This is a genomic window from Vibrio sp. RC586 (assembly GCF_000176715.1).
Classification (GTDB): Bacteria; Pseudomonadota; Gammaproteobacteria; order Enterobacterales; family Vibrionaceae; genus Vibrio.
The window spans coordinates 1-57671 of sequence record NZ_ADBD01000004.1 but is presented as its reverse complement, the minus strand read 5'-3'; the positions used below and the strand labels follow the sequence as shown (position 1 = coordinate 57671).

The window sequence follows — 57671 nt, the reverse complement described above, 5'->3', positions numbered from 1 at the left end:
TACGATCCAGATTGGTGATACCTTTACCCAAGGTGAAACGCTGAAATTTACGGGTATTCCGAACTTCGCGCCTGAATTGTTCCGCCGTATTCGTCTGCGTGATCCACTGAAGCAAAAGCAACTGCTGAAAGGCTTAGTGCAACTTTCTGAGGAAGGTGCGGTACAGGTTTTTCGTCCACTACAAAACAATGATCTGATCGTTGGTGCGGTGGGTGTGCTGCAGTTTGATGTGGTGGTATCGCGTCTGAAATCGGAATATAACGTTGAAGCCATCTATGAAGGCGTTAACGTAGCGACAGCACGTTGGGTTGAGTGTGACGATGTGAAGAAGTTTGAAGAGTTCAAACGTAAGAACCAGAGTAACCTTGCGCTCGATGGTGGTGACAACCTCGCTTACATTGCGCCAACCATGGTTAACCTCAACTTGGCACAGGAGCGTTCGCCTGAGGTGAAATTCCGCGCCACTCGTGAGCACTAATACTTAGTCTGACTGAGATGAAGGCGTGCCTACTTTAGAGCGCGCCTTTATTTTTAATCTCGGATATAAAAAAGCCGATGAGAAATCATCGGCTTTTTTGTCATCAGGTTTCGGCGGTTATTTTTTCTTTGCCGTTCTTGCTTTGCTTGCGGTTTTCTTTTTCGCGGTGCCTTTATCCGTTGCTTTTTTGGTGTCTTTTTTCTTTTTCTTAAACACAGGTTTTTTGTGTTTAGGGCGTAGGCCATCAATAAAACGTTCTTTGACTTCTTCTTTGATGTAACGCTCAACACGCGCCATCATAGGTTGGTCGTGCGCTTCAACCAGTGAAATGGCGATGCCTTTTTTCCCTGCACGTCCGGTGCGACCGATACGGTGTAGGTAGACGTCAGCACTGCGTGGCAAGTCAAAGTTAATTACATGGCTGATGTCTGGCACATCGATACCACGCGCAGCCACATCGGTAGCCAGCAGAATATTGACATCGCCTTCACGGAAACGGCTGATCGCATTGTTACGTCGATCTTGAGGCATTTCACCTTGGATCCATGCACACGGGATCTGGGCTTTTTCCAGCTCAGCACGCAGGTCAGCGAGACGCTCACGAGTTTTCAAAAACACAATTGAACGTTCAGCTTGCTCGGTCAGGATCTTTTTCAGCAGTTCCACTTTATGCGGCATGTCATCGGCGCGGTGGTACCACTGCGAAATTTTCTTACGTTCACGGCGTGGAGGTTCCGCATCGACATGTGCGGGATCTTTTAATAGATCGGCAGTAAACCCTTCCACACCACGGCCTTCTAAAGTAGCCGAGAACAGTAGGGTTTGTTTACGCCAGCGGCACTCGGTCGAGAGGCGATCAACGGTTGGACCAAAGCCCATATCCAGCATACGGTCCGCTTCATCGAGAATTAGCCATTCAATCGCACGACAGTCAAAACGCTCAGCATCAATGTATTCCAGCAGACGTCCTGGTGTTGCGACCACGATATCTTGAGTGGTGGCCAGAATATCGGCGTGTTCTTGGTACTGAACCCCACCCGTAATGGTGAAAATGTTCAGGCGAGTATTTTTAGCCAGCGCTTGTGCTTGTTCAGCGACTTGCATCGCCAGTTCACGAGTCGGTGTGAGGATCAAAATCCGCGCAGGGCCCGGTTTACGGCGTGGAAAATCAAGCAAGTATTGCAGTGCTGGAATGGCAAATGCAGCCGTTTTACCTGTACCCGTAGGGGCCGAGGCTAAGACATCACGGCCATCCAGAGCTTGCGGAATTGCTTCAGCCTGAACTTGGGTTGGGCGGCTAAAGCCCATTTCTTCGATCGCTTCAAGCAATATTGGATCGAGTTCGAGGTCGGCAAAGGTTTTAATCACAAATAATTACTCCACAAGCGTTGAAAGGCTCTGTCTTAAAACAGGGCGCACATTATAGATGGATCGCGCTTTAGATCACATCTTTAATTGCTACATCTTCAGATAAAAATCACGGGTTAGGTGCTGGAACTCTTCACTGTAGTCATCCTTTTCGCGGATCACCAGTACGGAATCCTCCGTTGTACAAGGGGAGAGATGCAGCTCAAACAATAATCGATGGACAGGTTTGCTTGAGGTCGGCTGTACTTGACAATAACGCCCCAAGTGAAGCCCTGCTTGTTTGGCGAGGACAATAAAATCTTCACCTTCCGTTTTGGGGAGAATAAAGCTCGCTACGCCATCGGATTTGAGGAGCTTAGGTAAGCGCTCAATCAAGGCTTGATGCTGCAAGCTGATGGTGTGGCGTGCAGTCGCTCTAACCTGCTGTTGAGCTGTTTCACCACTGTTGAAATAAGGTGGATTACAAATAATTGCTGCAAAACGTCGGTCTGGTTGCCAGTGCAAAATGTCGTGATGGTGGCAGGTTATCCGGTCTGCCCAAGGGCTATTCTTCCGATTGTGCTCTGTGGCCTGAAAAGCGCTGAGTTCAATATCCAGTGCGGTAATGTCCGCCTCTGGGAAGCGCTGCGCGCACATAAAACTGAGTAGTCCTGTACCGCATCCAATATCCAAAATCGACAAGGGAGGAGAAGTAAATGCCCAACTACCGAGTAACACGCCATCGGTGCTGATCGGCATTCCGCATTCCCCTTCTTCTATACAGAATTGTTTAAATCGAAAGTGTTTATTCATTAATTTATTGGTTTTCATCGTAATTCTGTGCCAAATGAGAGTTAAGCGAAAAGCTCTAGTCTGCAGATGATTGCTAATATTTTATTCTGTTGATTGGTGAAAAAACGTACTGATTATGCAGTCTGTAATTCTGGTTTTTTACATTCATCTAGCATATGACACTGCATTGTTGTTGTGAATATAAATTATTGTGGCGTTTTTTGCTTTGCGGTTGCGAAATACAGGCACATTCGTCATTATTCGGCCATAAGCTGCTTGAACTTACATTTTTATAAGCAGTGATATGCATACACAACATTCATTACATTTATAAATAAGGGTTATCTGTGAAGCAGACGTTAAAACTAGCAGATATTTTAGCTTTGGGCTTTATGCTGTTCGCGTTCTTTTTAGGCGCAGGCAATATCATTTTTCCACCTCTCGCAGGCCAGTTGGCAGGTGAGAATATTACCCCAGCCATGTTCGGCTTTTTGCTGACTGCAGTAGGTCTACCTCTTATTACGATCATCGCGGTTGCGGTCGCTGGCGGGAGTTGGGAGCATCTTACGAAAGATCTTCCGGTCAAAGCATCCGTCTTGATGGCGGCACTGATCCTGATCGTGATTGGCCCTGCGTTTGCTGCACCACGTACTGGTCTTGTTGCGTTTGAAATGGCAGTGAAACCCTTTTTCGTTGAGAGCACTCAATTTGACTTAGCCATTTTCTCTGTGCTGTTTTTTACTGTTGCGATGTTTTTCTCATGGTCGCAAGGCAAGTTAGTTGATTTGATCGGTAAATTACTGACTCCTGCTCTTTTTATTGGCCTGATCATCCTAGCACTTGGCGTATTTATGAATCCTCAAGGTGAGATGATTGCCGCGCAAGGTGAATACCTAAGCCAACCGCTGACCAAAGGTTTCTTAGAAGGCTACAACACCATGGATACGTTTGCATCGCTGATGTTTGGTATCTTGATTGTGGACGCACTGCGTAGCAAAGGGATTACCGATCGTGCGGCAACTACGCGTTACTTGATTTCTTCTGCTGTGATTGCGGCCGTGGGTCTAGCTCTGGTTTACGGTTCACTGTTCTACCTTGGTGCAACCAGCTCAAGCGTGGCGGCCGGTGCCAATAATGGTGGTGCGATTCTAAGCCAATACGTGAAAGCCTTGTTTGGTCACAACGGTCAATTTGTCTTGTCTGTGATCGTTATGCTGGCCTGTTTGACCACGGCAGTAGGTTTGATTTCAGCCTGTTCAGATTTCTTCAGTAAGCATACTCCCCTGTCATACAAAAAATGGGTTGTCATTAATGGTGTCGCTTGTGGCGTAGTCGCTAATGTTGGCTTAGCACAGCTGATCACCTTGTCTATCCCTGTATTGTTTGCATTGTACCCAGTGGCGATTGCGCTGGTGGCTTTGACTTTTGTGCGTCACAAACTACCTAATCCTCGTGTTGCTTACCGTGTGGTATTGTCGGTATCTCTGCTGGTTGCTTTGCTCGATGCTGCGAAGGTAGCAGGTTTTGATGTTTCTGCTTTTGATTTCCTGCCATTCTTTGAATATGGAATGGGCTGGTTGCTACCAACTTGTGCTGCTCTAATCTGCATGTTCTTCATCTCTGGTGCATCATCACAAGTTCTAGAAGAAGAGTTGGTTTAACCCTCCTCAATACCGAAAAAGCGGAAGCCGAGGCTTCCGCTTTTTTATACTTATTTTTTGGTGGTTATTCTGATTTCCTCTCTAGGAAAGAATATTTTTCCTGTATCTTCATCACATTTTTCAGTAGAATTCCGCGGTTAATTTCTATTCATAACCCGTAAGCCAACATGTTTGAAATCAATCCTATTAAAAATCGCCTGCAGGATGTGTCTGAACGCACAAATATCCTGAGGGGGTATCTTTGACTACGATGCTAAAAAAGAGCGTCTTGAAGAAGTCAATGCTGAACTAGAACAACCTGATGTCTGGACTCAACCTGAGCGTGCGCAAGCCTTAGGTAAAGAGCGTTCAGCGTTAGAAGCGGTAGTCGATACCATAGATCAATTGGATCGTGGTGTGGAAGATGTCGATGGTCTACTAGAACTCGCCATCGAAGCAGAAGATCAAGAAACGTTTGATGAAATTGGTCCGGAATTGGAAGAGCTAGAAGCTAAACTCGAACAGCTCGAATTCCGCCGTATGTTCTCTGGTGATCACGATGCTTCAGATTGCTACCTTGACCTACAAGCTGGCTCTGGCGGTACTGAAGCACAAGACTGGACTTCTATGCTGCTACGCATGTACTTGCGTTGGGCTGATGCTAAAGGCTTTAAAACCGAAGTCATTGAAGTTTCAGAAGGTGATGTAGCAGGATTGAAATCGGCCACTGTGCGTATCATTGGTGATTACGCTTATGGTTGGTTGCGGACAGAAACGGGCGTGCACCGTTTAGTGCGTAAATCCCCATTTGATTCGGGCGGTCGTCGTCATACATCGTTTGCCTCGGCTTTCATCTATCCTGAAGTGGATGAAAACATAGATATCGAAATTAACCCTGCCGATCTGCGTATAGACGTGTATCGTGCTTCTGGTGCCGGTGGTCAGCACGTTAACACCACTGAATCGGCAGTGCGTATTACTCACGTACCGACCAATACAGTTGTACAGTGCCAAAACGACCGCTCACAGCACAAAAACAAAGACCAAGCGATGAAGCAACTTCGCGCCAAATTGTTTGAATTGGAACTGCAAAAGCAGAATGCCGAGAAACAGGCTAACGAAGATTCTAAATCTGATATCGGTTGGGGTAGCCAAATCCGTTCTTACGTGTTGGATGACTCACGAATCAAGGATTTACGTACAGGTATTGAAAACCGCAACACGCAAGCGGTACTCGATGGTGACTTAGACAAATTTATTGAAGCTAGCCTGAAATCAGGCCTGTAAGCTTTTTACCGACTACACAAGGTACATGCAAATGACTGATGCTGTTCAAAACGAGATTAATCAAGAGCAAATCGCGCAAGAAGAAAACAAACTGATTGCAGAGCGTCGCAGCAAGTTGGATCACATCCGTAAGGACTGTAAGGCGAATGGGCACCCAAATTCGTTCCGTCGCGACAGCCTAGCAGGTGATCTGCAGAAGGAGTTCGGTGAAAAGAGTAAGGAAGAGCTGGAAGCATTGAATCATGTTGTGTCTATCGCAGGTCGCGTGATGGCAAAGCGTGGTCCATTTTTGGTGATTCAAGAGACTTCTGGCCGTATTCAGGCTTACGCATCGAAAGAAGTTCAACAAGAACTGAAAGAGAAATACCAAGGTCTGGATATCGGTGACATCATCGGTGTACAAGGTGCACTGCACAAATCCGGTAAAGGCGATTTGTACGTCAACATGGAACAATTCCAACTGCTGACTAAAGCACTGCGCCCACTGCCAGAGAAATTCCATGGTCTGACTGACCAAGAAATGCGTTACCGTCAGCGTTACGTTGACCTGATCGTCAATGAAAACTCGCGCAACGCTTTCGTTGTACGTTCTAAAGTGATGTCAGCAATTCGTAATTTCATGATCTCAAAACAGTTCATGGAAGTGGAAACGCCAATGATGCACGTAATCCCTGGCGGTGCGAGTGCGCGTCCATTCATCACGCACCACAACGCGCTCGACATGCCGATGTACCTGCGTATCGCGCCTGAACTGTACCTGAAACGTCTGGTTGTGGGTGGTTTTGATCGTGTATTCGAAATCAACCGTAACTTCCGTAACGAAGGTCTTTCTCCTCGTCACAACCCAGAATTCACCATGATGGAATTCTATATGGCGTACGCAGACTACAAAGATCTGATGGACTTGACGGAAGAACTGCTCAGCTCAGTGGCGTTAGAAGTGCTTGGTTCAACCTCAATGCCTTACGGTGAGCATACCGTTGAGTTTGGTGGTAAATACGCGCGCATGAGCATGTTCGATGCGATCAAGCACTACAACCCAAATCACGCACAGATCCAAGCTCTCACCGAAGATGACATCCAAAACCGTGATCTCATGGTTTCTATCGCGAAATCAGTTCACGTTGATGTTGAACCTTTCTGGACATGTGGCCAGCTTCTTGAAGAGATCTTTGGTGAAACGGCCGAGCCTAAACTGATGCAACCAACCTTCATCACAGGTTACCCAGCGGATATCTCTCCACTGGCGCGTCGTAGTGATGATAACCCGTTCTTCACTGATCGCTTTGAGTTCTTCATCGGTGGTCGTGAAGTGGCAAACGGCTTCTCAGAACTTAACGATGCTGAAGACCAAGACGCGCGCTTCAAAGCTCAAGTGGAAGCGAAAGAGTCTGGTGATGATGAAGCGATGTTCTACGATGCCGACTACATTACCGCTTTAGAACACGGCCTACCGCCAACCGCAGGCCAAGGTATTGGTATTGATCGTCTGGTTATGCTACTGACCAATACACACACCATCCGTGATGTGATCTTGTTCCCAGCGATGCGCCCTCAGCAATAATCACTAACGTTGTTCTAAAAAGCCGCCAAATGAGCGGCTTTTTTTATTTCTCCAAGAAAAAAATCATATCAATTCTCTGAAAAGTAAGATCTTCTTACATCTGAACTATGATGTTCTCCCATAAGTTGGTTAGAAAGTTTAGAAAATGTCGTCTAGTCTTATCTGTGAGACAGATTCTGGTGCAAAGTCTCGTTAATGTAACGTTCGTGACAAGTAGTTGGTGCGAATAGAATAATCCGCATCGTAACAATAAAAATAAGGAATATAGCTTCATGAGCACTCAATTCCGTATGGATTCCGTACCTGGCTCGCTTGTGGTAGTGGGTGGTACTTATGAGCCTTGGCTTGCTGTTTTAGAGAAAGTGGGTTGGCGCTGTACACAAGTCGCTGATTTGCGTAAAGCGGATACACTGTTTGTTGAAACCGGTCCCTGTATCGGTATCGTAGATTTAAGTCATGATGAGTTTAGCCTGAATGGTATAGCGAATCTGGTGAGTAGCCATAAGCAGGTGCGTTGGTTAGCTTTCATCCGTGAAGCGCAGTTAAGTTCAGATACCATTTGCCAGTTTATCGTTAACTTTTGTATTGATTTCTTTACCGCGCCCATCCCTGATGCCCAACTTTTGAGCACCATTGGCCATCAGCTAGGCATGTTGAAACTGGAAAAGAAAGTTTGGCCACATTTTGGTTCTGCTGGAAATATGGGGTTGATTGGTGAATCGATGCCGATGAAACGGCTGCGGGATCAAATCAAACGCATTGGCCCTACCGATGTTAGTATTCTTATCTATGGCGAAAGTGGAACGGGTAAAGAAACGGTAGCCAGAGCCATCCACAAGACCTCATCACGCGGGCAAAAACCGTTCATCTCTATCAATTGTCGAGCCATGTCAGAAAAGCGGCTAGAGACTGAATTATTTGGTCTTGGAGAAAAGACGGATGAGCTCCAGCTACCTCTATTAATGCAGGCAGATGGGGGGACGCTGCTTCTCAATGATATTTTGACATTACCCAAAAGTCAGCAACTCAACCTGCTGCGCTTTTTACAAGAAGGCACCGTTGAAACAGGGCATGGGGTTCGTGCGGTGGATGTGCGAATTTTAGCCGCCAACTCATCAGATATTGAAAAAGCTCTGATTGATGGTGATTTCAATGAGGAGTTATATCACTACATTAATGTGTTGCGGATTAATGTTCCTAGTTTGAAAGAACGGGCGTCTGACATAGTGCTACTGGCGAAGCATTTCTTGCAGGAGTATTCGAAAGAGTACAACGCGCAAGCGCGTAGTTTTTCTGAAGATGCTGTACGTGGTTTAACCCGCTACCACTGGCCGGGCAATGTACGTGAACTGATGAACCAAATTAAACGTGTGGTGTTGATGTCAGACTCAGTCGTGTTAGATGAGTCACAACTTGATTTGCCAAAGCGCAGCGATGGCCGCCGTAGTTTGAAGAGTATTCGTGAGCGTTCAGAGCGCGATGCATTGCTGCTGGTTTTAGAATCGCATTCAGGACAAGTATCCACCGCCGCAAAAGAGCTTGGTGTTTCTCGTGCCACCATGTATCGATTGTTGAATAAGCACAATCTGATCACTGATGAAACGTTTTAAATTAAAACTCTCTGAGAGCCAATAATATTCAGCCACTTAATTAGTGGCTGATTTTTTCATTGGAGATTCGGCCATTGCTTTGATCCATTTAAGGTTGGTAACACACGAATGGAATGTTTAGAACTGGATGCATATTCCATATTGAAATTATTACCTAGGTGAATATGTTATTCTTAAACACGATAAAGGCATTGCTTAGCAATAAACGCTGTATTTTCGAACGCATGTAATAAAATGTTGAACTTTGTAACCTGTGTTGTTTAGAATTTAACCGTAAGTTTCACTTACACCACATACTTCTTTTGGATTAATTGACTTTGCTTGGAGGCGCATCATGGCACATTTCGTATTTGCAACATTGCTTTGCGCTTCTGATCTTGATTCAACCCAAACCGCACTCCGAGATTTTCCCGTGTGCGCAATGGGCAATGATTTGAGCAAAGATCACTGAATTAATCCGTAACCTCTTATTAGGCTGCGGAAAATGGCAGCTGAGTAAGAGTGTCTTCAGACTTTCCTACCGTCATTTTCCCCAGCAAACAAACTGGAGAAAATCATCATGCGTCAATCTATTTACTTACAACTAGCTGTATTACTGGTTCGTGCTGATCTACGTCGTGAGGAGCGAGAATGGAAGCGTAAAGTGCGCAGAAGTAGTCATCATGTACCTTGGAATAATCCACATCTGCTACGTGATATTGGCTTGGAAACGGATGGTCGTCCAATCGGCTTGAGTTTGCCTGATGCTGTTGTCGCAGAACGCCGTGTGAGACATATTCGCCGAGTGTTAGCTGCGCGAATACCGACGTAATGGTAAGGGGCTAGTGAGTCCGCCAGCCCCATATCACTAAGGACATGGATTGGAATAAGTGGTTCCAATCTCCTGAATTTTTTGCAGAAGTTCTGCATTTAATGAAATATCCAAACTATCCAAATTCGATTTTAACTGCTCCATAGTTGTGGCTCCGATAATATTCGAGGCCACAAATGGGCGCTGATTAACAAACGCCAGTGCCATTTGTGCTGGATCGAGTCCAAACTGTTGGGCGAGTTCGACATACGCTTGGGTGGCAAGCTGCCCTTGAGGTGTGAAGTAGCGAGAGAAGCGCTGATGCAATGTACAGCGTGCCTCAGCAGGACGAGCGCCATTGAGGTATTTTCCGCTTAAAGCACCAAAAGCAAGAGGGGAGTAAGCGAGAAGTTTCACTCCTTCGTGATGGCTAATTTCAGCGAGCCCCACTTCAAAACTGCGGTTGAGCAGATTGTAAGGGTTTTGGATGGAGACAATTCTCGGTAGCTCGTGTTTTTCGGCTAAGCGTAGATAGCTCATCACTCCCCAAGGTGTTTCATTTGAGACGCCAATGTAACGGACTTTACCCATGCGCACCAGAACACTCAGCGCTTCGAGTGTTTCAATTAGTGTGACTTCTTCCTGTGTATCAGGGTAAGGATAATTGAGCTGACCAAAAGTGTTGGTTTGACGCTGTGGCCAGTGGATTTGGTAGAGGTCAATATAATCGGTTTGCAGGCGGCGTAAACTATCATCAACGGCTTGGTGAATATTGCGATGATCTAACGCCATTTTGTCGCGAATGTAAGGAACGTTGCGAGGCCCTGCTACCTTGGTCGCTAGCACAATTTTTTCACGTTTGCCTGATTTAGCCAGCCAGTTGCCAATAAATTCTTCGGTTTTACCTTGAGTTTCGGCTGTTGGAGGAACCGGATACATCTCCGCAGTATCGATAAAGTTAACACCACGTTCTAATGCGTAATCGAGCTGTTGAAAGGCATCAGCTTGTGAGTTCTGTTCACCAAAAGTCATGGTGCCTAAACAGATCTTGCTGATTTCGAGGCTGGAGTGAGGCAGCTTGGTATATTGCATAGTACTTCCTTGTCTGAGAGCCAAAGAGCGAATACAAGTCCCTTTCGGTTGACGTCTTGGCACAGTGCCGAGCACTCTACGTCATAGGGATGAGAAAACACAATGTGCGATTGAGTCCTGAATCCATGCCATTATGAAATTACAAAAGGGAGACAGGATTTTCACTATAAGCGACTCGTGGCGACACGAAAACAAAAATGTCGCAGATGCGATGATTAGGCGTAATGGCGTTGCAGAATTTGAGCTGTAAATTGAGTGCGTAAGTAAAAACCACGCGGTAAGGTTTTGATTGGACGGCCATTTGCACCGTAGGCTTCCGTCTGTGCACGACCATTGGCCGCTTTAGGTCGTAGTTGTAGTACCTCTCCATGTTTGGCGGTGATTTGTGCTACTTTGCCAAGAACGATCAACTCCATCAACTCTTCCCAATCAGCTTTGAGTTGGGCTTCTTCTTCAGGTGAAGGACTCCAAAGTAATGGCGAACCAACACGGCGATCTGCCAGCGGAATTTCGCGTTCACCTTGCACGGGTATCCACAGGATTTTGGAGAGCTTGTTGCGCACATGGCTTTGCTCCCACGTTAAACCATGCACCCCCGTGAGAGGTGCCACGCAGACGAAGGTGGTTTCTAGAGGTTTTCCCGTGTAGCTAACCGGAATGCTTTTTAGCTCAATACCAAGATGTTCGAAGTCCTGCTGTGGACGGCTGCCTGCAGTTGCTCCTAGATGCCATTCCAAAAGTTGTCCTACCCAGCCTTTATCTTTACGCAAATCAGGGGGGACACACATTCCTGCTTCATCGGCGAGCTCTGCGAAACTTAGGCCCGCAATTTCTTGAGCGCGAGTTAATAATTCTTGTTGGGAAGTTGGTGCGGGTTTCATGTCGTTTTTCGGCTTTACACATCACTGGCGTGATTGTACCGATTTTGTTTGCGCTTGCCATTTTTGAGCTGGATATTTTGTTGTGGAAAGTGTTGCCAAGGAGTCGGAGAAAGGTGACTTGAAAGCGAAGATTTTTCTCGCATTGAGCTTCCATCGTCAGGTTATCCACAGTTTTATTTTTAGTTGAAACAAGAGGGCTTAACTCATGGATCAATACACAGTGTTTGATAGGAAGGAGTCGAGCGTCACAGTTTTCTCCCTTGGCCATCAGTGCTGAGTCGGGCACTGACACTCGAAAACTGATGGATCTTTAACCTCTTGCTGAGGATTTTTGGGCTGCTGAACTTTGAGTGTTTGGTTAAGTGTTCAATTTTAATATAACTAATTGTTTTTATAGAGTTAATGTTTGTTTTTTTTGATTTTTGACTGAGTTGTGTTTGTTGATAAATGGATTTTTTTGCACAATGCCAAGGTTTCTTCACACGGTTATTCACAGAAAACGTGAATAAATGCGCGGTATGTCTCATAAAATTGTTGATAACTTAGATTTGATACTGAACTTATCCTTTTTTATCCAATTTACTAATAAATATCGGGCTAATCACAATAGTAAGTTTGCTCCGCTTGGGGATATGTGGAAAAATCAACGCAATTAAAGAATTTACTAGAGGTTTGCCAGTGATCGATGGCGATGGTTACCGGCTGAATGTCGGGATTGTGATTTGTAACAACCATGGTCAGGTTTTCTGGGCGAAACGATACGGGCAACACTCATGGCAATTTCCTCAAGGGGGAATTGATGATGGAGAGTCTCCAGAACAAGCCATGTACCGTGAATTGTATGAAGAGGTTGGGCTAACCAAGAAAGACGTTAAAGTGATTGCAACCAGTCGTCATTGGCTGCGTTATAAATTGCCAAAGCGTTTGGTGCGTTGGGATTCTCAACCCGTCTGTATCGGACAAAAACAGAAATGGTTCTTGCTGCGTTTAGAGTGTGATGAATCTAAAATCAACATGCAACGTGGTAGTTCCCCTGAGTTTGATGGTTGGCGCTGGGTCACTTACTGGTATCCAGTACGGCAAGTGGTGTCGTTTAAGCGTGATGTTTATCGTCGTGCGATGAAAGAGTTCGCATCATTAGCGATGCCATTTAAAGAACGGAAAGTGAAGGGCAAACGCAATACTCATAGAGGTTAGGCATGCTTTCTCAGCTAAGGGATATAGTCGAACAGGTTTCAAAGGTAGAAGACGTCTATCAGGCGTTGGATATTTTTGTAAAACAGACCTGTGAAGCGATGAGCACAGAGTGTTGTACTGTTTACTTAGCTAATGAGGAGATGCACCGATTAGAGTTAATGGCGACTCAAGGACTCAAATTCAAAGGCGATAAAATCCTCATTGATTTTGATGAAGGTTTGGTGGGGCTCGTCAAGCGTTCTGCCGAGCCGATTAACCTAGCCGAAGCATCGAAACATCCTAGCTTTAAATATTTTAAACAGCTTGGGGAAGAGGTTTACCACTCTTTCCTTGGCACACCCATCATCCACCGTAAGCAAGTGCTGGGTGTGTTGGTGGTGCAGCAAAAATCCCCTCGCTTATTCAGTGAAATGGAAGTCTCCTTTTTGGTGACGCTCGCTGCGCAGCTCGCTGTGCTAGTCGCGCATGCCCAAACCCAAGGGCATTGGCGTTTATCTAAAAAACAGCAGGCGATCACTGGGGTTGCCGCCTCTTCAGGTGTGGCGATCGGTGAATTCTGGTGGGATGACACGCAACCAGATCTCTCTGAAGTCCTGCCAGCCTCAACGCTGGATATCGATCTAGAGCAAGAGCGCATCGCTTTAGCGGTAGAGAGTGCTTTGGCTGATTTTCGCCGGATGCGCAAAAAGCTGGATGGCGATATCAACAAAGAAGCGCTCGCTATTTTTGACCTGTTTACCCACCTTCTGAACGACCCTATGCTGCGCAATGATCTCAAAGCGCAGATCCAAAAAGGGGATCGGGCTGATTGGGCGCTCAGACAAGTGGTGGAAAGTTATTCAAACCGTTTTGCGCGAATGTCGGATGTTTATCTACGTGAACGTGCACAAGATGTGCGTGAGTTAGGCCAACGTTTACTGTTTTTCTTGCTCAATACCGAATCGGCGCAACCGAAAATTGATAAGCCGGTAATCTTAGTGGTGAGAGAACTCACGGCCAGTATTCTAGCTGCCCTGCCGAAAGATAAGCTGTTGGCTGTGGTTTCCCTTGAGGGGGCGGCAAACTCGCATGCGGCGATTTTGTCTCGTGCGTTAGGGATCCCTGCTGTGATGGGGGTCTCGATCAATTTGCGCGATCTTAATGGTAAAAAGGGCATAGTGGATGGTTATAGCGGCAAGCTTTTTATCTCGCCTTCGAAAACCATTCTTAATGAATATCGAGCTTTAGCCAATGAAGAGCGTGAGTTATCACGTATGGTTAATGATGCGATTCGTGAACCCGCTTTTACTCTTGATGGTGCCCGAGTCGAGTTGCTGCTGAATGCGGGCTTGAGTGCTGATACTAGCATTGCCGTCAATCAAGGGGTGGATGGGGTTGGTCTGTATCGCACGGAAATTTCTTTTCTACTGCAACACCGTTTTCCTTCTGAAGAAGAGCAGACTCAACAATATCGCCATGTGCTTAATACCTACCCTCATCAACGTGTAGTGATGCGCACGTTGGATATTGGTGGTGACAAGCCTTTGCCTTATTTACCGATTGAGGAAGATAACCCGTTTCTCGGTTGGCGTGGTATTCGTTTTACCTTAGATCACCCTGATATTTTTATTATCCAGCTACGAGCCATGCTCAAAGCCAGTGCGGAATCAGGTAATTTATCCATTCTCTTGCCGATGATCTCTGGTGCGAAGGAGTTGGATGATGCTTTGAAGTTTATCTATCAAGCCTATCAAGAGGTTTCCTTGATTGATCCGCGAATCGTCATGCCGCAAATAGGCATCATGATTGAAGTACCTTCCATGCTCTATCTGCTGCCGTTAATTGCTGACAAAATTGATTTTGTCTCCGTGGGTACCAACGATTTAACGCAGTACCTATTAGCCGTGGATCGTAACAATGCCCGTGTCGCGGACGTGTATGAATCTATGCACCCAGCGGTTGTTATGGCGCTCAAGCAGATCCAAGTGACTTGTGAAACCCATCAGATCCCAGTCTGTGTCTGTGGGGAATTAGCCGGTGATCCTATCGGAGCCTTACTGCTGATTGGCCTCGGATATACCACTTTGAGTATGAATACCTCCAACGTCGCCAAAGTAAAATATTTGGTGCGTCACTCTGAACTGGCGGAATTGAAACAGCTGGCTGACCGTACGTTAACTCAGCCTTATGGACGAGATATTTACGATATGATGCTCGCTTATATTGAAAAACACGGTTTTGCTGGTTTTGTTCGCGCAGGCAAAAAATAGGAACCAAATGTGAATATTGAACTCTTAGCTTTGCTGCTGCTGTTAGGTGCAGTAGTGGGTGTGCTTGCTGGTTTGTTGGGTATCGGCGGTGGTTTATTGGTTGTGCCTGCACTGCTCTTTCTATTGCCCTATGCTGGAGTCTCAGCCGAGATCACGATGCAACTTGCGTTAGCGACTTCACTGGCAACCATTATTCTTACTTCAGGGTCTTCGGCGTTAAACCACTTAAAACTGGGGAATGTCGATTTGTTTGTTGTCAAATGGTTGATGCCCGGTGTGGTGGTGGGCGGATTTTTTGGTTCTGCAGTTGCTGAGTGGATCCCTAGCCAATACCTGCCCAAAGTGTTTGGTGTGATCGTGTTGTGCCTGAGTGTGCAGATGTTCCGCTCTATTCGTATGCAGCAACATCATCCTATGCCGAATGCCTTGATCACTACGTTATGTGGTACAGGAATCGGAGTGGTATCAAGCCTAGCGGGAATTGGTGGTGGTTCATTGTCCGTGCCTTTTTTGAACCGGCATGGCATTGAGATGAAAAAAGCGGTAGGTTCTTCGTCAGTGTGCGGTTTTGCGATTGCAATATCGGGCATGATTGGCTTTATTTTGCACGGTTATCAGGTCGAGAATTTACCGCAATACAGTATTGGCTACGTTTATGTGCCTGCTTTGTTAGCGATAGCAACGACATCAATGCTCACAACAAGGATTGGTGCTAAGCTTGCCACGCAAATGCCAACGGCAAGACTGAAGAAGTTCTTTGCCATCTTTTTGATGTGTGTTGCTGCCACTATGTTATTTCAGTAACACCACTAATTTTTAGAGAAGGTTTGTTATGCCTCAGGGTTATCTGCAGTTTCCCAATATTGACCCCGTATTGTTTTCTATCGGACCCCTAGCAGTACGTTGGTATGGTTTGATGTATCTGGTGGGTTTTCTTTTTGCGATGTGGTTGGCTAATCGACGTGCCGATCGTGCAGGAAGTGGTTGGACGCGTGAACAAGTTTCAGATCTGCTATTTGCGGGCTTTCTAGGTGTGGTGATTGGTGGACGAGTCGGCTACGTCATTTTCTACAACTTCGATCTATTCCTTGCAGATCCTCTTTACCTCTTTAAAGTGTGGACCGGCGGTATGTCTTTCCATGGTGGTTTATTGGGTGTGATTACGGCCATGTTCTGGTATGCCCGAAAAAATCAACGTACCTTCTTTGGTGTCGCCGATTTTGTGGCTCCTCTTGTGCCATTTGGTTTGGGGATGGGGCGTCTTGGCAACTTTATGAACAGTGAACTGTGGGGGCGTGTTACTGATGTGCCTTGGGCATTTGTTTTCCCGAATGGTGGCCCCCTACCTCGTCATCCATCACAGCTTTATGAGTTTGCACTAGAAGGCGTGGTACTGTTCTTCATCCTCAATTGGTTTATCCGTAAACCTCGACCACTAGGCAGCGTGTCTGGATTGTTCTTGGCGGGTTACGGTACATTCCGTTTCCTCGTGGAATACGTCCGTGAGCCAGATGCTCAATTGGGCTTGTTTGGTGGCTTCATTTCAATGGGGCAGATTCTTTCTTTACCGATGGTGATCATTGGTATTTTGATGATGGTTTGGTCTTATAAACGTGGTTTGTATCAAGACCGTGTGGCAGCAAAATAGGGTAGTTAGGTGCAACAGTATTTAGAACTTTGTCAGCGCATCGTCGATCAAGGTGTCTGGGTTGAAAATGAACGCACGGCAAAACGTTGTTTGACCGTGATTAACGCCGATTTGACTTACGATGTTGGCAATAATCAGTTTCCTCTGGTAACTACACGTAAGAGTTTTTGGAAAGCGGCCGTTGCTGAGTTACTCGGCTATATTCGCGGTTACGATAATGCGGCGGATTTCCGTCAGTTAGGCACGAAAACATGGGATGCCAATGCCAACTTGAATCAGGCATGGCTGAATAATCCTTATCGTAAAGGTGAGGATGACATGGGGCGTGTTTATGGAGTTCAAGGTCGGGCTTGGGCAAAGCCGGACGGTGGGCATATCGATCAGTTGAAAAAAATTGTCGATGATCTGACCCGTGGGGTGGATGACCGAGGTGAAATTCTGAACTTCTACAACCCGGGTGAATTCCATATGGGCTGTCTGCGCCCTTGTATGTACAGCCATCACTTTTCGTTACTGGGTGATACCTTGTATCTCAACAGCACGCAGCGTTCGTGTGATGTGCCGTTGGGTTTGAATTTCAATATGGTTCAGGTCTATGTGTTCCTTGCGTTGATGGCGCAGATCACAGGTAAAAAACCAGGCATGGCGTATCACAAAATCGTTAACGCACACATCTATGAAGATCAGTTGGATTTGATGCGTGATGTGCAGCTAAAACGTGAGCCGTTCCCTGCTCCTCAGTTCCATATCAATCCGGAGATTAAAACGCTGCATGATTTGGAAACTTGGGTAACTCTAGATGATTTTGAAGTGACCGGATACCAGTTCCACGATGCGATTCAGTATCCTTTCTCTGTGTAAATCTAGGTTTCAACTGTGATTTAAATGAGCTATTAGTATGAATAAAAAAAGCTCCCGAAGTTCGGGAGCTTTTTTTATCCGTTGCGCTTGCTATGAAACTTAAGCGGTTAGAGCAAGGATGCTGCCGGGTATCACGATAAACACACCTAGAAGATAAGCCGCTACGATCATTTTGCTCTTGCAGGCTAATGCTGAAATCAACTCTGCACCTTTAATTGGCAGTTCACGTAGGAAAGGAACACCGTAAATTAACACGGTTGCCATCAAGTTAAAGGTTAAGTGCACCAAGGCAATTTGCAGGGCAAATACAGCAAATTCACCTGACACCGCCGTTGCTGCCAGCAAGGCTGTAATACAAGTACCGATGTTAGCACCTAGCGTAAATGGGTAGATTTCACGTACTTTCAGAACACCTGAACCGACCAGAGGTACCATAAGGCTGGTGGTGGTAGAAGATGATTGCACAAGAACGGTGACGATTGTGCCCGATGCGATGCCGTGCATTGGCCCGCGACCGATAGCATTTTGTAGGATTTCACGAGCACGACCTACCATAAGGCTTTTCATCAGTTTGCCCATCACAGTGATAGCAACGAAAATCGTCGCAATACCCAGTACGATCAGTGCTACACCACCGAAAGTATTACCAAATACAGAGAGTTGATTTTCAAGAGTAGTGATGACGGGTTTGGTAATCGGCTTGATAAAGTCAAAGCCCTTCATGCTCATATCCCCCGTTGCAAGCAGCGGGGAAACTAACCAGTGTGACACTTTCTCTAAAATGCCAAACATCATTTCTAAAGGTAGGAAGATCAGTACCGCAAGCAGATTGAAAAAGTCGTGGATAGTGGCACTGGCGAAAGCGCGGCGAAACTCTTCTTTGCAACGCATATGGCCAAGGCTTACTAAAGTGTTGGTGACTGTAGTACCGATATTCGCGCCCATTACCATTGGGATTGCTGTCTCAACGGGCAAACCACCCGCGACTAAGCCCACAATAATGGATGTAACTGTGCTTGAAGATTGGATCAGGGCGGTTGCTACTAAACCGATCATTAATCCTGCAATAGGATGTGAAGCAAATTCAAACAGGACTTTAGCTTGATCGCCGGTTGCCCATTTAAAACCGCTGCCGACCATAGCGACAGCAAGAAGTAGTAGATACAGCATGAAAGCCAAGTTTGCCCAACGTAGGCCTTTCGTGGTCAGCGAAATCGGCGCTGTTGGGGATGTTGCTTGGTTTATCATCATTTTCTCCGTGGACCGTTTTTTAAAGGTTCGGTCGGTTGTTGAATTCGAGGCAATCCTAGAATGGAAATATTTCACAAATATGACATTGAGATGTAATTGATGAGTTATTCAGCAGAGTTAAAAAATGAATGATGAAAAAGTTTTTATCTTGCTGTTTTATAAGGGATAGTAAGAGGTTGCTTCACAGAGGGAAGGTTGTAACAAAAGATGAATTTTAGTGATTAAACGAAAAGTGGCCAGTTTTTTTATGACAATTGGTTTGCTTTAATTTCGGTAATTATTGATTTAGTCGCTTATTCTTTCGGTTTAACCGAGGTAATTGTTGTAAAGCTGCGCTTCTGCTATAAAAAGGTTCGGTATTTCAATGGGTCGATAATCCATGTCTCATCTTAACTATAATCACCTTTATTACTTCTGGATGGTATGCAAACAAGGCTCTGTCACCAAAGCGGCCGATGCCCTCTTTTTAACGCCACAAACAGTAACAGGGCAAATTAAAGCCTTGGAAGACAGGCTAGATGGTAAGCTGACGAAACGTAATGGCCGTAATATTGAGCCGACAGAATTAGGACAATTGGTGTTTAAATACGCTGACCGCATGTTTGGCTTGAGTTATGAGATGCTCGATATTGTTAATTATAGTCAGCGTTCTAACGTGCTGTTTGATGTCGGTGTTGCGGATGCGCTCTCTAAACGGTTAGTCAGCAAAATTTTGCTGACATCGATGCCCGGTGATAACCGAATTCATTTGCGCTGTTTTGAGTCCACACATGAAATGTTGTTAGAACAACTTGCACAGCATAAGCTCGATATGATCCTGTCAGATTGCCCAGTCGACTCGAGCCAAAGTCCAGGGTTGTTTAGTAAAAAACTCGGTGAAAGCCGAATGAGTTTCTTTAGCTTTGGAGAGATTGACAGCGTTGCATTTCCTGCTGTTTTAGAAGATAAAAAATTGTTGGTACCGGGTAGCCGAACCGCGATGGGACGTAAAGTCCGACAGTGGTTTGATCGGCAAGGGGTGCAGCCGCATATTCTCGGTGAGTTTGATGATTCGGCTTTAATGAAAGCGTTTGCTCTGTACCACAGTGATGCCGTATTTATGGCACCTTCATTTTATGCTTCAGAGGTTGATGCCGAGACTTCATTAAAACTGATTGGCCATGTTGATGAGATCAAAGAAGAGTACTACGTCATCTTTGCTGAGCGCATGATCCAACATCCTGCAGTGAAAAATGTCTGTGATGCGGATTTTACCAATTTGTTTTTGTGAATAATTATCACTGTTAAGCTTTAGATCACTACCAAATGATAAATGAAAACAATAAACTACCGTTCTTGATTAGTTTTTTATCATTATCAGCGAGTTTTCTCCGCTTTCACTGTTCCGAACTATTACGCTCACTTAACCGATACCCAAAATCGGTGATTAAAATGATAGAGATAAGTGGGCTGAAGTGCCGGAACGTTAATGCCGTATAAAAAGGGGGCACCAATGAATCTCCAAGAGATGGAAAAAAATTCAGCTAAAGCGGTGGTACTGCTCAAAGCGATGGCAAATGAACGGCGACTGCAGATTTTATGTATGTTGCTGGACAATGAACTCTCGGTTGGCGAATTGAGTGGTCGTTTGGCGCTGAGTCAATCGGCTTTATCGCAGCATTTGGCATGGCTACGTCGTGATGGTTTAGTGGATACACGCAAAGAAGCACAGACAGTTTATTACACGTTGAGCAGTGCAGAAGTTAAAGCCATGATTGAGCTTTTACACAACCTCTATTGCCAAGGCTAAATGGAGTGGTATAAGTAACAGATATAAAAAAACCGGCGTAGGCCGGTTTTTTGTTGCTGATGATCAAACTCTATTACAGAGCGTTGATAGCAGCAAAGAAGCGAGACTTGTGACGAGCTGCTTTATTCTTGTGAATAAGGCCTTTAGTCGCCATGCGGTCTAGGATTGGTGTAACTACAGCGAATGCAGCAGTTGCAGCTTCTTTGTCGCCAGCAGCGATTGCAGCAACAGTTTTCTTCATGTAAGTGCGCATCATAGAACGACGGCTAGCGTTGTGCTGGCGACGTTTCTCAGCTTGGATAGCGCGCTTCTTAGCAGATTTGTTATTTGCCAAGGGTCTAACTCCCAAAAACTTAGTTCGGTGACATTTTAAGGGCGGGAAATATCCCCGATTTGCTCTTTAATGTCAAATGATTTGTGCAAAAACCCAACTGAACCAAACAAACTTGGTATCGAAGAGCCTTCGCGGTTAAGATGGCGAGGATTCTATCAGCATTTTTTTACCAATGCTAATACTTATCTGATCTCTCTATGACATTCTTACCCATTCGAATCAGATAATGCGGCTTTGATTCTTTATTCGAGGTTACTGTGAGTAAACGCTTACTCAAGTCTGGCATGATTGTAAGTGCTATGACTTTGATTTCTCGTGTTTTAGGTTTAGTGCGTGATGTGGTTGTGGCTAATTTGATGGGCGCAGGTGCAAGCGCTGACGTATTCTTTTTTGCCAACCGAATTCCTAATTTTTTACGCCGATTATTTGCGGAAGGGGCTTTTTCTCAAGCATTTGTCCCCGTATTAACGGAATATCACGCCTCAGGAGACATGAATAAAACTCGAGAGTTGATCGCGCGTGCTTCCGGCACATTGGGGGTTTTAGTCTCGATAGTCACCTTGATTGGTGTACTTGGATCCGGTGTGGTAACCGCACTCTTTGGGGCGGGCTGGTTTCTTGACTGGCTGAATGGTGGGCCTGCAGCCGGAAAATTCGAGCTAGCCAGTCTGCTGCTAAAAATTACTTTTCCCTATTTGTGGTTTATCACTTTTGTCGCTTTGTCTGGGGCGATTTTAAACACCTTAGGTAAGTTCGCTGTCTCCTCTTTCACGCCAGTTTTCTTGAACGTGATGATGATTCTCTGTGCTTGGTATCTCTCGCCAAATCTAGAACAGCCGGAAGTTGGCTTAGCAATAGGCGTATTTTTAGGTGGCTTAGTCCAGTTTTTATTTCAACTCCCATTTTTGATCAAAGCTGGAGTGCTGGTTAGGCCTAAATGGGGCTGGAAAGATCCTGGTGTGGTGAAAATTCGCACACTGATGATCCCAGCGCTGTTTGGGGTGTCGGTTAGCCAAATCAACTTGTTATTTGACTCATTCGTGGCCAGTTTTCTGCAAACAGGCTCAATCAGTTGGCTCTATTATTCGGATCGCCTACTGGAATTTCCCCTTGGTTTATTTGGGATTGCGATTGCTACGGTAATTTTGCCTGCTTTGTCGCGTAAACATGTGGATGCTCATTGTGATGGTTTTGCTCACACTATGGATTGGGGGATTCGCATGGTCACTTTTCTCGGTATTCCTGCAATGCTTGGCCTGATGGTACTGGCGAAACCGATGTTGATGGTGCTGTTTATGCGCGGTGAGTTTACGCCAAGCGATGTGGAGCAAGCCTCTTACTCGTTACTGGCTTACTCAGCCGGCCTACTCAGTTTTATGCTGATCAAAGTGTTAGCGCCTGGTTACTATTCACGTCAAGACACTAAAACCCCGGTACGCTATGGCATTATCGCTATGGTGAGTAACATAGTACTCAACGCTATTTTTGCTTGGTTTTATGGCTATGTAGGATTAGCGGTAGCGACTTCGATGTCGGCTTTCCTCAATATGGCTCTGCTTTATCGTGGCTTGCACCGCCAAGGTGTCTATCTGCTGACCAGCAAAACCGTGTGGTTTGTTGCTCGCCTTGCTTTAGCTGGTGCTGTAATGACTGGGGTTATTTTGTGGCAACTAGAGAGTATGGCGACGTGGTTGACCTGGGGCATTAGTCAGCGAGTGCTGATGCTGACGTGGCTAATCGGTATTGGTGCAGCAAGTTATCTTGCGATTTTGCTGTTACTGGGAATTCGTCTCAAAGATTTAAAAGCGGCGACAGAGTAGCGAGCTTTAGGTATAATCCGCCAGTTTCGCACCATGAGAATGAAAATATAGGTTTTAAGCATCTTCCGATGGAATTAATTCGCGGTATTCATAACATTCAATCTCGCCATCACGGCTGTGTATTGACGATTGGCAATTTTGATGGTGTTCATCTAGGTCATCAGCAGGTGCTCAGTCAAGTGGTGCAGCGTGCCCAACAGATGGGTTTGCCTTCGGTAGTGATGACGTTTGACCCTCAGCCATTAGAGCTGTTTGCTAAACAACAAGCGCCAGCTCGTTTAACTCGTCTACGTGACAAATTTGTCCAATTGAGCAAACTTGGCGTTGATCGGCTGTTGTGCGTCAATTTTAATCATCATTTTGCCCAATTAGATGCCCACACTTTTATTCGTGACTTGTTGGTCACCCGTTTGGGTGTTAAGTTTCTGGTAGTTGGTGATGATTTCTGCTTCGGTAAAGAGCGCAAAGGCAATTTCGCTCTGTTGCAGCAAGCGGGTCAAGCATTCGGTTTTGAGGTCGTCAGTACCCAAAGTTTCTGTTTGCAACAACAGCGAGTGAGCAGTACCGCGATTCGTGAAGCTTTAGCTGCCGATGAGTTGACTAGCGCAGCCGATATGTTGGGGCGTAACTACAGCATCAGTGGTCGTGTTTCTCATGGCCAAAAACTGGGTCGAACTATAGGGTTTCCAACCGCTAATATTCCACTTAAGCGCTGTGTATCTCCGGTTTCAGGTGTGTATGTGGTTGAAGCGTATGGTTTAGGTCAAACGCCTATTGGTGGGGTTGCCAATATTGGCAATCGTCCGACGGTTGATGGCATTCGCCAACAGCTTGAAGTGCACTTTTTTGACTTTCAAGGCAACCTGTATGGTAAGCAGTTGGAAGTCGCGCTTTTGCACAAATTACGTGATGAGTGCAAATTCGCCTCTTTTGAGGCATTAAAGCAACAAATTGAATTGGATGCTGAAGCAGCAAGGGTGTGGCTGCGTCAGCTTAAGGGTTGTTCGGTTGATTCCACCAAGCAACAACATGTCTAACTTCGCCCAATATAACGGAATTAAGAATCGATGAGTGAGTATAAAGATACCCTGAACCTTCCTGAAACAGGGTTTCCAATGCGCGGCGATCTGGCCAAACGCGAGCCAGAAATGCTGCAACGTTGGTATCAAGAAGATCTGTACGGTGCGATCCGTCAGGCTAAAAAAGGCAAAAAATCTTTCGTATTGCACGATGGCCCTCCTTACGCCAACGGTGATATTCATATTGGCCACGCTCTGAACAAGATTCTTAAAGACGTCATTATTAAATCCAAAACCCTTTCTGGTTTTGATGCGCCTTATGTACCTGGTTGGGATTGCCACGGTCTGCCTATCGAATTGATGGTAGAGAAAAAAGTGGGTAAGCCGGGACAAAAAGTGACCGCTGCTGAATTCCGTGAAAAATGTCGAGAGTACGCGGCAGGTCAAGTTGAAGGCCAAAAAGAGAGCTTCAAGCGCCTCGGCATCATGGGTGAGTGGGATAAACCTTACCGCACGATGGACTTCGTAACCGAAGCCAACATCATCCGTGCACTAGGCAAAATTGCTGACAACGGCCACTTGTTGAAAGGTTTTAAACCGGTTCACTGGTGTACTGACTGTGGTTCAGCACTGGCTGAGGCAGAAGTTGAGTACAAAAACAAAGTTTCTCCTTCAATAGACGTTCGCTTTAAAGCGGCTGATGAAGCCGCCGTGCTGGCTAAGTTTGGTTTGGCTGCAGGCCATGAAGGCAAAGGCGATGTGTCGATTGTGATCTGGACAACTACACCTTGGACTCTGCCGGCTAACCGCGCGGTATGTCTACGTGAAGATTTAGAGTACGTACTGATCCAAGTAGAAGGTGAGCAACCAGAGCGCATTATCGTGGCTGCTGAACTGGCGAAATCGGTGATGGATCGTGCAGGCATTGAGCACTTCCACAACCTTGGCTTTGCGAAAGGCGAAGACCTTGAACTGGTTCAGTTCCAGCATCCATTTTACGCCTTCACTGTGCCTGCCATTTTGGGCGATCACGTAACGACCGATTCAGGTACGGGTGTGGTACATACTGCGCCGGGTCACGGTCAAGAAGACTTTGCAGTAGGCCAAAAATACGGTCTAGAAGTAGCGAACCCTGTAGGTTCAAACGGCGTGTATCTTTCTGATACTGAGCTGTTTGCGGGTCAACACGTATTCAAAGCCAATGACTCAGTGTTGGAAGTGCTAAAGGAAAAAGGCGCGCTGCTGCATCATCATGCGTATGAGCACAGCTACCCGCACTGCTGGCGCCACAAAACGCCGATCATCTTCCGTGCGACACCACAATGGTTCGTATCCATGGAACAAGCAGGTCTGCGTGAACAAGCTCTGACAGCGATCAAAGGCGTACAATGGATGCCAGATTGGGGTCAAAGCCGTATCGAAGGTATGGTGGCAGGTCGCCCAGAGTGGTGTATCTCTCGTCAACGTACTTGGGGCGTGCCAATTGCACTTTTCGTTCACAAAGAAACCGCTGAACTGCATCCAAACAGCGCTGAGCTGATTGAGAAAGTGGCGCAACTGGTTGAGCAAAAAGGCATTCAAGCATGGTGGGATCTCGATACCGCTGAATTGCTTGGTGCAGAAGATGCGGCCAACTATGAAAAAGTACTGGATACCCTAGATGTATGGTTTGACTCAGGTGTGACTCACTCTGCAGTGGTCGATGCGCGTAGCGAATTCAACGGTGCAGAAGCGGACATGTACCTTGAAGGTTCAGATCAACACCGTGGCTGGTTCCAATCATCCCTGATCTCTTCTGTAGCGATGAAAGGCAAAGCGCCTTACAAAGAAGTGTTGACGCATGGCTTCGTGGTTGATGGTCAAGGCCGTAAGATGTCGAAATCGATCGGTAACGTGGTTTCGCCACAAGATGTGACCAACAAGCTGGGTGCTGACATTCTGCGTCTGTGGGTTGCTTCAACCGATTACACTGGTGAAGTTGCGGTATCAGATGAGATCCTCAAGCGTTCTGCGGATGCGTACCGCCGTATTCGTAACACCGCACGTTTCTTCCTTGCGAACTTGAACGGCTTCAACCCAACCACAGACATCATTCCTGTTGAAGAAATGGTGGCGTTGGATCGTTGGGCAGTAGGTCGCGCACTGGCTGCTCAGCAAGAAATCATCCAAGCGTATCAGGATTACAACCTGCACGCGGTAGTACAGCGTTTGATGAACTTCTGCTCAATCGAGATGGGTTCATTCTATCTGGATGTGATCAAAGACCGTCAATACACAGCGAAACGTGGTGGCCATGCACAGCGTAGCTGTCAAACCGCACTGTTCTTTATCGTTGAAGCTCTGGTTCGTTGGATGGCGCCTATCATGTCATTCACAGCTGACGAAATTTGGAACGCAATGCCAGCGCAGAAAGCGGACGGCAGCGCACGTGACAAGTTTGTGTTTACCACTGAATGGTTCGATGGCCTGTTTGGTCTGGCAGAGGGGGAAGAGCTGAACAATGCGTTCTGGAATGATATTCAGAAAGTGCGTGGCTCAGTCAACAAACTACTGGAAAACGCTCGTAACGAAAAACTGATCGGCGGTTCACTGCAAGCTGAATTGGTGCTGTTTGCCGATGATGCACTGGCGAGCAAGCTGGCGAAACTGGGCGATGAGCTGCGTTTTGTCCTGCTGACTTCAAAAGCCGTGGTGAAGCCACTGGCTGAGAAGAGTGAGTCAGCGCACGCAACAGACATTGATGGCCTGTTTGTTCAAGTGAACAAAACGGAAGCTGAGAAATGTGACCGTTGCTGGCACCACACTCCTGATGTAGGCACGATTGCGGGTCACACCACCATTTGTGGCCGCTGTGTGTCTAACGTCGAGGGTGAAGGCGAAGTACGCAAATTTGCGTAACTTAGGCTAACCATCATGTCGAATTCGTCTCTGACTCTCAAACAATCTGGATTGCGCTGGCTGTGGCTGGCGCTTCTAGTGTTCATCGCAGACATTACGATCAAGTTAATTGTGATGGATAAGATGGGCTATGGCTGGGCAAACCGAATTGAGGTTCTGCCTTTCTTTAACCTGCTTTATGTACATAACTACGGTGCTGCGTTTAGCTTTCTGAGTGATCAGGAAGGGTGGCAGCGTTGGTTGTTTACTGGCATTGCCTTTGTGGTAACAGGGATGCTCGCGTATTGGATGCGCCGCCTACCTGCGACCGATAAATGGAATAATATTGCCTACGCACTGATCATCGGTGGTGCAGTGGGTAATGTGTTCGATCGCATCGTGCATGGTTTTGTGGTCGATTATCTCGATTTTTATTGGGGTACTTACCATTGGCCAGCGTTCAATCTGGCGGATAGCGCGATCTGTATCGGTGCCGCGATGATCATCTTAGATGGGTTTCTTGCGAAGAAAAGCTCGCCTAGCCAATCCTAAGCGTGTTGCTCTACGGCAAACTGAACAAGGTAAATAACCACAAGCGCCGTCCGTTGATTCGGAGGGCGCTTTTTACTATAAAGGCTGTGCTTTTGGTCAGCCATTTTCCGCGCTTGTTGAGCGGTGTTCGTCAAATAGTTCGTCAAACGATAACAAGGTAGTGATAACGTGAACCCTATTGCCCCTAATTCTGCAGTTACTCTGCACTTTACGATTAAGCTCAAAGATGGCTCACTCGCCGATAGTACTCATAATCAAGGAAAACCGGCCAAGTTGGTGATGGGGGATGGCAGCCTAAGCTCGAACTTTGAACTGTGTTTGCTTGGTATGCTGCCGGGTGAAAAAAAATCGGTTTCTCTCGCCGCGCAAGATGCGTTTGGCGCACCTAATCCTGATCACATTCATTATATGGATCGCAGTAAGTTTATCGGTGGCGATCTGGAATTAGAGGTAGGCACTATCATGGCTTTTAGTGGTCCAGATGGTATGGAAATTCCGGGCATCATTACTGAAATTGTTGGCGATTCTGTCACGGTCGACTTTAACCATCCTCTCGCGGGTCAAGACATCACCTTTGATGTTGAGATCTTGTCTGTTGAGTGACTTTCCTTACAATAGCCAACCATAACGACTAGCAATGAGCAATCAAATGAAAATACTGTTAGCAAACCCTCGCGGCTTCTGTGCGGGTGTGGATCGCGCCATCAGCATTGTTGAGCGTGCGCTTGAACTTTATCAGCCGCCGATTTATGTCCGTCATGAGGTGGTGCATAACCGCTTTGTGGTCGAAGGGTTAAAACAGCGTGGTGCACGTTTTGTTGAGGAGTTGAGTGAAGTTCCAAATGATAACATCGTGATTTTCTCTGCTCATGGTGTATCACAGGCGGTGCGTCAAGAAGCGAAAGAGCGTTCGCTGACGGTTTTCGACGCGACTTGTCCACTGGTAACGAAAGTGCATATGGAAGTTGCGCGTGCTAGCCGTAAAAATATGGAGGTGGTGTTGATTGGTCACGCGGGTCACCCTGAAGTGGAAGGCACTATGGGGCAGTATGCGAGTGAGACGGGCGGCATGTATTTGGTTGAAAAACCGGAAGATGTCGAGAATCTACAAAGCCAAGTGAAAGACCCAAGTAATCTGCACTACGTGAGCCAAACCACGCTATCAGTCGATGAAACAGCCGATGTGATTGATGAGCTGCGCCGCGTATTTCCGAAGATTCAAGGACCACGCAAAGACGACATTTGTTATGCCACGCAGAATCGCCAAGATGCGGTGCGTATTTTGGCGCAGCAAGTGGATGTGATGGTCGTGGTGGGCTCGAAAAACTCATCGAACTCGACGCGCCTGAAAGAACTGGCTGAAAAACTGGGTACTCCGGGGTATCTGACCGATTGCCCGCAAGATATCCATCCTGAATGGTTCGAGAATGCTCGTTTAGTGGGCGTAACCGCAGGGGCTTCTGCACCGGAAGAGTTGGTGAACCAAATTCTGGATCGCATCAAAGAATTGGGTGCAACTTCGGTAGAAGAGGTACTTGGTCGCGAAGAGAACATGTTCTTTGAAGTGCCTAAAGAGTTGCAAATTAAGCAAGTCGATTAATCCATTCGTCATCCACTCGGTTGATTGATGTGGATGACAGCTCTCTGCTCTGTTCGCAGAACAAAAAAAAGCTCCCAATCTGGGAGCCTTTTTCGTTTTTCAATCACGTGATTGAAGATTCGATATTAAGCGGTTTTCGTCACGCCTTCCGGTTTTTCTTCATCCGCAAGGTCAGTTTCCCCTTTGCCTTTAGACACTTTAGCCACATAAGCCAGAGCACCTAGTGACGCAAGCACGCCCGCAATGGTTGAAATCTGCATCGGTAAGCCAAAACCTAACGTGCTGCTGTTAAGGATGAAGCTGATACACACGGTAGTCATAAACAGCGCAGGTACCGTACAGATCCAGTGCAGTTTGTTATGGCGCATCAGGTAAGCGGTAGCTGTCCACAGCATCATGACTGCGGTCGCTTGATTCGCAAAACCGAAGTAGCGCCAGATGATACCGAAATCGACTTGAGTCAGCACTGCACCTATAACAAACAGAGGTACAGCCATCAGTAGGCGGTTACGCAGTGTTTTTTGCTCCATGTTGAAGTATTCAGCCAAGATCAGACGGCTTGAACGGAACGCGGTATCACCCGAAGTGATAGGCAGGATCACCACGCCAAGGAAAGCAATCACACCACCAAATACACCCAGCAGGCCAAAAGAGGCACCGTAAACCACGTTACCTGGGCCGCCGTTTTTCACCGCTTCAGACAGCGCTTCCAGTGAGCCGAAGAAAGAGAGAGCAATGGTACACCAGATTAGAGCAATGATGCCTTCGCCAATCATCGCGCCGTAAAACACGAAGCGACCGTTCTTCTCATTTTCCATACAACGTGCCATCAGTGGAGACTGAGTGGCGTGGAAGCCAGAGATAGCACCACAAGCGATGGTGATGAACAGCGCTGGCCACAGAGGCATGTCATTCGGGTTGAGGTTTTTCAGCATGTCACTCACTTCAAAACCACCTAGAACTTGGTGCTCAGAAGAGAACGCAATCGCCGTCATCAAACCGACCGACATGAAAATCAGTAGCGCACCAAACAGTGGGTAGAAACGACCGATGATTTTATCAACAGGAACGATAGTCGCCAGAATGTAGTAAGCGAAGATGATCACGACCATGGTGGTCATGCTGACGGTTAAGTCAGTTTGTTGGTTAATGAGGTTAGTGATCATGCCAGCAGGCGCTGAAACGAACACCACACCAACGAGAAGCAGCAACACAATGGCAAAAATGTTCATAAAGTGTTTTGCGCCATTGCCTAAGTAACGACCCGTGATGGATGGAACCGAAGCACCGCCGTTACGGATAGAAAGCATACCTGAGAAGTAGTCGTGCACTGCACCCGCGAAGATACAGCCAACTACGATCCACAGCATGGCGGCTGGGCCGTACAGCGCACCCATGATTGGGCCAAAGATAGGGCCTACACCCGCGATGTTCAGCAGTTGAACGAGATAGACTTTTTTAGTGGATATCGGTACATAGTCGACGCCGTCAGTTTTTGTATGGGCAGGGGTCTGACGCTTTTCGTTGATGCCAAATACTTTCTCTACGAAAGCTCCGTAAATAAAGTAACCGCCAACGAGGGCTACGACACAGGTAAGAAACCACAACATAGCGTTTATCCTTTTGTTAATGAATTAAGCTCACTGTGGATAGTAAGTTATCAATAAGCGAGCTTCACTGGCTTTCCGAGTCAGTGGTCGTGTGGTGAATTAAGCGGTATTTAGTTTGATTGAATGGTTTTATGGAGGAGTAATGGGTTAGTCGTAAATTTGAGTGGCAGCCTATAGCATTCAATGGCATGCTGATTTCATCAGCAGATTGGTATGAGTTAACTCAAGGTAAAACATGAAAAAATGGATAGTAATGAGCTTCATCTCACTACTCGCAGGTTGTGCTGCCAGTGAGTCGCAATGGGTCAAGGAAGGCAACTGGTTTGAGATTGGCTACCAAGATGCGATCGCCGGACATTCACAACGTTCTTATCAATCGCTGATCGAATTAGGCTCTGCCAATTTAGCGGATTATGAACAGGGCTACCAAAAAGGGCTCGAACAATACTGCAATCCCAATGCTGCCTATCAAATTGGCCTGAGTGGTCAATACTATGAAGGGATTTGTGAGGGTACAGAGCAAGCCCAGCGTTTTCGTATGGAATGGCAACGCGGTTGGAATGAGTACAATCAATAACCGATAAGAGGTGCAATGATGCACGAAGAGTCTATTGGCCTGACTATTGCCGCGGTTGGCGTAGTCGGTTTGGGATGTCAGTGGTTAGCGTGGCGATTGCGTCTACCCGCCATCTTATTTTTGCTGTTGGCTGGGATATTCGCAGGCCCAGTTTTCGGGGTATTGAACCCGGAGCGGCTATTGGGTGATTTGCTCTTCCCTTTAGTTTCACTCGCCGTGGCTGTGATCTTATTTGAGGGGAGTCTGACCCTTAACTTCAAAGAAATTCGCGGCGTCAGTAATACGGTGTGGAGTATTGTTACCCTTGGCGCATTAGTCTCATGGGGAATTACCAGTACCGCAGCGCACTGGTTGCTTGGCTTTGAATGGTCATTAGCGCTGATGTTTGGCAGCTTGACTGTGGTGACAGGCCCAACGGTGATTGTGCCTTTGCTGCGTACTGTACGCCCAACCGCACGCTTAGCCAATATTCTGCGTTGGGAGGGGATTTTAATCGACCCACTTGGCGCACTGTTTGTGGTGATGGTGTATGAATTCATCGTATCTAGCAGCCATGCCCATAGCCTACAAGTCTTCGGTCTCATCTTATTGGTTGGCTTTGCCATTGGTATTGCGTCGGGAGCGGCTGTTGCTGCTGTGTTGCGCAGAGGCTTATTGCCGGAGTATTTGCAGCCGTTTGCGGTGCTGAGTGTCGTGCTCGGTGTGTTTGCTGCGTCCAACGCCTTGGAGTCCGAATCTGGCCTACTGACAGTGACAGTCATGGGGATGTGGCTAGCGAATGCCAAAGGGGTCAATATTCAGCACATCTTGCACTTTAAAGAGCACTTGACGATTTTGCTGATCACAGGGCTGTTTATTCTGCTCGCGGCTCGGATTGAAGTGGCAGATTTCCAAGCGTTAGGCTGGAGCGCCTTAGGACTGTTTGTGGTGATGCAATTGTTGTCTCGTCCTGCGTCTATCTTCATTTCAACGATGCGCAGTACGCTCAATGTTCGTGAAAAAGCCTTTTTAGCTTGGGTGGCTCCGCGCGGGATTGTGGCAGCTTCAATCTCTTCTCTGTTTGCCATCAAATTGATGGAGTTTGGCATCGCTGATGCCAAGCTATTAGTGCCGCTGACCTTTATGGTGATCATAGGAACCGTGGTGTTGCAGAGTGCGACTGCTCGGCCAATGGCGTTGGCATTGAAAGTGTCTGAACCTGCGCCGAAAGGCTTCTTGATCATTGGCGCTAATGATGTTGCGCGTCAGGTCGGTTTAGCGATCGCTAAGTACGATTGTCGGGTGGTGGTGACGGACTCCAACTGGGACTACATTCGCCAAGCGCGAATGGCCGGGCTTGAGCATTATTACGGTAACCCGATTTCCAGCCATGCTGAGGATTACCTCAATTTGATCGGGATTGGGCATGTGTTGGCACTGAGCCCTGATAAACACTTCAACATCATGGCGTGCATGCAGTTTTTATCTGACTTTGGTGATAAACGCGTGTTCTGCCTCAATGACAATGCCGCCAATAATGTCAGTGAAAAACATCTAGTGGCTCAGGAATACCACGGTTTGCCCTTTTTAGGCGGTGAAGTGAGCTACAAGAAACTGGCGAGTTTGGTCGGCCAAGGTGCAGAAGTCAAACACACCAAGTTGAGTGAAAACTTCACCTATCAGGATTATCAGCAAACGCACAAAGAGAGTTTTGTGTTGCCGCTATTTTTAGTCGACAGCCGTGGGCGGGTGCAGATGTGTCAGGATGTGGCGAGCTTTACGCCGAAAGAGGGCGAAATCGTCGTCTCGCTTATCAAAAGTCACGAGAGCCCATAGGGCTCTCGATTTTCTCTGATTTTCTACTCTTCGTGCTCTTCCATGGCGCGGCGTAAGAAGCCGTTCGACTGCGAGAGTTTCGTGGTCGCTTGCTCATAGTTCATGCCGGTCAGGTGCATCAAAATCGCCAGTTTCGCGTTGTTGTGGCTCTCTTTGAGTAGCGCTTCGGCTTCTTCGCGTTGGCAATCGGTCGCTTGCATGACAATTCGTACCGCACGGGCAATCAGCTTGCGGTTGGTGGCGCGGACATCCACCATCAGGTTTTGGTAGCTTTTACCAAGTCGGATCATGCTGGCCGTGGTGAGCATATTGAGCACCAACTTCTGTGCTGTGCCGGATTTAAGACGTGTTGAACCGGTTAACGCTTCAGGTCCAACGACGGGAGAAATGGCAATCTGGGCGATTTCCGCAATCGGTGAGTCAGGATTACACGAGAGGGCGACGGTAGTTGCGCCTAAATCATTGGCGTATTCCAGTGCGCCAATGACATAAGGCGTGCGGCCACTCGCCGCAATGCCGACCAGTACGTCTTTGCTGCTAAAGTGGATTTGTTGTAAGTCATGCGTGCCCAGCGTGGCGTTATCTTCCGCCCCTTCTTGTGCGGTAAACATGGCTTCTTTACCGCCCGCAATCAGGCCAATCACCATTTGATCGCTCACTCCGAAAGTGGGTGGGCATTCTGATGCATCTAGCACACCAAGACGACCGCTAGTACCTGCCCCTAAGTAGATCAAACGGCCACCTTGTTTGAAGGCGGCAGTGATTTTATCAACCGCTTGGGCAATCTGCGGCAATACCGCTTCTACCGCCAGTGGCACTTGTTTGTCTTGTTGATTAAGCCGCTCGACAATTTCTTGCGACGAGAGCAAATCAATATCCATCGTATCGGGGTTACGACCTTCGGAAACGAGATGAGAAAGCGCGGCGATAAGTGCATCGTTGGTCATAAAAATTCCTGTAGCGATTAATCGGGGTAGTAAATCACGCCAAGACTCGCAAGACGTGATGCGCCCGTCACCGCGGGCAAATTACTGGGTAAACCGTGTATACGCCGTTGTGCTAGCCAAGCGAAAGCCATGGCTTCCATATTATCGCCATCCACGCCCATTTGGGTGGTCGGGGCAACTTGCCAGCTTGGCAGCAAGGCTTGTAAGCGTTCCATGAGTAAAGGATTTTGCGCACCACCGCCACACACTAAAAGCTGTGGTTGTGGCCCTTCGGCGAATGGTGTGACTTGCTCAACAATGGTTTGCGCGGTGAATTCACACAAGGTGCGTTGCACATCAGTGGCATCAACCGAAAACGTGGCGAGCTGTGTTTCTAACCAAGGCAGATTAAACCGCTCGCGGCCTGTGCTTTTGGGGGCTGGCAGAGCAAAGTAATGGTCTTGTTTAAAATGGCTAAGTAATGCGGCATTCACGCTGCCTTGTTTGGCCCACAAGGCATCTTTATCGTAAGGCTGGTTATGTTCTTTTTGGCACCAGCTATCCATCAGCATATTGCCGGGGCCGGTGTCGTAGCCAATCACTTCACCATTGGGCTTGAGCACCGAAATATTGGCAATCCCCCCGATATTGAGCACGACCACGGTCGATTGCTCAGCATGAAAAATCGTGCGATGAAACGCGGGAACTAACGGTGCGCCTTGCCCGCCAAGTGCGACATCTTTGCGCCGAAAATCAGCGACTGTCGTGATGCCAGTGCGCGTAGCGATAATGTTGGCATCGCCAATTTGCATGGTAAAAGGTTTCGTGCCTGTCGGTTGATGGAACACGGTTTGTCCATGACAGCCGATCGCACGAATGTGCTCGGCGCGATAGCCACTGTGCTGCAAAAGTGCCAGCACAGCATCACTGAACAAATGACCAAGATCGTGCTCCAATTCGCCCATCGCAATCAGGGTGGTTGGTTGGCCAATACAGACATTGAGCAGCCGCTGTTTGAGGTCGGCAGGCATTGGGTAGTCGTGGTGAGCAAGCAGTTCAATTTTATCGTCTTGCAGCGCCACCAACGCAGTATCCACACCATCCAAACTGGTTCCCGACATCACACCGATATAGAGTTCGCGTTCTGCCATTTGGTTATCCCTCTGTCATATTCAAACAAAGGCATTGTAATTGAAAAATAAACTGAATAACCTCGTGGCTTGTGACAATTTTGCCAATTTTTTCAAGGAGCAAGCATGGGACCGCTTTGGTTGGATGTGGCCGGTTATGAACTGAGTGCCGAAGATCGCGAAATTCTGCAGCACCCAACGGTGGGTGGTGTGATTCTGTTTGGTCGCAACTATCACGATAACCAGCAATTGCTGGCACTCAATAAAGCGATCCGCCAAGCGGCGAAAAGACCGATTTTGATTGGTGTCGATCAAGAAGGTGGCCGTGTGCAGCGTTTCCGTGAAGGCTTTTCTCGCATTCCCCCTGCGCAGTATTACGCGCGTGCTGAGAATGGCGTTGAGCTCGCTGAACAAGGCGGTTGGTTGATGGCGGCAGAGCTGATTGCACACGATGTCGATTTAAGTTTTGCGCCTGTGCTCGATATGGGCTTTGCGTGTAAAGCGATTGGCAATCGCGCTTTTGGTGAAGATGTACAAACCGTACTCAAGCACAGCAGTGCTTTTCTGCGCGGCATGAAAGCCGTCGGCATGGCGACCACAGGCAAACATTTTCCCGGTCATGGCGCGGTGATTGCCGATTCGCATTTAGAGACCCCTTACGATGAGCGGGAGACGATTGCGCAAGATATAGCGATTTTCCGTGCGCAAATTGAGGCTGGAGTGCTGGATGCCATGATGCCAGCGCATGTGGTGTATCCGCATTACGATGCTCAACCTGCGAGCGGTTCGAGCTACTGGCTAAAACAAGTGTTACGTGAAGAACTTGGCTTTCAAGGCATCGTGTTCTCTGATGATTTGAGCATGGAAGGCGCAGCCGTGATGGGGGGGCCAGTTGAGCGCTCCCATCAAGCTTTGGTGGCGGGGTGTGACATGATTTTGATGTGTAACAAGCGTGAAGCGGCAGTCGAAGTGCTGGATCACCTACCGATCATGGAAGTTCCTCAAGCCACAGCACTGCTGAAAAAACAGCAATTCAGCTACAGTGAGCTGAAGCGCTCAGAGCGTTGGCAGCAAGCGTCAGCCAATATGCAGTGCTTAATCGAGCAGTTCTCCGAATAGTTTTGCTCATCGAAGTGGAGCTGGGATCAGTAAAATCCCAGCATCTCTTTCAGCTCTTTAAGATAACGACGGCTGACCGGAACCTTATGGCCTGCATGAGTGATCATCTCCGCCAGCCCGTTTTCTAACAGTTTTATTTCGCGAATCGCTTTCAAATTCACCAAGTACTGGCGATGGCAGCGCACTAACGCGGTTTTCTCTTCCAACACCTTCAAGGTCAATTGACTGGTCGCTTTTTGCTGCGCAGTCTGCACATTGACGCCACTGATGTCACTGTAGGCAAATTCCACTTCATGAATCGGCAGTAGCACAATTCGGTTTAAACCCGTGCAAGGTATCTGATCTAAGCTCGGTTGCGTCAGTGGTGAGTAGTCACTTTTCTTATGTTGGCGCAGCAAACGCTGCACGGTTTTGGCTAAACGTTCGGTGTCGACCGGCTTGAGCAGATAGTCAAACGCGTTATCTTCAAACGCTTGCAGCGCATATTGATCGTAGGCGGTAACAAACACCACCTCAGGCATGGTCTCTGGGTCAAGCATACTCAGCAGCTCAATGCCCGAAATTTGCGGCATCTGAATATCCAAAAACACCACATCTGGCTTGAGCTGATTGATTTTTTTCAACCCTTCAATTGCATTGCTGGCTTGGCCGATGACCTCAATCTGGCCACTTTCCGCTAAGAGTTCCGCGAGCTCTTCACGGGCAAAGCGTTCATCGTCAATGAGTAGTGCAGATAACATGTTAATCCCTTAGTAAGTGCCTTGCTGTGGAATGACAAAGCTCATTCGCGTGTACTCTTGTGGCGCGACCTCAATCTGTAGCCCTGACTTAAGACCAAATTTGTTGGTGAGGCGCTTTTCAACAATTTGCATCCCTAAACCATCATAATCTTCACTCGGAGGCTGATAGAGCCCGGCGTTGTCTTCCACCACGACGCGCATTCCCCCTTCAACCATTTCACTGTAAATGCGCACTTTGCCAGCTTCGAGTAGGTTAGAGGTGCCGTGTTTGATGGCATTTTCCACCAAAGGCTGCAAAGTGAAGCTGGGAACATTACGTTCTAGCAGGGCATCATCAATCGCAATGTCCACATCGAGCCTGTCACTAAAGCGCGCTTTTTCAATAGTGAGGTAAGCGTTCACGTGGGCAAGCTCTTCACGCAAAGTGACGGTTTCGACGTTCTGTTTGAGGTTGCTGCGGAAAAATTGCGACAGATGCAAAATCAGCTCGCGAGCTTTATCTGGCTCACGGCGGATCACCGCACTGATGGTATTGAGTGCGTTAAACAGAAAATGTGGATTAACCTGCGCTTGCAGGAGTTTGATTTCCGCTCGCGAGAGCAGGATTTGTTTTTGTTGATATTCGCCATACAGGATCTGGCTGGATAACAGTTGTGCAATGCCTTGCGCCATCGACATGTTAATGGTGGAAAACAGCTTACGTTTAGGTTCGTAGAGTTTGATGGTGCCGATAACCCGATCACCCGCACGTAATGGAATGATTAACGCAGAGCCAAGTTTACAGGTCGGAGACAAAGAACATTGATAAGGATGCTCTTTGCCATCGAGATAGATGATGGCGTTGCGATTAATCGCATCGAGCGTGCTTTGCGAGCTGATCGGTGTATTCGGTTTATGGTGATCATCGCCAATCCCGACAAAGGCGAGAATCTTTTCGCGATCGGTGATCGAGACCGCGCCGACATTGGTCTGTTCATACACGATTCGGGCAATTTTGTTGGCGTTTTCTGGGTTAAAACCGGCAGCAAGGATACCAACAGAACGCTCGGCAATATTCAGAGCGCGGCGTGAAAACGTCGCGGAATACTCTTCAAAAATGGTTTTGCGATCGAGCAAGATGCTCATAAACAGTGCGGCACCGACTGAGTTAGCAATGATCATCGGCGCGGCGATGGTGGAAACCAGCGCGTAAGACTGTTCAAACGGTTTCGCCACGACCAAGATGATCAGCATCTGCACAATTTCGGCAAATAAGGTCACCGCAAAGACAATACTTGGGCTAAACAGTAATTTCCCTTTGCCTTTGCGCAGCAAATAGGTGTGTAGCAAGCCGCCAATTAAACCTTCAGCGGTGGTGGAAATCGCGCAGGCGAGATCGGTAAATCCCCCTAAGGTATAGCGGTGTAAGCCTCCGGTGAGGCCAACCGCAAAACCAATCACAGGTCCACCAAACAGACCCCCCATTACAGCGCCGATGGCACGCGTATTGGCAATCGCATCATTGATCTGCAGGCCAAAGTAGGTGCCCATAATGCAAAACAGTGAAAACAGAACATAAACACTGATTTTGTGGTCAAACCGACCAGAAATGTTAAGTAAAGGAATGAAGATCGGCGTTTTACTCAACATATAGGCGAGAACAAGGTAAACACACATCTGTTGCAGTAATGAGAGGATGAGATCCATAACCTGTCCATCGTCTGAGCGGAAAAACGGCTTATTTTAAGATACTCAAAGCGAACAAAACACGCTTTATTCCCCAGTTTGTGTGCCAAGTGTCATTAAATGAGTGATGTAATTTTTAATTTACATTAAATGTTGGTTTAAATTTACACTTGCATTGTTTTTAAAGTCTGTTAACGTGTTTTCTGTTTAAGTTTCCAGCTCACCTTGTTGGGTGTGTAAATAATAAATTACAGGTGATGAGATGAAAAAAAGTGAATTGAGTGATGTGAATATCAGTGATGAACAGATATTGATCACCCCAGATGCCTTAAAAGCCAAGATTCCACTCAGCGACAAGGCGCGTAAGTTTATTCGTGAGTCACGCCAGACGGTGGCGGACATTATCCACAAACGCGATCCTCGCTTGCTGATCGTCTGTGGCCCTTGCTCAATTCATGATGTGGATGCGGCGAAAGAGTACGCCAAAAAACTTAAAGCACTCTCGGCGCAGCTGAGCGACCAGCTCTACATAGTGATGCGCGTGTACTTTGAAAAACCGCGTACCACAGTCGGTTGGAAAGGGCTGATTAACGATCCGCATCTTGATGGCAGTTTTGATATCGAACACGGTCTGCATGTCGGGCGTCAACTCTTGGTCGATTTGGCCGAAATGGAAATCCCATTGGCAACCGAAGCGTTGGACCCGATTAGCCCACAATACTTGGCGGATACTTTTAGTTGGGCGGCGATTGGTGCGCGCACCACGGAATCACAAACTCACCGCGAGATGGCAAGTGGCCTTTCCATGCCAATTGGCTTTAAAAATGGCACGGATGGTAACTTGGCAACGGCGATTAATGCGATGCAGGCCGCTTCTTCCAGTCACCGCTTTATGGGAATTAACCGCGAAGGACAAGTGGCACTGCTCACTACACAAGGCAACCCGAATGGGCATGTGATCTTGCGTGGTGGCAAACAGACCAACTACGATTCGGTTTCTGTCGCGGAATGTGAAGAAGAGATGCAAAAATCGCGTTTGGAACCCTCTTTGATGGTGGATTGCAGCCATGCGAACTCACGTAAAGACTACCGCCGCCAGCCGTTGGTGGCAGAAGATGTGATTCATCAAATCCGTGAAGGCAATCGCTCGATCATTGGCCTGATGATTGAAAGCCATCTTAATGAAGGAAATCAGTCTTCGGATCTGCCTCGTGAAAAAATGCAATACGGAGTCTCGATCACTGACGGCTGTATAAATTGGTCAACGACTGAGGCATTATTACGTCGTGCGCATCAGGAACTTATTCCCTTTTTGCACAATCGTTTGCAAGGATAACAAGGATAGAACATGGCCGTAGAGTTGAATCAGTTACGCGACCAAATCGACGAAGTCGATAAACAGATGGTGGAGTTATTGGCCCGCCGTCTGGCATTGGTGGAGCAGGTCGGGCAAGTGAAAAGCCGTTATGGCTTGCCAATTTATGCCCCCGATCGTGAGGCGGCGATGCTCGCTTCACGTCGAGCGGAAGCGGAAAGCAAAGGTGTTCCGTCCCAACTGATTGAAGATATTTTGCGCCGAACCATGCGCGAATCCTACGCCAGTGAAAAGGACTCCGGCTTTAAATGCCTCAATCCTGAGTTACGTTCCGTGGTGATCATTGGTGGTAACGGTCAGCTTGGGCGACTATTTGGCCGTATGTTTAAACTCTCTGGCTATCAAGTCAAAGTGCTGGGCAGCCAAGATTGGGACAAAGCGGATGAACTGCTCAGTGATGCTGGCTTAGTGGTAGTCACGGTACCTATCCATTTGACGCTCGGTGTCATTGAAAAGCTGCGCCAGTTGCCGGACGATTGCATTTTGTGCGATCTCACCTCAATCAAAGCCAAGCCGCTTGCCGCCATGCTACAAGTGCACAAAGGCCCAGTGGTTGGGGTGCACCCTATGTTTGGTCCAGACGTTCCCAGCTTGGCGAAGCAGGTCATTGTTTATTGTGATGGTCGAGGCAATGAACACTACCAATGGCTCTTGCAACAGTTTGCTATTTGGGGCGCAAGTTTATGCCAGATTGATGCGGCCGAACATGATCGTGGTATGACACTGATCCAAGCACTGCGCCACTTCACTTCCTTTGCTTATGGCTTGCATCTAACTAAAGAGAACCCGAACTTGGCACAACTGCTGAAACTCAGCTCACCGATTTACCGTTTAGAGCTCGCCATGGTCGGACGGCTATTTGGGCAAGATCCCCATCTGTACGGCGATATTATTCTCTCATCACCGGATAATATTGAGATGATTCAGCGTTTTCATCGCTGCTTAAGCGAGGCGGTTGAGTTGGTGAGCGCGGGAGATAAGGCGAGTTTTGTAGCTCAGTTTGAACGGGTAAGTCAGTGGTTTGGGGATTATTCTCAACAGTTTATGAATGAAAGCCAAAATTTGCTCAAGCAAGCCAATGACGCGATTCATCGCGTCTAAAACGGTTATTTGCATCTGAGCTTTTTAGTGTCGATAGCATCCCAAGCTCAAAGCGAGCTTGGGGTTATTGATGTAACCCCAAATCGGAAAGATGCTCTAGATCGCGGTGTAATAAGCTGTCATCTCCCACATTCAACTCCACTAAGCGGCGCAAGTGCCCAATACTTTCGATATCAATGTGATTGATCGCCATTCGGATGATCCGATCTTGAATGCTGATGATTTTTGCGCTTAGCGATAAAGTCACATCACTATCTGGTAGGGTAAAAACCACATTCACCAACGCATGAGTATCTAAATCCGGCTCTTCTTCTGACCAGAGCAGCAATCCGTGCAGTGACAAATCCTGAATGCAAGTAGCCAACTGTTTGTCCCCTTGACTTAAGGTGGCTGGCGCTTGGTACAGCACTCGTGAAAAGCGGCGTTTTTCGATCATAGGGTTCTCTCAAACAAAGACAGCTTACAGATAAAGTAAGCATAGCAAAGGGTGTAAAAAATCACCGAACCCATGCTGAAATAAGCCTAGTTAATCACAAACAATCCGCAAAGAGTGAAGAGCTCAACATTTTTAAGCACTGGCTTGATTGAAAAAATGGCAAAAGAAAAGGCCGCATGGCGACCTTTTCTGAGTTTGATACCTAAAGGCATTTTATTTGGTAATGCGCTTGTACTTGATACGGTGAGGCTCTGCCGCTTGTGAGCCTAGCGTTTGTTTCAGCCACTCCATGTACTCAGTGTAGTTACCTTCGTAGAAGTTCACTTTACCTTCATCACGGTAATCAAGGATATGGGTTGCAATACGGTCTAGGAACCAACGGTCATGCGAGATCACCATGGCACAGCCCGGGAACTCAAGGAGCGCTTCTTCCAGAGCACGTAATGTTTCGACGTCCAGATCGTTGGTGGGTTCGTCGAGTAACAGCACGTTGCCGCCCGCTTTAAGCAGTTTTGCCAAGTGGACACGGTTACGCTCACCACCAGACAGCTCGCCAATTACTTTTTGCTGATCGACGCCTTTGAAGTTAAAGCGTGAACAGTAAGCACGAGCTGGGATTTCAAAGTTGTTGATGCGAATGATATCCGCACCTTCAGAAATCTCTTGGAATACGGTGTGCTTGTCGTTCATGCTGTCACGGAACTGATCCACCGATGCCAGTTTCACGGTATCACCGAGTTCGATCGTGCCTGAATCTGGTTGTTCTACACCGCTCAGCATTTTGAATAGGGTTGATTTACCGGCACCGTTCGGGCCGATGATGCCCACAATCGCGCCTTTCGGCATGCTGAAAGAAAGATCATCGATCAGAACACGACCATCGAATGATTTGGTGAGGTTTTTCACTTCAATCACTTTGTCGCCTAGGCGCTCACCAGGCGGAATGAACAGCTCGTTGGTTTCGTTACGTTTTTGGTGCTCAGTATTTTGCAGCTCTTCAAAACGTGCCATACGCGCTTTCGATTTTGCCTGACGGCCTTTTGGATTCTGACGAACCCATTCCAGCTCTTTCTCAATGGTTTTTTGGCGCGCTTTTTCTTGAGAGGCTTCTTGCTTCAGACGAGCATCTTTTTGCTCTAGCCATGAAGTGTAGTTACCTTGCCATGGAATACCTTCACCACGGTCAAGTTCCAGAATCCAACCTGCGGCGTTATCTAAGAAGTAACGGTCGTGGGTAATCGCGACCACAGTCCCTGCGTAATCGACCAAGAAACGCTCTAGCCAAGCGACTGATTCTGCATCCAAGTGGTTGGTCGGTTCATCGAGCAGCAGCATGTCTGGATTTTCCAGCAGTAGACGACAGATCGCCACACGACGACGCTCACCACCCGACAGGAATTTCACTTGTGCATCCCATTCAGGCAGGCGCAGCGCATCGGCAGCGCGCTCTAGTGCATTATCTAGGTTGTGACCGTTTTTTGCTTGGATCAACGCTTCCAACTCACCCTGTTCTTTAGCCAGAGCATCAAAATCCGCATCAGGTTCAGCGTATGCCGCATAAACTTCATCAAGACGTTTTAAGGCATGAGCGACATCAGCAACAGCTTCTTCAACTACTTCACGTACGGTTTTATTCTCGTCCAGTTTGGGTTCCTGAGGTAGGTAACCCACCTTAAGACCTGGTTGTGGACGAGCTTCACCATCGATGTCTTTGTCAATGCCTGCCATGATACGCAGCAGGGTTGATTTACCCGCACCGTTAAGACCCAGAACACCAATTTTGGCACCTGGGAAGAAACTCAAGGAGATATCTTTCAGAATTTGACGCTTAGGTGGCACAATCTTGCTCACCCGAGACATGGTATATACGTATTCAGCCATTGCCGATCGTTCCTAATCTTTCAAACGGAATAAAGTCACTATTCTATACCAAAGACAGACGTTTTGTTACTAGAGCTCCCGCTTTTCAGCTCGAGTAAAAAATTCTTAATTACTTTCTTATCTGATGAGAGTGGAGCGCGAACTCTTTGCACTCTGTTAATACAATTAAGTCAAATTTACCAAGGTCTTAATGATGAATAAATCCATTAGTATTCAAGTTTTTTATTTCATCGCTCGCGATAGTGGGAAATTCAACAAAATGTTGCATTATTTGCGTTAAGTTTACGCCACTTGTCTTTACATTTAAGGCGAGATTACGCGTAATAATTTGTTATCACACTGATTTTAAGGAAGAGATCTCATGATGCGCCTGACGGTATTTAAGCCGCGTAGCCTTGTTTCGATCTTGATGTTCACCACGGTATGTGCAGTGGGTTCTGCTAGCGCGAGTGCTTTGGATTTAGAGGCGCAGAGAGCTCAATATGATAAAGCACAGCGTTGGTTGGATGAAAAGAATATCTCGGAATACCAACGCATTCGCAAACAGATAGCAAACTATCCGCTAACCCCTTATCTCGACTATCGGGCATTCCTGATTGATCTCGGTAGTAAGCCACCGATCGCGGTGCGCAATTTTATTGATAGCCACCAAGAATATCCTTTCTCTGCTCGAGTTGCAGCGCCTTATCTAGATGCTTTGGCGCAAAATAAAAAATGGGCGGCGTTGCTGCAATTTCAAACTCAACCGCCCAATGGCGAGACGTATCAATGTCATTACTACAATGCCAAATTGCAGACTGGAAAACACACTGAAGCATTTGAAGGCGCGAAAAAACTTTGGCTAAATGGAGCGAGTATTGCCGATGCTTGTGATCCACTGTTTAAAGAGTGGGAGCGCATCGGCGGACTGACGGATGAGTGGGTGTTGAAACGAAGCCTGCTTGCCTTTGAAGGACGCAACCGAAACTTGATGGTTTATCTGCAGAAAAAGTTGGATGGCAAAAAATCGCAAGCCAAAGCGCAGGCCATGCTTGAACTGTTTGATAAACCGGAACGAGTGTTGGCATATGGCCGCAAAGCGACACAAGATCCGATCAATCAAAAACTAGTAGAATTGGCTTTACAGAAATGGGCGAGATCTGAACCTGAGGCCGCCCAATCCGCTCTCAACGATATTGCTAAAACTCAAGCTTGGAATCGAGAGCAAAAAAATCGACTGTCTCAATTTATTGCGATTCGCTTGATGGACACGGAAGATGTTGCGCTCGCTAAATGGCGCGATGAGGTTGTCCGTAGTAGCGACAGTGTCCGGTTGATTGAGGCTCGGGCTCGTTTGGCGCTGCGAGAAAATCATTGGCGAGAGCTCGTCCAATGGATTTCTGTTTTACCGGAGCAGGAGCGTAATTCATTGCGTTGGCAATATTGGCAAGGACGAAGTGAAATAGCACTAGGTAAGAAGAAGGAAGGGGCTGAACGTTTAAAATCTTTATTGGGACAGCGCAGTTTTTACAGTGTGGCGGCAGCAAAAGTTTTGCAACAATCGGTGAGTTATCCAACGAGTACCATTAGCTTGGATAAGAAATTGATCAAGCCACATCAAAAAGCTTTAACTCGAATTGATGAACTGATTGCACTCGATAAAGTAGTGGCTGCAAAAAGTGAATGGCGTTGGTTGCTTGATCGTGTTTCACAGAAAGATAAAGAGATGTTAGCCGCTTACGCTGCCAATGTGGGTTGGTATCAGATGACAATTACAGCGACTATTTCGGCAAGTCTTTGGGATAACAACCAGTTGCGTTTCCCAGTTGTTCATCAAAACTTATTTAAGCTACATGGGCAGAAAAATGGTATTGATCCCATTACCTTGATGTCCCTAGCCAGACAAGAAAGTGCGCTCAACCCTGATGCTCAATCACCAGTAGGAGCACGTGGTTTAATGCAAATTATGCCTAATACCGCGCGTTACACAGCAAAGAAATATCAACTGAGTTATTCCAATCCCGATGAGTTATATCAAGTGGGCAAGAATATCGAAATTGGTAGCCGTTACTTGAGTAGTTTATTAGAGCGTTATGATCAGAATCGTATTTTGGCTTTTGCTGCTTATAACGCAGGGCCGAGCCGAGTCGATAGTTGGCTTAAACTCAGTCAAGGCCAGCTAGATGCGTATGGCTTTATAGAGGCGATTCCTTTTGCTGAAACCCGTGGCTATGTACAGAATATTTTAATGTTTGAAACCTATTATCGAGATTTGATGGGAGTGCAGGGGCATTTTCTTAATGATCATGAGTTAAATACAAGGTATTGATTCCTAAACTTGCTGCACTACAATAAGTCGGTGTATCACTTAGCGAGTACAATCATGGTACAGCAACCTTATTTCAGTGAGTGGCAGCAAGTTTTGGATCTGGTTAAGCAGGCCGCACAGCAAGAACAGCATGAAATGCTGTTGACGCTCTTGATGACACCAGATGAACGTGAAGCTTTAATTGCTCGAGTCAATATTGTGCATGAGTTATTGAATGGCGAAATGTCTCAGCGTCAAATTAGCCAGATGCTTGGAGTGGGTATTGCAACCATCACTCGAGGTTCAAATGAGCTCAAATCACGTTCTGAACAAGAGAAAGCCGCGTTATCTGAATTGTTAGTGCTGCATGATGATGCAAAACCGTAGGAAGGTATTACCTTTCTACTTGAAGCAGCTGTGGTGTTGGTTACGCTTGTTCACTTAAATCACCCTGTGTGTCGATGTTCATGGGGTGGTTCATTCACCTGTCGCCTAGCTGCAACGTCAATCAATTTGGTATATTGGATTTCGTATTAGGGGAGAATCAATGGCTTGAGATTCCACAAGCCATATGTTCGATTAAGCACAAGGATAGTGTTCAGGATTGATAAAAGGGATCAGCGCCAAAATTAAAGCCTGATGGTAGACGGTGCTCCGCGTGAGATGATGTTGAGTTAATAAACCGATCGCCCCGCCTTTTTGCTTGATATTCTCAGTGCCAAAGACTTCATCCATCACATCGCCGAGTTCATTGGCCTGTGTTAATCGTTCAAGCACTCGTGGGGGGAGCATTAAGCAGGCGCTGCGAGATTCTCCTCGCTGATTAGCGGATTCGATAATCATCCAAGCAAAGGTTTTATTGTCCTCAATGCCAGCTTCTAACCCAACGTAGTAATCCGCCTGCGGATGATGTTGCTTGGCGTTTTTTACTCGGTTGAGTGCGCCAAGTTTGGTTTCTGCATCGCTCATTGGTTGATCGGCGACTTCGCTAGCGACAGAAACCCCAACAAATTCCCACTCTTGAGCAGGAAAAACCGTAGTGAATGCACTTTTAACCGCATTCACTTTAGCTGGGTTCTGAGAAGCAATAATGATCTTGCGCATAACTCTTCTTTTTCTGGTTTGATGAATTCAACCATTGATGGATCCCTGCAAGATTCATCGGATGGCCAAAGTAGAAACCCTGCATATAGTCACATCGATAATCGGCTAACCATTGATGCATTGTTTCACTCTCTATACCTTCTGCGGTGACCTTCATTTCTTGTGAATGACAAAGGTCGATCAGTGGGCGGATAACATTTTGTTTATTGGTAGCAATGAGTGTATCTAAAAATTGGCGATCAAACTTAATCTTTTGTACAGGATATTGGACCAATTGAGTAATGGAAGTGTACCCAGATCCAAAATCATCAATGGTGAGCCCATAACCAAGTCGGGATAGTTCATGAAGCAAAGGAAAGCTTTGAGAGTCAGCGGCAAACGTTTCTGTTATCTCAAAGTCGATCCACCGTGGGGGTACTCCAAAGTGTTCCGCTTGCTGATGGATGTACTGAGCTAGTTTTAATGAGTTGAGCTCGGCAGAAGAGAGATTGATGGAAACCTGAATCGGTTCATTAAACATGGCTTGTAGATCGGTAAACTCTCTAAATGCTTGAGTGATCACCCAGCGGTCTATGGCGCCAAACAGCCCTGTTTGTTCAGCTATTGGGATAAATTCTTCCGGCGAGATTTCCCCCAATAATTGAGATTGCCAACGCAGTAAAACTTCAAAACCCATTAAACGCTTTCCTGAGCAGGCGAAGTAGGGTTGATAAACTAATTTGAATTCTTGATCGAAAAGTTCTAATCGTAACGCTCGTTCAATGTTGTTACGGCGTTGCACAATTTGATCTAAGGCCTGTGAGTAATAGGCGATCTGGTTTTTTCCGGCATTTTTGGCCTGATACATCGCGGTATCTGCATTGAGCAGTAACTTTTCAATGTGATCACCATCGTTAGGAAACGTTGCAATACCAATACTGGCGGTGATCGGGAAATGGCTCAGCGGAGAGTTATCTTGGTTTTGAATAGGGGCCAATACTCGTTGAGCAATAATGTTCGCGCAATCATTAAATCGCTTCGGTGCCACTAACAAAATGGCAAATTCATCCCCAGATAAGCGTGCGGCAATGCTGTAGGCATTATGGCTGGCTTCAAAGTTTTTACATAATTGACGAAGGTGAGACGCGAAACTAACCAAGAGCGAGTCACCGATCTGGTGGCCATATTTATCATTGACGTATTTGAAGTTATCTAAATCGATATACAGTACCCAGATATGTTGAGTGTCATAACAGCGCGATAAGAGGAGATCGGCCTGCACTTGAAACTGATAACGGTTAGCCAGCTTAGTTAAGTGATCATTTTCAGCGAGTGCTTTTGTACGTTGATAAGTGGAGTGAAGCTCGGTGTACATAGCGTAAAAACGCGAAGAAAGTCGTCCAATCTCATCATCCGTGTGTAATTTTTCAATGTTCTTACGCTTGTTATTTTCGACCTCTTCTAGCTGTTTATCCAAATTGAGAATGGGGTTAATCACGTGACGATAGAGAAGAAGCAAAAGGAGCAATACAGTAACGAGTGCTGATACACCAAATGAGAGTAAGAGCTCTCGTTGAATCGAATGGAGTTTGGCATTAATCAATCTTGGAGCTGGGTCTAAAATAGCATAAAACCCAGGTTGCAATTCGACTGATTGGGTTAGTCCGAGTCGATAACTGGGGGGGGTATCAGTAAAAAATATCGGGCTTTGATTATCAAATTCAATTTTTTTACGCAGTTGATTAAACTGATCTAGAACGACATAGACCACCACGAAAAAGACATTTTGTCGGTTGTAACTTAGTGGTGTTGAGAGTGTTTGAGTATCCAACATGTCATAACGCACCAATACGCCTTCACCTTGAGAATTAGTGGTGTAACTAATATCGGAAGTATGCTGGGTGGAGAGTAACCGTTGTTTAATGTAGGCCAGCACTTTTGGGTCTATTTCAGCAAATGGATCCGAGCTGTTTTCTGCGTAATAGAGCAATTCTTCATTGCCATTAAGAATCGACAGGGAAACGAGTTGCTTTTCACTAGGCTGTAGAATGTGCAGAGTTTCACGCAGGTTATCGACTAACTCTAATTCACGATACGGATTTTTTTCTAACGAGAAGTAGTGGCGAATGATGTCGCTTTTCGCTAACGTGAAGGCATAACTGCTAACAAGAGCTTGGGCTTGTCGATAATGGCTGGCCAATTTTTCGATATTTAACTGCAGGTAGCTATCCGTTCTTTTGAGTAAGGCATTTTTTTGGCTGGTGTAAATGATGTAGCTTGATGCTGCTGCACTCAACAGAATCACCGGCGCTATCAGTAATAGAATTCTATGGTTTAGCTTCATATTGATGAGTCACACTGCTGATGATTTTGGCGCGCAAGCTGAGGTTTTTCGCCGAGAGTTCGCTGTCGATAATCCCTTCAGCAAGGCGCTGCTCAGAAAGATAAATAGATTTATCGTCACGGTGTTCAGCGGGAAGCAAAGCGCGTGCTTTGTAGTTTGGTGTTGCGGCTCGGATGTATTGTGCATTGACAGCAGCGATCTCTGGCTGCATCAAAAAATCCAAAAAAGCTTTCGCTTCAAGTGTGTTAGGCGAAGAACTATTAACCGCCATGCAGTCAACCCAAAGATAGGGACGTCCCTCAGGAACGATGAACCCCCAATCTTGCTGATTAAAAAAACGATTGAGTGAATAGTGATCACCACTGTAAGCCACTGCCATATGTAGATTGTCAGCTTGAGGATGGCTGCGTACATAACTCAGTACATACTCATAGGTCAGAATATTGGGCTTAGCCGTATCGAGTAGGTGATAAGCTTGCTTGAGCAGGTCGAGCGATTCCGTTATCGGAGATGCTTTGAGTATATAAAGCGCAGGAAGCAGCGTCTCGACGCTGTCTTTGAGCATGCCGACATGGCCTCGATGCTCAGGAGCGATATTGATGACCTCATTCCATTGACTTGGTGGTTGTGTAAAGCGGCTTTTTCGATAAGCAATACCGACGGAGCCCCAGAAATAAGGGATGGCATTAGTACCGCAAGCTTGTAGCCACTGGAGGTCATTATTGTTGCGATTGGGGAGGTCGGTTAGGTTTTCAAACGCGTCTTGCCGAGAGAATATAAAGGCAGAAACGTTATCCAACACCATTATGTCAAACGGTAGTTGAACGCTTTTAAGCATGAGTAAGCTACGTTCATCATCGTTATCAAAGTGGTAAAGTTTGACTGAGTGACCCGTTTGTTTTTGCCATTTATCAATCACGCTTGGGGCAATGGTATCTTCCCAAAGGTAGACATTCAGCTCCAAAGCGCTGGCTTGATAACAGACAGTATTCAGTACCATCAGCGACAGAAAGCGTTTGATCATTTGCGAATACGGATACCTATTTGTTATTACAAAATGGGTCACGATCCAACAAAATAATGAAACAGCGTAAAAGCCAATATTTTGGCTGCGCTGACAGCCTGGATCACCTAACTATATGTATAATTTGATGGCATTATAATCACGACTTATGCGACTGTCAGCTTTAATGGTTCAATTTTTTGACGCTAAATGAATTTTACTTGCGTTGGTTTGACGTTTTCACTTGGATAACAACCAAGCACTTTGAGGTGTCGAGTCAGGTGTGTTAGCTCAGCCAAAGCTTGCTGCATCTCATCGGAATCAATGTGTGCTTCTAAATCGACGTAGAACATTTCTTCCCATGGATTGCCCATAATTGGGCGCGATTCAAGCTTGGTCATGTTGATCCCGTAACGTTGCAATACCAATAAAGTTGAAACTAATGAGCCCGCATCTTGTGAAGTTGACATTATCAACGTGGTTTTGGCTGGGATCTGTGGCGACACTTCAACGGGTTTGCGAGCCACTACGATAAAGCGGGTGTGGTTTTCTGTTTGGTTGGCTATATTGCCTTGAATCGGTTGCAAACCATACAACTTCCCACTGGCTGAGTTTCCAATTGCAGCCACATCAGAACGGTTAAGTTCTTGCACTTTCTTCATGGCATCCGCAGTGCTAGCACAGCTTTCTAATTTCACGCCTTTCAGACGGCTGAGGAATTCGCTGCACTGCTGGTGAGGCTGTGGATGTGAATAGAGCACTTTCAGATCTTCTAAGCGAATATCTTGTGTTGCGACCAAGCAATGTTCAATTGGTTGAGTTAGTTCGCCAACAATGTACAAAGTGGTGTGCTGGAGTAAATCATAGACCTCGTTAATTGAACCAGAGCTAGTGTTTTCAATTGGCAATACCCCATAATCGGCATGGCCAGATTCAACCGTTCTTGCCACCTCTTTGAAATGATCGCAGTTAAGCTCAATCAGCTCTGTGTTTTTACGGCTAAAATATTCGCGAGTAGCCAAATGTGAGTAAGAGCCTTTGGCGCCTAAAAAGGCCACACGTGCTAAAGGTTTGCGGCTTTGCGGATTGGCAAGGTTTTGCAGATAAGCTTGCTGAAGCAAAACGGAGTCTTCAATGATGGTGTGGAAAATTTTGGTTATGTACTGGGGATCGAGTTGATATTTTTCTTTTCCTGCATTGATGAGTTTGACGAGCAATTGTTGTTCACGAGCCGGATCGCGTACTGGTTTGGCGGTTTCTACCTTACTTTTGGCGACCTCAATACTCATTTTGCGTCGTTCCGACAGCAGGTTCAGCAGTTGGTCATCGAGTTCGTTCAGTCTTAAGCGAATGTCATCGAGTGAGTATTGTTTGTCTGTCATAAAATTATCCTTATAAAAAAGCCCCCTGAAGAGGAGGCTTTCTGTTCGTTTTTGACTTGTCTTTTGACAACGAGCGAGCCTCCAAGGTTATTGGAGAAAAAAGAAGTCAAAAAAGTACAGGAAATGAGGTGTCATAAGTGCATATTTATCCAAGTAAGTCAGCACACAATAAGCAAGCCCCTAGAGAGCGTCAAGCAAAAAAATAGCGCCCTAAGGCGCTATCTCTCCATAATACTGGTTATTCGACTTCTTCACTCAGTTCTGGCTTGTCTGCACGGCGAGCTTCCGGTTTGTGGCGTAGTTTATTCAATTGTCGTTCGAGTTTTTGTTCTACCTCGTTAATGGCGGCATACAAATCTTCGTGAATCGCTGAGGCGACTAACTGGCCGCGTGGAATGCTAACGACTGCTTCAAATTTTTTCTGTTTATTCGGTTCTTCGCTAAAGCAGGCTTGGCAACCAATGATGTCAACTTGCCATTTTTCTAATTTTTTGAATTTACCCTCAATATGGTTGCGGATTGCAGAGGTGATTTCGATGTTTTTACCAGTGATGTTCATTTTCATATAACGTTTTCCTCTGTGTCATCCCTTATGGGTTAAGTTCAGATTACCTCGCTAAAGGGGAAATAATGTGACCAATGTCACCTTTATTGAGCGAGTTTTATTGATGTGAAATAAACGTGATCTATCGCAAATCTCGTGCGGATGAAGTGAAGAAAAAGCTTGTTATCTCTTATAAAAACGCTAGATTCGAGTAAGTAGAGACTAAAAATTTCCGATTTTTTAGCGCTTTGTTTCGGCCTGAAAACCCTTGTTGAGTGAAAATGCAGTATTGATTTTTTGTGATCTGCTTCTCAATGGTGGTGAGGTTAATCTAAAGTGAGCCAGTGTTTAGAAAAAGATGGAACAGAATAGATAAAAGAAGAGCCACATTTTATGTGGCTCTTCTTTTTTAAATGGGTTTAACGCTTTAAGTTATGGGTTAAGCTTCATCAATTGTTTTGTACGTTCAACGGCTTCAGTCATTCCGAGCTGTTGATAGGCTTCAAGCTGTATATCTAATGCTTTTCGTGCCGCTTCCGTATCTGGGTAGGTTTTTTGCAACTCTTGAGTGCGATTAATCGCTGCTATCCATGCTTCTCGGCGCAAGTAGAAATCGGCAGTCGCTAGGTCGTATTCTGCTAATCGGTTTTTCAATGCATACATACGGCGCTGAGCATCTTCCGCGTAGGGGCTGTTTGGATAGCGTTGTAGTAGTTTCTTAAAATCCGCAAAAGCCGATTTCACAGGTTCAGGGTCGCGGTCACTACGATCGACATTGAACAGGTCGTGCATAAAGTTGCGATCTTGCGCCATGTGAGTCAAACCACGCATATACAATACCCAGTCCATTTTTTCATGGGTGGGATTAAGGCGAGTAAAACGCTCAATAGTCGCTAAACCTAACGCAAGGTCATCGTTTTTGTAGTAGGCATAAATCAGATCGAGTTGTACTTGCTCTGAGTAGGCACCAAACGGATAGCGTGAATCAAGCGCTTCGAGTTTTTCGATAGCGGTTAACCAAGAACCGCTTTGCAGCGCGGTTTGGGCTTCTGAGTACAGCTCGGATGGCGGTACATCAGGCACCACTTCTGGGCTGCTAGAGCAACCAAATAACAGGGATAACGCGAGTAGGCCTGATAAAGTCTGGTATTTCATGTCAGGGTGGAATTCCTTGCAAATCTTGCTTTTCAATAGGTGCGTAAACCGCGCGCAAATCGTTTCGTTACTTTCTTGGCAGTAACAGATACAATGTCGGCGTATTTTTCCATACTAGTGACTATTAGTCTCACGGTTTTTTAAAAAGTTCGATATGGCTCATCAGATTGAATTAACTCAAACAGTAAAAGAGAGCCAGCTTGGTCAACGTCTTGACCAAGCTGTGGCTGAATTATTTACCGATTTTTCCCGCTCACGCTTAAAAGAGTGGTTGTTGGAAGGCAAGATTGCCGTAAATGGCGAAGTGATCACTAAGCCGCGCATGAAAGTGATGGGTGGCGAGGTGATTGTCGTTCAGGCTGAACTCGAAGACGAACAGCGCTGGGAAGCACAGGATTTGCCACTCAACATCGTGTATGAAGATGACGACATTATCGTTATTAACAAACCGCGTGACTTTGTGGTGCATCCTGGTGCGGGACAAGCAGATAGCACAGTGCTTAATGCCTTGCTATTCCATTATCCGCCGATCGCTGAAGTGCCACGTGCGGGTATCGTCCATCGTCTTGATAAAGACACCACTGGTTTGATGGTGGTTGCGAAAACGGTTCCTGCGCAAACTCACCTTGTACGTGCGCTACAAAAGCGCGATGTGACTCGTGAGTATGAAGCGATTGTGATTGGCACGATGACCGCAGGTGGCATGATTGATAAGCCGATTGGTCGTCATTCGACTAAGCGTACTTTGATGTCGGTTTCACCAATGGGTAAACACGCCGTCACGCATTACCGTGTTGCGGAACATTTCCGTGAACACACGCGTTTGCGTTTGCGTTTAGAAACGGGCCGTACTCACCAAATTCGTGTGCACATGGCTTATTTGCAACATCCCCTATTAGGTGACACTGCCTATGGTGGTCGTGCGCGTATTCCGAAAGGGGCGTCAGAAGAGTTAACGGAGATGATTCGTGGCTTCGATCGCCAAGCGCTGCACGCGGTGATGCTGAAATTTGAACACCCAATTACGGGTGAAGAGCTCGAATTCCATGCACCGGTACCTGACGACATGGTCGAGATGACGCTCGCATTGCGTGAAGATGCCAAGCAAAATCGTACAGAAGAGTATTAAGCATGATTTTCCCCAACTGGAATGCACCCAAACAAGTCAAAGCGTTTAGTTCGACTCGCCACGGTGGTTTTTCACAAGGTGCTTATCAAGGGCTAAACCTAGGTATGCATGTTGGGGATGATCCTGAACTTGTACTGCGTAATCGGCAATCGTTGGTGGAAGCATCAACGATGCCAAGTTCACCCATTTGGCTCAATCAAACCCATTCCACGGTGGTACTCAATGTTGATGCTCCGACTGAGCAAGTGTTGGATGCCGATGGCCTCATCACTTCAACGCCGAAGATTGTGTGCTCGGCAATGACGGCAGATTGTCTACCAGTATTAATGACCAATCGCACTGGTACCCAAGTCGCGGCTGTACATGCCGGTTGGCGTGGTTTGCTGAATGGCATTGTTGAACAAACAGCGGCAAGAATGTCTGGCGATGTTATGGTGTGGCTTGGCCCTGCGATTGGCGCGCAGGCGTTTGAAGTGGGGGAAGATGTTTTCGCCGCTTTTGTTGCTCACCATCCTCAAGCCGAATACGCTTTCACTCCTCGTGCACAACAGGGCAAATGGCTGGCGGATATGAGTCAGTTAGTCAAACTGCGTTTGCATGAATTAGGTATTGAGCAAGTCTTTGATAGTGGTTTGTGTACCTATCAGGATGCGGATCGCTTCTATTCCTATCGCCGAGATGGAGTGACGGGGCGACAAGCGGCCTTTATTTGGCTTGAAGAGTAAGCCTTCATCCATACCCATATCAAACAACAAGAAAGTTTCCTCCACTTCCCTTGAAAATCTGGCTCGTGATAACCATCTTTCCTAACGTATTCAATTTATCTCAGATGAGGTTAGGAAGGTTTGTATGCGTCTTGACAGATTTACGAGCAAATTTCAGATCGCGATTTCCGATGCCCAGTCATTAGCGCTCGGGCGTGATCATCAATATATCGAACCTGTGCACCTGATGGTGGCACTGTTGGATCAAAACGGCAGTCCGATCCGCCCATTACTCACCATGCTAAATGTCGATGTGATGCAACTGCGCTCTAAGCTGAGCGAGATGTTGGATCGACTCCCGAAAGTGAGTGGTATTGGTGGTGATGTGCAGCTCTCTTCGGCGTTAGGCACACTATTTAATCTGTGTGATAAAGTCGCGCAAAAGCGTCAAGATGCCTACATCTCCTCTGAAATCTATCTACTTGCTGCGATTGAGGACAAAGGGCCACTGGGTCACTTACTCAAAGAGTTTGGACTGACCGAGAAAAAAGTCTCTGAAGCAATAGAGAAGATTCGTGGTGGACAAAAGGTTAATGACCCGAATGCGGAAGAACTGCGACAAGCATTGGAAAAATTCACCATCGATCTGACTGAACGTGCTGAGCAGGGCAAACTCGATCCTGTGATCGGTCGTGATGATGAAATTCGCCGAACTATCCAAGTTCTGCAACGCCGAACCAAGAACAACCCAGTGATCATCGGTGAACCCGGTGTGGGTAAAACTGCGATAGTGGAAGGTTTGGCGCAGCGCATCATTAATAATGAAGTGCCAGAAGGCCTACGTGGACGCCGCGTATTGTCTTTAGATATGGGCGCGCTGGTGGCTGGGGCGAAATACCGCGGCGAATTTGAAGAGCGCTTGAAATCAGTACTCAATGAGTTAGCGAAAGAAGAAGGCAATATCATCCTCTTCATTGATGAGCTGCACACCATGGTTGGGGCGGGGAAAGGTGAAGGCTCGATGGATGCTGGCAACATGCTCAAACCAGCTTTGGCGCGTGGAGAATTGCATTGTGTTGGCGCAACGACCTTAGATGAGTACCGCCAATACATCGAAAAAGATCCAGCGTTAGAGCGTCGCTTCCAAAAAGTGTTGGTGGATGAGCCCACGGTGGAAGATACCATCGCTATCTTGCGTGGGTTGAAAGAGCGTTATGAGCTGCATCACCATGTCGAAATCACTGATCCGGCGATTGTGGCGGCAGCGAGCCTATCGCATCGCTATATTTCCGATCGCCAGTTGCCTGATAAAGCCATCGATTTGATCGATGAAGCCGCTTCAAGCATTCGGATGCAGATTGACTCCAAACCGGAAGCTCTGGATAAGCTGGAACGCAAAATAATCCAATTGAAAATCGAGCAGCAAGCGCTCTCCAATGAGCACGATGAAGCCAGTGAAAAACGCTTAGCGATCTTAAATGAAGAGTTGCAAGAGAAAGAGCGCGATTACGCAGAGTTGGAAGAAGTGTGGAAAGCGGAAAAAGCGGCACTTTCTGGTACACAGCATATTAAAGCAGCATTAGAGCAAGCGCGGATGGATCTGGAAGTGGCTCGCCGTGCGGGGGATTTGAACCGCATGTCAGAGCTGCAATATGGTCGGATTCCAGAGCTAGAAAAGCAGCTCGATCTGGCCGCGCAAGCAGAAATGCAGGAAATGACTCTGCTGCGCAATAAAGTGACGGATGCAGAAATTGCCGAAGTGCTTTCAAAACAGACCGGTATTCCTGTTTCAAAGATGCTCGAAGCCGAGAAAGAAAAGCTACTGCGCATGGAAGAAGTGCTGCATAAACGCGTGATTGGCCAAAAAGAAGCGGTGGAAGTGGTCGCGAATGCGATTCGCCGCAGTCGTGCAGGGCTTTCTGATCCAAATCGTCCGATTGGCTCCTTCTTATTCTTGGGGCCAACAGGGGTCGGTAAAACCGAGCTTTGTAAAACCTTGGCCAACTTCCTATTTGATAGCGAAGATGCCATGGTACGCGTGGATATGTCGGAATTTATGGAGAAACACTCGGTTGCTCGTTTAGTTGGTGCGCCTCCAGGTTATGTTGGCTATGAAGAAGGTGGCTACTTAACGGAAGCGGTGCGCCGTAAACCTTACTCGGTGATTTTGCTCGACGAAGTAGAAAAGGCGCACCCGGATGTCTTCAATATTCTGTTGCAAGTCTTGGATGATGGCCGCTTGACGGACGGGCAAGGGCGCACGGTCGATTTTCGAAATACCGTGGTGATCATGACCTCCAACTTGGGTTCAGGACGAATTCAGGAAAACTTTGCAAGGTTGGACTACCAAGGCATCAAAGAACAAGTGATGGATGTGGTTAGCAAACACTTCCGTCCGGAGTTCCTAAACCGAGTGGATGAAAGTGTGGTATTCCATCCATTAGGCCAAGAGCATATTAAGTCGATCGCCTCTATTCAGTTAGCCCGCCTACGTCAGCGTTTGGCTGAGCGAGATTACCAACTAGAGGTTGATGATGAGGCGCTGGATCTGATTGCTCATGTTGGCTTCGATCCGGTCTACGGTGCTCGTCCACTGAAACGTGCGATTCAGCAAAATGTGGAAAACCCACTGGCGAAATCGATTCTGGCTGGAAGGTTCCTGCCTGGTTCACCTATTTTACTATCGGTAAAAGAGGGGAATATTTTCGCAAGCCAGTAGCAGACGCCTTAGCTAGATAAATAAAAGAGCCACTTCGAGTGGCTCTTTTGCTTGTTAATTGAGCATAAAAGTGCGCTTTTTAGTGGTTTTGTTGTTAATTTGTTCGCTTGGACTGAAAAAGTATAAAAAAAGCATTTTAGAGCTTGCCAGATTTTAAATCCTCCCTATAATGCGCCCTCACTGACACGGCAGGCGCCGCAAGGCTTCAGAGCCAGTCAGTAAGGCTAAAACGCTTCGATGAAGAAAGTTGAAAAAAGAGTTTGACTCT

The 57671-nt window shown here is 46.7% G+C and carries 48 protein-coding genes and 1 other annotated feature (1 of these 49 running past the window's edge); of the genes, 29 read left to right on the top strand and 19 right to left on the bottom strand.

Going from position 1 to position 57671, the window contains the following annotated elements:
- Window positions 1-478, top strand: partial view of a peptide chain release factor 3 gene (gene prfC / locus VOA_RS16290; protein WP_000108388.1) — the final stretch only. 1112 nt of this gene lie to the left of the window's left edge; 478 of the gene's 1590 nt are visible here — the last part of the coding sequence; the start codon falls outside the window, past its left edge; it ends in the stop codon at window positions 476-478.
- 117 nt (window positions 479-595) lie between these two features.
- On the opposite strand, the gene srmB is transcribed toward prfC, so the two are convergent.
- Window positions 596-1846, bottom strand: coding sequence for an ATP-dependent RNA helicase SrmB (srmB, locus tag VOA_RS16295; RefSeq protein ID WP_000597949.1), 1251 nt, complete (start codon window positions 1844-1846; stop codon window positions 596-598).
- A 90-nt stretch (window positions 1847-1936) separates the two neighbouring features.
- Window positions 1937-2656, bottom strand: a complete 720-nt coding sequence (locus VOA_RS16300) for a tRNA1(Val) (adenine(37)-N6)-methyltransferase (protein ID WP_009355719.1) — start codon at window positions 2654-2656, stop codon at window positions 1937-1939.
- 308 nt (window positions 2657-2964) lie between these two features.
- On the opposite strand from VOA_RS16300, the gene brnQ reads away from it, so the two are divergent.
- The 5 genes from brnQ to VOA_RS16330 all read left to right on the top strand — a co-directional run bounded on the left by brnQ (window position 2965) and on the right by VOA_RS16330 (window position 9529).
- A complete protein-coding gene (gene brnQ, locus VOA_RS16305) occupies window positions 2965-4278 on the top strand; it encodes a branched-chain amino acid transport system II carrier protein (RefSeq protein WP_000815030.1) in 1314 nt (437 codons plus the stop codon).
- Between the two features lie 167 nt (window positions 4279-4445).
- A protein-coding gene (prfB, locus tag VOA_RS16310) for a peptide chain release factor 2 (RefSeq protein WP_156794447.1) occupies window positions 4446-5544 on the top strand; the annotation gives its coding sequence in 2 pieces (ribosomal slippage) (window positions 4446-4520 and window positions 4522-5544; 1098 coding nt in all).
- A 31-nt stretch (window positions 5545-5575) separates the two neighbouring features.
- The gene (lysS, locus tag VOA_RS16315) at window positions 5576-7108 is read left to right on the top strand and encodes a lysine--tRNA ligase (protein ID WP_000128758.1); all 1533 of its coding nucleotides are present in this window, start codon (window positions 5576-5578) and stop codon (window positions 7106-7108) included.
- 272 nt (window positions 7109-7380) lie between these two features.
- On the top strand, window positions 7381-8718 hold the full coding sequence (vpsR, locus tag VOA_RS16320) for a cyclic-di-GMP-binding transcriptional regulator VpsR (RefSeq protein WP_000107106.1): 1338 nt from the start codon (window positions 7381-7383) through the stop codon (window positions 8716-8718).
- A gap of 559 nt (window positions 8719-9277) precedes the next feature.
- Window positions 9278-9529: a hypothetical protein gene (locus VOA_RS16330; RefSeq protein WP_001249916.1), complete on the top strand. Its 252-nt coding sequence runs from the start codon at window positions 9278-9280 to the stop codon at window positions 9527-9529.
- Window positions 9530-9565: 36 nt separating this feature from the next.
- Here the strand turns inward: VOA_RS16330 and VOA_RS16335 are convergent, their stop codons facing one another.
- Both VOA_RS16335 and mutH read right to left on the bottom strand, forming a co-directional pair.
- Window positions 9566-10600 (bottom strand): NADP(H)-dependent aldo-keto reductase, encoded by a 1035-nt coding sequence (locus tag VOA_RS16335; RefSeq protein WP_001200437.1) that lies wholly within the window; start codon window positions 10598-10600, stop codon window positions 9566-9568.
- A gap of 215 nt (window positions 10601-10815) precedes the next feature.
- The gene (gene mutH, locus VOA_RS16340) at window positions 10816-11481 is read right to left on the bottom strand and encodes a DNA mismatch repair endonuclease MutH (RefSeq protein ID WP_000801215.1); all 666 of its coding nucleotides are present in this window, start codon (window positions 11479-11481) and stop codon (window positions 10816-10818) included.
- Window positions 11482-12159: 678 nt separating this feature from the next.
- Between mutH and rppH the strand changes: the two genes are divergently transcribed.
- The 5 genes from rppH to VOA_RS16365 are packed head-to-tail and all read left to right on the top strand — an operon-like array spanning window position 12160 to window position 17436.
- A complete protein-coding gene (rppH, locus tag VOA_RS16345) occupies window positions 12160-12678 on the top strand; it encodes an RNA pyrophosphohydrolase (protein WP_009355717.1) in 519 nt (172 codons plus the stop codon).
- Between the two features lie 2 nt (window positions 12679-12680).
- Window positions 12681-14927: a phosphoenolpyruvate--protein phosphotransferase gene (gene ptsP / locus VOA_RS16350; protein WP_009355716.1), complete on the top strand. Its 2247-nt coding sequence runs from the start codon at window positions 12681-12683 to the stop codon at window positions 14925-14927.
- Between the two features lie 9 nt (window positions 14928-14936).
- Window positions 14937-15731, top strand: a complete 795-nt coding sequence (locus VOA_RS16355; protein WP_001019428.1) for a sulfite exporter TauE/SafE family protein — start codon at window positions 14937-14939, stop codon at window positions 15729-15731.
- A 28-nt stretch (window positions 15732-15759) separates the two neighbouring features.
- A complete protein-coding gene (gene lgt / locus VOA_RS16360) occupies window positions 15760-16575 on the top strand; it encodes a prolipoprotein diacylglyceryl transferase (protein ID WP_001135562.1) in 816 nt (271 codons plus the stop codon).
- Between the two features lie 9 nt (window positions 16576-16584).
- Window positions 16585-17436 carry a thymidylate synthase gene (locus VOA_RS16365; RefSeq protein WP_001188287.1) on the top strand — a complete coding sequence of 284 codons (852 nt, stop codon included), beginning with the start codon at window positions 16585-16587 and terminating at the stop codon, window positions 17434-17436.
- Between the two features lie 99 nt (window positions 17437-17535).
- On the opposite strand, the gene VOA_RS16370 is transcribed toward VOA_RS16365, so the two are convergent.
- On the bottom strand, window positions 17536-18684 hold the full coding sequence (locus VOA_RS16370) for a Na/Pi symporter (RefSeq protein ID WP_000609764.1): 1149 nt from the start codon (window positions 18682-18684) through the stop codon (window positions 17536-17538).
- A 382-nt stretch (window positions 18685-19066) separates the two neighbouring features.
- On the opposite strand from VOA_RS16370, the gene nhaR reads away from it, so the two are divergent.
- Together nhaR and VOA_RS16380 are read left to right on the top strand one after the other, a co-directional pair.
- The gene (gene nhaR, locus VOA_RS16375; RefSeq protein ID WP_000018875.1) at window positions 19067-19957 is read left to right on the top strand and encodes a transcriptional activator NhaR; all 891 of its coding nucleotides are present in this window, start codon (window positions 19067-19069) and stop codon (window positions 19955-19957) included.
- Window positions 19958-20179: 222 nt separating this feature from the next.
- Window positions 20180-20476: an ArsR/SmtB family transcription factor gene (locus VOA_RS16380; protein ID WP_001053146.1), complete on the top strand. Its 297-nt coding sequence runs from the start codon at window positions 20180-20182 to the stop codon at window positions 20474-20476.
- Between the two features lie 73 nt (window positions 20477-20549).
- On the opposite strand, the gene rpsT is transcribed toward VOA_RS16380, so the two are convergent.
- On the bottom strand, window positions 20550-20810 hold the full coding sequence (gene rpsT / locus VOA_RS16385) for a 30S ribosomal protein S20 (protein WP_000002742.1): 261 nt from the start codon (window positions 20808-20810) through the stop codon (window positions 20550-20552).
- Between the two features lie 257 nt (window positions 20811-21067).
- Between rpsT and murJ the strand changes: the two genes are divergently transcribed.
- From murJ to ispH, 6 genes are all read left to right on the top strand, one after another.
- Entirely contained in the window at window positions 21068-22630 is a 1563-nt protein-coding gene (gene murJ / locus VOA_RS16390) for a murein biosynthesis integral membrane protein MurJ (protein WP_009355713.1), read from the top strand.
- Window positions 22631-22698: 68 nt separating this feature from the next.
- Window positions 22699-23667 carry a bifunctional riboflavin kinase/FAD synthetase gene (gene ribF, locus VOA_RS16395; RefSeq protein ID WP_000420400.1) on the top strand — a complete coding sequence of 323 codons (969 nt, stop codon included), beginning with the start codon at window positions 22699-22701 and terminating at the stop codon, window positions 23665-23667.
- A 30-nt stretch (window positions 23668-23697) separates the two neighbouring features.
- Complete coding sequence (ileS, locus tag VOA_RS16400) at window positions 23698-26547, top strand: isoleucine--tRNA ligase (protein WP_000006101.1); 2850 nt, start codon at window positions 23698-23700, stop codon at window positions 26545-26547.
- Between the two features lie 15 nt (window positions 26548-26562).
- Window positions 26563-27078, top strand: coding sequence for a signal peptidase II (gene lspA, locus VOA_RS16405; protein WP_000071969.1), 516 nt, complete (start codon window positions 26563-26565; stop codon window positions 27076-27078).
- Window positions 27079-27246: 168 nt separating this feature from the next.
- A complete protein-coding gene (fkpB, locus tag VOA_RS16410; protein ID WP_001068082.1) occupies window positions 27247-27681 on the top strand; it encodes an FKBP-type peptidyl-prolyl cis-trans isomerase in 435 nt (144 codons plus the stop codon).
- A 34-nt stretch (window positions 27682-27715) separates the two neighbouring features.
- Window positions 27716-28678 (top strand): 4-hydroxy-3-methylbut-2-enyl diphosphate reductase, encoded by a 963-nt coding sequence (gene ispH / locus VOA_RS16415; RefSeq protein WP_032468135.1) that lies wholly within the window; start codon window positions 27716-27718, stop codon window positions 28676-28678.
- 125 nt (window positions 28679-28803) lie between these two features.
- On the opposite strand, the gene VOA_RS16420 is transcribed toward ispH, so the two are convergent.
- The gene (locus VOA_RS16420; protein WP_000964326.1) at window positions 28804-30288 is read right to left on the bottom strand and encodes a carbon starvation CstA family protein; all 1485 of its coding nucleotides are present in this window, start codon (window positions 30286-30288) and stop codon (window positions 28804-28806) included.
- 235 nt (window positions 30289-30523) lie between these two features.
- Between VOA_RS16420 and VOA_RS16425 the strand changes: the two genes are divergently transcribed.
- Together VOA_RS16425 and VOA_RS16430 are read left to right on the top strand one after the other, a co-directional pair.
- Entirely contained in the window at window positions 30524-30865 is a 342-nt protein-coding gene (locus tag VOA_RS16425) for a DUF2799 domain-containing protein (RefSeq protein ID WP_032468134.1), read from the top strand.
- A gap of 18 nt (window positions 30866-30883) precedes the next feature.
- Window positions 30884-32680, top strand: a complete 1797-nt coding sequence (locus VOA_RS16430; RefSeq protein WP_009355712.1) for a cation:proton antiporter — start codon at window positions 30884-30886, stop codon at window positions 32678-32680.
- A 23-nt stretch (window positions 32681-32703) separates the two neighbouring features.
- Here the strand turns inward: VOA_RS16430 and murQ are convergent, their stop codons facing one another.
- A complete protein-coding gene (murQ, locus tag VOA_RS16435; protein ID WP_000180255.1) occupies window positions 32704-33627 on the bottom strand; it encodes an N-acetylmuramic acid 6-phosphate etherase in 924 nt (307 codons plus the stop codon).
- A 17-nt stretch (window positions 33628-33644) separates the two neighbouring features.
- Window positions 33645-34757 carry an anhydro-N-acetylmuramic acid kinase gene (locus VOA_RS16440; protein ID WP_000840715.1) on the bottom strand — a complete coding sequence of 371 codons (1113 nt, stop codon included), beginning with the start codon at window positions 34755-34757 and terminating at the stop codon, window positions 33645-33647.
- Between the two features lie 105 nt (window positions 34758-34862).
- Here VOA_RS16440 and nagZ point away from each other — a divergent pair, with 105 nt between their 5' ends.
- Window positions 34863-35855, top strand: coding sequence for a beta-N-acetylhexosaminidase (gene nagZ / locus VOA_RS16445; RefSeq protein ID WP_000529108.1), 993 nt, complete (start codon window positions 34863-34865; stop codon window positions 35853-35855).
- Window positions 35856-35881: 26 nt separating this feature from the next.
- Here the strand turns inward: nagZ and btsR are convergent, their stop codons facing one another.
- Complete coding sequence (btsR, locus tag VOA_RS16450) at window positions 35882-36595, bottom strand: two-component system response regulator BtsR (RefSeq protein ID WP_000947377.1); 714 nt, start codon at window positions 36593-36595, stop codon at window positions 35882-35884.
- A gap of 9 nt (window positions 36596-36604) precedes the next feature.
- Window positions 36605-38281 (bottom strand): sensor histidine kinase, encoded by a 1677-nt coding sequence (locus VOA_RS16455; protein ID WP_000364249.1) that lies wholly within the window; start codon window positions 38279-38281, stop codon window positions 36605-36607.
- Between the two features lie 241 nt (window positions 38282-38522).
- On the opposite strand from VOA_RS16455, the gene VOA_RS16460 reads away from it, so the two are divergent.
- Window positions 38523-39596 (top strand): 3-deoxy-7-phosphoheptulonate synthase, encoded by a 1074-nt coding sequence (locus VOA_RS16460; RefSeq protein ID WP_000747934.1) that lies wholly within the window; start codon window positions 38523-38525, stop codon window positions 39594-39596.
- 12 nt (window positions 39597-39608) lie between these two features.
- The gene (tyrA, locus tag VOA_RS16465) at window positions 39609-40736 is read left to right on the top strand and encodes a bifunctional chorismate mutase/prephenate dehydrogenase (protein ID WP_000257630.1); all 1128 of its coding nucleotides are present in this window, start codon (window positions 39609-39611) and stop codon (window positions 40734-40736) included.
- Between the two features lie 64 nt (window positions 40737-40800).
- Here the strand turns inward: tyrA and VOA_RS16470 are convergent, their stop codons facing one another.
- Window positions 40801-41172 (bottom strand): PilZ domain-containing protein, encoded by a 372-nt coding sequence (locus VOA_RS16470; protein ID WP_000570788.1) that lies wholly within the window; start codon window positions 41170-41172, stop codon window positions 40801-40803.
- A 213-nt stretch (window positions 41173-41385) separates the two neighbouring features.
- Complete coding sequence (gene ettA / locus VOA_RS16475) at window positions 41386-43053, bottom strand: energy-dependent translational throttle protein EttA (protein ID WP_000852858.1); 1668 nt, start codon at window positions 43051-43053, stop codon at window positions 41386-41388.
- Window positions 43054-43414: 361 nt separating this feature from the next.
- Between ettA and sltY the strand changes: the two genes are divergently transcribed.
- Together sltY and trpR are read left to right on the top strand one after the other, a co-directional pair.
- The gene (gene sltY, locus VOA_RS16480; protein ID WP_000985064.1) at window positions 43415-45361 is read left to right on the top strand and encodes a murein transglycosylase; all 1947 of its coding nucleotides are present in this window, start codon (window positions 43415-43417) and stop codon (window positions 45359-45361) included.
- Between the two features lie 54 nt (window positions 45362-45415).
- Window positions 45416-45727, top strand: a complete 312-nt coding sequence (gene trpR / locus VOA_RS16485; RefSeq protein ID WP_000250621.1) for a trp operon repressor — start codon at window positions 45416-45418, stop codon at window positions 45725-45727.
- A gap of 192 nt (window positions 45728-45919) precedes the next feature.
- Here the strand turns inward: trpR and yjjX are convergent, their stop codons facing one another.
- The 6 genes from yjjX to VOA_RS16515 all read right to left on the bottom strand — a co-directional run bounded on the left by yjjX (window position 45920) and on the right by VOA_RS16515 (window position 52851).
- Window positions 45920-46405, bottom strand: coding sequence for an inosine/xanthosine triphosphatase (gene yjjX, locus VOA_RS16490; protein WP_032468141.1), 486 nt, complete (start codon window positions 46403-46405; stop codon window positions 45920-45922).
- A gap of 1 nt (window position 46406) precedes the next feature.
- Window positions 46407-48767 (bottom strand): biofilm architecture maintenance protein MbaA, encoded by a 2361-nt coding sequence (mbaA, locus tag VOA_RS16495; RefSeq protein ID WP_000773101.1) that lies wholly within the window; start codon window positions 48765-48767, stop codon window positions 46407-46409.
- Window positions 48751-49791, bottom strand: coding sequence for a polyamine ABC transporter substrate-binding protein (locus VOA_RS16500; RefSeq protein WP_000595737.1), 1041 nt, complete (start codon window positions 49789-49791; stop codon window positions 48751-48753). The genes mbaA and VOA_RS16500 overlap by 17 nt, the downstream gene beginning before the upstream one ends.
- Window positions 49792-49976: 185 nt before the next feature.
- Window positions 49977-51152: a prephenate dehydratase gene (pheA, locus tag VOA_RS16505; RefSeq protein ID WP_000130281.1), complete on the bottom strand. Its 1176-nt coding sequence runs from the start codon at window positions 51150-51152 to the stop codon at window positions 49977-49979.
- Between the two features lie 11 nt (window positions 51153-51163).
- Window positions 51164-51285, bottom strand: a sequence feature (Phe leader region).
- A 105-nt stretch (window positions 51286-51390) separates the two neighbouring features.
- Window positions 51391-51717 carry a ribosome hibernation-promoting factor, HPF/YfiA family gene (gene hpf, locus VOA_RS16510; RefSeq protein ID WP_000783367.1) on the bottom strand — a complete coding sequence of 109 codons (327 nt, stop codon included), beginning with the start codon at window positions 51715-51717 and terminating at the stop codon, window positions 51391-51393.
- Window positions 51718-52128: 411 nt separating this feature from the next.
- Window positions 52129-52851 carry an outer membrane protein assembly factor BamD gene (locus tag VOA_RS16515; protein ID WP_000877201.1) on the bottom strand — a complete coding sequence of 241 codons (723 nt, stop codon included), beginning with the start codon at window positions 52849-52851 and terminating at the stop codon, window positions 52129-52131.
- Window positions 52852-53005: 154 nt separating this feature from the next.
- Here VOA_RS16515 and rluD point away from each other — a divergent pair, with 154 nt between their 5' ends.
- From rluD to clpB, 3 genes are all read left to right on the top strand, one after another.
- Entirely contained in the window at window positions 53006-53980 is a 975-nt protein-coding gene (gene rluD / locus VOA_RS16520) for a 23S rRNA pseudouridine(1911/1915/1917) synthase RluD (RefSeq protein WP_000941109.1), read from the top strand.
- A gap of 2 nt (window positions 53981-53982) precedes the next feature.
- Entirely contained in the window at window positions 53983-54705 is a 723-nt protein-coding gene (gene pgeF, locus VOA_RS16525) for a peptidoglycan editing factor PgeF (RefSeq protein WP_000577153.1), read from the top strand.
- 124 nt (window positions 54706-54829) lie between these two features.
- Window positions 54830-57403 (top strand): ATP-dependent chaperone ClpB, encoded by a 2574-nt coding sequence (clpB, locus tag VOA_RS16530; RefSeq protein ID WP_001235063.1) that lies wholly within the window; start codon window positions 54830-54832, stop codon window positions 57401-57403.
- Window positions 57404-57671: the final 268 nt, after the last annotated feature.

What these genes read in the sequence shown, in the direction of transcription:
- btsR (WP_000947377.1), bottom strand. Translation starts at nt 36,595, where the DNA reads ATGTTATCTGCACTACTCATTGACGATGAACGCTTTGCCCGTGAAGAG.
- VOA_RS16370 (WP_000609764.1), bottom strand. Translation starts at nt 18,684, where the DNA reads ATGATAAACCAAGCAACATCCCCAACAGCGCCGATTTCGCTGACCACG.
- VOA_RS16420 (WP_000964326.1), bottom strand. Translation starts at nt 30,288, where the DNA reads ATGTTGTGGTTTCTTACCTGTGTCGTAGCCCTCGTTGGCGGTTACTTT.
- vpsR (WP_000107106.1), top strand. Translation starts at nt 7,381, where the DNA reads ATGAGCACTCAATTCCGTATGGATTCCGTACCTGGCTCGCTTGTGGTA.
- pheA (WP_000130281.1), bottom strand. Translation starts at nt 51,152, where the DNA reads ATGACAGACAAACAATACTCACTCGATGACATTCGCTTAAGACTGAAC.
- ispH (WP_032468135.1), top strand. Translation starts at nt 27,716, where the DNA reads ATGAGCAATCAAATGAAAATACTGTTAGCAAACCCTCGCGGCTTCTGT.
- lspA (WP_000071969.1), top strand. Translation starts at nt 26,563, where the DNA reads ATGTCGAATTCGTCTCTGACTCTCAAACAATCTGGATTGCGCTGGCTG.
- VOA_RS16425 (WP_032468134.1), top strand. Translation starts at nt 30,524, where the DNA reads ATGAAAAAATGGATAGTAATGAGCTTCATCTCACTACTCGCAGGTTGT.
- nagZ (WP_000529108.1), top strand. Translation starts at nt 34,863, where the DNA reads ATGGGACCGCTTTGGTTGGATGTGGCCGGTTATGAACTGAGTGCCGAA.
- nhaR (WP_000018875.1), top strand. Translation starts at nt 19,067, where the DNA reads ATGTCTCATCTTAACTATAATCACCTTTATTACTTCTGGATGGTATGC.
- VOA_RS16430 (WP_009355712.1), top strand. Translation starts at nt 30,884, where the DNA reads ATGCACGAAGAGTCTATTGGCCTGACTATTGCCGCGGTTGGCGTAGTC.
- lysS (WP_000128758.1), top strand. Translation starts at nt 5,576, where the DNA reads ATGACTGATGCTGTTCAAAACGAGATTAATCAAGAGCAAATCGCGCAA.
- VOA_RS16515 (WP_000877201.1), bottom strand. Translation starts at nt 52,851, where the DNA reads ATGAAATACCAGACTTTATCAGGCCTACTCGCGTTATCCCTGTTATTT.
- VOA_RS16330 (WP_001249916.1), top strand. Translation starts at nt 9,278, where the DNA reads ATGCGTCAATCTATTTACTTACAACTAGCTGTATTACTGGTTCGTGCT.
- trpR (WP_000250621.1), top strand. Translation starts at nt 45,416, where the DNA reads ATGGTACAGCAACCTTATTTCAGTGAGTGGCAGCAAGTTTTGGATCTG.
- VOA_RS16380 (WP_001053146.1), top strand. Translation starts at nt 20,180, where the DNA reads ATGAATCTCCAAGAGATGGAAAAAAATTCAGCTAAAGCGGTGGTACTG.
- pgeF (WP_000577153.1), top strand. Translation starts at nt 53,983, where the DNA reads ATGATTTTCCCCAACTGGAATGCACCCAAACAAGTCAAAGCGTTTAGT.
- VOA_RS16460 (WP_000747934.1), top strand. Translation starts at nt 38,523, where the DNA reads ATGAAAAAAAGTGAATTGAGTGATGTGAATATCAGTGATGAACAGATA.
- ileS (WP_000006101.1), top strand. Translation starts at nt 23,698, where the DNA reads ATGAGTGAGTATAAAGATACCCTGAACCTTCCTGAAACAGGGTTTCCA.
- VOA_RS16335 (WP_001200437.1), bottom strand. Translation starts at nt 10,600, where the DNA reads ATGCAATATACCAAGCTGCCTCACTCCAGCCTCGAAATCAGCAAGATC.
- VOA_RS16470 (WP_000570788.1), bottom strand. Translation starts at nt 41,172, where the DNA reads ATGATCGAAAAACGCCGCTTTTCACGAGTGCTGTACCAAGCGCCAGCC.
- VOA_RS16300 (WP_009355719.1), bottom strand. Translation starts at nt 2,656, where the DNA reads ATGAAAACCAATAAATTAATGAATAAACACTTTCGATTTAAACAATTC.
- VOA_RS16440 (WP_000840715.1), bottom strand. Translation starts at nt 34,757, where the DNA reads ATGGCAGAACGCGAACTCTATATCGGTGTGATGTCGGGAACCAGTTTG.
- ribF (WP_000420400.1), top strand. Translation starts at nt 22,699, where the DNA reads ATGGAATTAATTCGCGGTATTCATAACATTCAATCTCGCCATCACGGC.
- murQ (WP_000180255.1), bottom strand. Translation starts at nt 33,627, where the DNA reads ATGACCAACGATGCACTTATCGCCGCGCTTTCTCATCTCGTTTCCGAA.
- rluD (WP_000941109.1), top strand. Translation starts at nt 53,006, where the DNA reads ATGGCTCATCAGATTGAATTAACTCAAACAGTAAAAGAGAGCCAGCTT.
- mbaA (WP_000773101.1), bottom strand. Translation starts at nt 48,767, where the DNA reads ATGAAGCTAAACCATAGAATTCTATTACTGATAGCGCCGGTGATTCTG.
- VOA_RS16500 (WP_000595737.1), bottom strand. Translation starts at nt 49,791, where the DNA reads ATGATCAAACGCTTTCTGTCGCTGATGGTACTGAATACTGTCTGTTAT.
- hpf (WP_000783367.1), bottom strand. Translation starts at nt 51,717, where the DNA reads ATGAAAATGAACATCACTGGTAAAAACATCGAAATCACCTCTGCAATC.
- ptsP (WP_009355716.1), top strand. Translation starts at nt 12,681, where the DNA reads ATGCTTTCTCAGCTAAGGGATATAGTCGAACAGGTTTCAAAGGTAGAA.
- VOA_RS16455 (WP_000364249.1), bottom strand. Translation starts at nt 38,281, where the DNA reads ATGGATCTCATCCTCTCATTACTGCAACAGATGTGTGTTTACCTTGTT.
- tyrA (WP_000257630.1), top strand. Translation starts at nt 39,609, where the DNA reads ATGGCCGTAGAGTTGAATCAGTTACGCGACCAAATCGACGAAGTCGAT.
- mutH (WP_000801215.1), bottom strand. Translation starts at nt 11,481, where the DNA reads ATGAAACCCGCACCAACTTCCCAACAAGAATTATTAACTCGCGCTCAA.
- ettA (WP_000852858.1), bottom strand. Translation starts at nt 43,053, where the DNA reads ATGGCTGAATACGTATATACCATGTCTCGGGTGAGCAAGATTGTGCCA.
- sltY (WP_000985064.1), top strand. Translation starts at nt 43,415, where the DNA reads ATGATGCGCCTGACGGTATTTAAGCCGCGTAGCCTTGTTTCGATCTTG.
- lgt (WP_001135562.1), top strand. Translation starts at nt 15,760, where the DNA reads ATGCCTCAGGGTTATCTGCAGTTTCCCAATATTGACCCCGTATTGTTT.
- clpB (WP_001235063.1), top strand. Translation starts at nt 54,830, where the DNA reads ATGCGTCTTGACAGATTTACGAGCAAATTTCAGATCGCGATTTCCGAT.